General features: G+C 38.4%; 50 protein-coding genes and 1 riboswitch (2 of these 51 cut by a window edge). Of the genes, 36 read left to right on the plus strand and 14 right to left on the minus strand.

Going from position 1 to position 57671, the window contains the following annotated elements:
- The 3 genes from AB3I27_RS11305 to celB all read right to left on the minus strand — a co-directional run.
- Nucleotides 1-247 carry the 5' portion of a ring-cleaving dioxygenase gene (locus tag AB3I27_RS11305; RefSeq protein ID WP_049142556.1) on the minus strand. It extends 728 nt beyond the left edge of the window, so only the first 247 of its 975 coding nucleotides appear in the window; its start codon is at nt 245-247; its stop codon lies off the left edge, out of view.
- A 471-nt stretch (nt 248-718) separates the two neighbouring features.
- Nucleotides 719-1438, minus strand: coding sequence for a GntR family transcriptional regulator (locus AB3I27_RS11310; RefSeq protein WP_002309645.1), 720 nt, complete (start codon nt 1436-1438; stop codon nt 719-721).
- A 127-nt stretch (nt 1439-1565) separates the two neighbouring features.
- Nucleotides 1566-2837, minus strand: a complete 1272-nt coding sequence (gene celB / locus AB3I27_RS11315; protein ID WP_104760020.1) for a PTS cellobiose transporter subunit IIC — start codon at nt 2835-2837, stop codon at nt 1566-1568.
- A gap of 152 nt (nt 2838-2989) precedes the next feature.
- On the opposite strand from celB, the gene AB3I27_RS11320 reads away from it, so the two are divergent.
- The 4 genes from AB3I27_RS11320 (at nt 2990) to AB3I27_RS11335 (ending at nt 6128) form a co-directional block, all read left to right on the plus strand.
- Nucleotides 2990-4387 (plus strand): glycoside hydrolase family 1 protein, encoded by a 1398-nt coding sequence (locus AB3I27_RS11320; RefSeq protein ID WP_104760019.1) that lies wholly within the window; start codon nt 2990-2992, stop codon nt 4385-4387.
- Between the two features lie 80 nt (nt 4388-4467).
- Complete coding sequence (locus AB3I27_RS11325; RefSeq protein WP_002289467.1) at nt 4468-4908, plus strand: universal stress protein; 441 nt, start codon at nt 4468-4470, stop codon at nt 4906-4908.
- Nucleotides 4909-5051: 143 nt separating this feature from the next.
- The gene (locus AB3I27_RS11330) at nt 5052-5378 is read left to right on the plus strand and encodes a PadR family transcriptional regulator (protein WP_002291828.1); all 327 of its coding nucleotides are present in this window, start codon (nt 5052-5054) and stop codon (nt 5376-5378) included.
- Nucleotides 5379-6128, plus strand: coding sequence for a permease prefix domain 1-containing protein (locus tag AB3I27_RS11335; RefSeq protein ID WP_002313902.1), 750 nt, complete (start codon nt 5379-5381; stop codon nt 6126-6128). It begins immediately after the preceding gene.
- A 160-nt stretch (nt 6129-6288) separates the two neighbouring features.
- Here AB3I27_RS11335 and AB3I27_RS11340 read toward each other — a convergent pair whose 3' ends face one another.
- Complete coding sequence (locus AB3I27_RS11340) at nt 6289-6744, minus strand: Spx/MgsR family RNA polymerase-binding regulatory protein (protein WP_002316150.1); 456 nt, start codon at nt 6742-6744, stop codon at nt 6289-6291.
- Between the two features lie 422 nt (nt 6745-7166).
- Nucleotides 7167-7442, minus strand: a complete 276-nt coding sequence (locus AB3I27_RS11345; RefSeq protein WP_104760018.1) for a hypothetical protein — start codon at nt 7440-7442, stop codon at nt 7167-7169.
- A 294-nt stretch (nt 7443-7736) separates the two neighbouring features.
- Between AB3I27_RS11345 and thiD the strand changes: the two genes are divergently transcribed.
- Nucleotides 7737-8552 carry a bifunctional hydroxymethylpyrimidine kinase/phosphomethylpyrimidine kinase gene (thiD, locus tag AB3I27_RS11350; RefSeq protein WP_002309637.1) on the plus strand — a complete coding sequence of 272 codons (816 nt, stop codon included), beginning with the start codon at nt 7737-7739 and terminating at the stop codon, nt 8550-8552.
- Between the two features lie 326 nt (nt 8553-8878).
- On the opposite strand, the gene cls is transcribed toward thiD, so the two are convergent.
- Nucleotides 8879-10330 (minus strand): cardiolipin synthase, encoded by a 1452-nt coding sequence (gene cls / locus AB3I27_RS11355; protein ID WP_002309636.1) that lies wholly within the window; start codon nt 10328-10330, stop codon nt 8879-8881.
- A gap of 341 nt (nt 10331-10671) precedes the next feature.
- On the opposite strand from cls, the gene AB3I27_RS11360 reads away from it, so the two are divergent.
- Nucleotides 10672-13338: a cation-translocating P-type ATPase gene (locus tag AB3I27_RS11360; RefSeq protein WP_002345883.1), complete on the plus strand. Its 2667-nt coding sequence runs from the start codon at nt 10672-10674 to the stop codon at nt 13336-13338.
- A gap of 424 nt (nt 13339-13762) precedes the next feature.
- Nucleotides 13763-14515: a class I SAM-dependent methyltransferase gene (locus AB3I27_RS11365; RefSeq protein ID WP_104760025.1), complete on the plus strand. Its 753-nt coding sequence runs from the start codon at nt 13763-13765 to the stop codon at nt 14513-14515.
- 22 nt (nt 14516-14537) lie between these two features.
- Here AB3I27_RS11365 and AB3I27_RS11370 read toward each other — a convergent pair whose 3' ends face one another.
- Nucleotides 14538-15692, minus strand: a complete 1155-nt coding sequence (locus tag AB3I27_RS11370; protein WP_002309630.1) for a hydroxymethylglutaryl-CoA synthase — start codon at nt 15690-15692, stop codon at nt 14538-14540.
- Nucleotides 15693-15876: 184 nt separating this feature from the next.
- On the opposite strand from AB3I27_RS11370, the gene AB3I27_RS11375 reads away from it, so the two are divergent.
- Nucleotides 15877-18318 carry a hydroxymethylglutaryl-CoA reductase, degradative gene (locus tag AB3I27_RS11375; RefSeq protein ID WP_104760016.1) on the plus strand — a complete coding sequence of 814 codons (2442 nt, stop codon included), beginning with the start codon at nt 15877-15879 and terminating at the stop codon, nt 18316-18318.
- Nucleotides 18319-18477: 159 nt separating this feature from the next.
- Nucleotides 18478-19845, plus strand: a complete 1368-nt coding sequence (locus AB3I27_RS11380; protein ID WP_368022998.1) for a phosphatidylinositol-specific phospholipase C domain-containing protein — start codon at nt 18478-18480, stop codon at nt 19843-19845.
- 181 nt (nt 19846-20026) lie between these two features.
- Here the strand turns inward: AB3I27_RS11380 and AB3I27_RS11385 are convergent, their stop codons facing one another.
- The 3 genes from AB3I27_RS11385 to AB3I27_RS11395 form a co-directional block, all read right to left on the minus strand.
- Nucleotides 20027-20731, minus strand: a complete 705-nt coding sequence (locus AB3I27_RS11385) for a hypothetical protein (protein WP_002344122.1) — start codon at nt 20729-20731, stop codon at nt 20027-20029.
- A gap of 185 nt (nt 20732-20916) precedes the next feature.
- Nucleotides 20917-21162, minus strand: a complete 246-nt coding sequence (locus tag AB3I27_RS11390) for a hypothetical protein (protein ID WP_002309626.1) — start codon at nt 21160-21162, stop codon at nt 20917-20919.
- A 16-nt stretch (nt 21163-21178) separates the two neighbouring features.
- A complete protein-coding gene (locus AB3I27_RS11395) occupies nt 21179-22030 on the minus strand; it encodes an aldo/keto reductase (RefSeq protein ID WP_002313894.1) in 852 nt (283 codons plus the stop codon).
- Between the two features lie 165 nt (nt 22031-22195).
- Between AB3I27_RS11395 and AB3I27_RS11400 the strand changes: the two genes are divergently transcribed.
- A complete protein-coding gene (locus AB3I27_RS11400) occupies nt 22196-23200 on the plus strand; it encodes a nucleoid-associated protein (protein WP_002290131.1) in 1005 nt (334 codons plus the stop codon).
- Nucleotides 23201-23396: 196 nt separating this feature from the next.
- Here the strand turns inward: AB3I27_RS11400 and AB3I27_RS11405 are convergent, their stop codons facing one another.
- The gene (locus AB3I27_RS11405; protein WP_002309624.1) at nt 23397-23753 is read right to left on the minus strand and encodes a YxeA family protein; all 357 of its coding nucleotides are present in this window, start codon (nt 23751-23753) and stop codon (nt 23397-23399) included.
- Nucleotides 23754-24120: 367 nt separating this feature from the next.
- Here AB3I27_RS11405 and tuf point away from each other — a divergent pair, with 367 nt between their 5' ends.
- Complete coding sequence (tuf, locus tag AB3I27_RS11410) at nt 24121-25308, plus strand: elongation factor Tu (protein WP_002344123.1); 1188 nt, start codon at nt 24121-24123, stop codon at nt 25306-25308.
- 188 nt (nt 25309-25496) lie between these two features.
- Here the strand turns inward: tuf and mprF are convergent, their stop codons facing one another.
- Both mprF and AB3I27_RS11420 read right to left on the minus strand, forming a co-directional pair.
- Nucleotides 25497-28088: a bifunctional lysylphosphatidylglycerol flippase/synthetase MprF gene (mprF, locus tag AB3I27_RS11415; RefSeq protein WP_002313892.1), complete on the minus strand. Its 2592-nt coding sequence runs from the start codon at nt 28086-28088 to the stop codon at nt 25497-25499.
- 25 nt (nt 28089-28113) lie between these two features.
- Nucleotides 28114-28875, minus strand: coding sequence for an alpha/beta fold hydrolase (locus tag AB3I27_RS11420; protein WP_002313891.1), 762 nt, complete (start codon nt 28873-28875; stop codon nt 28114-28116).
- Nucleotides 28876-29040: 165 nt separating this feature from the next.
- On the opposite strand from AB3I27_RS11420, the gene AB3I27_RS11425 reads away from it, so the two are divergent.
- From AB3I27_RS11425 to AB3I27_RS11505, 17 genes are all read left to right on the plus strand, one after another.
- Nucleotides 29041-29673, plus strand: a complete 633-nt coding sequence (locus tag AB3I27_RS11425) for a lysozyme family protein (protein ID WP_368022999.1) — start codon at nt 29041-29043, stop codon at nt 29671-29673.
- A gap of 57 nt (nt 29674-29730) precedes the next feature.
- Entirely contained in the window at nt 29731-30591 is an 861-nt protein-coding gene (locus AB3I27_RS11430; protein ID WP_002309619.1) for a DUF368 domain-containing protein, read from the plus strand.
- A gap of 187 nt (nt 30592-30778) precedes the next feature.
- Nucleotides 30779-33094 (plus strand): cation-translocating P-type ATPase, encoded by a 2316-nt coding sequence (locus AB3I27_RS11435; RefSeq protein ID WP_181045989.1) that lies wholly within the window; start codon nt 30779-30781, stop codon nt 33092-33094.
- Nucleotides 33095-33275: 181 nt separating this feature from the next.
- A complete protein-coding gene (gene dnaG, locus AB3I27_RS11440; protein ID WP_002320677.1) occupies nt 33276-35117 on the plus strand; it encodes a DNA primase in 1842 nt (613 codons plus the stop codon).
- A gap of 22 nt (nt 35118-35139) precedes the next feature.
- Complete coding sequence (gene rpoD / locus AB3I27_RS11445; RefSeq protein WP_002290142.1) at nt 35140-36249, plus strand: RNA polymerase sigma factor RpoD; 1110 nt, start codon at nt 35140-35142, stop codon at nt 36247-36249.
- Between the two features lie 219 nt (nt 36250-36468).
- The gene (locus AB3I27_RS11450) at nt 36469-38562 is read left to right on the plus strand and encodes a cell division site-positioning protein MapZ family protein (protein WP_235689547.1); all 2094 of its coding nucleotides are present in this window, start codon (nt 36469-36471) and stop codon (nt 38560-38562) included.
- A 281-nt stretch (nt 38563-38843) separates the two neighbouring features.
- Nucleotides 38844-39707: a virulence factor B family protein gene (locus AB3I27_RS11455; protein ID WP_002290150.1), complete on the plus strand. Its 864-nt coding sequence runs from the start codon at nt 38844-38846 to the stop codon at nt 39705-39707.
- A 104-nt stretch (nt 39708-39811) separates the two neighbouring features.
- Entirely contained in the window at nt 39812-40285 is a 474-nt protein-coding gene (locus AB3I27_RS11460; protein ID WP_002290152.1) for a Fur family transcriptional regulator, read from the plus strand.
- 95 nt (nt 40286-40380) lie between these two features.
- Nucleotides 40381-41268, plus strand: a complete 888-nt coding sequence (gene xerD, locus AB3I27_RS11465; protein WP_002309610.1) for a site-specific tyrosine recombinase XerD — start codon at nt 40381-40383, stop codon at nt 41266-41268.
- Nucleotides 41269-41286: 18 nt separating this feature from the next.
- Nucleotides 41287-41658, plus strand: a complete 372-nt coding sequence (locus AB3I27_RS11470; RefSeq protein ID WP_002290158.1) for a GNAT family N-acetyltransferase — start codon at nt 41287-41289, stop codon at nt 41656-41658.
- Nucleotides 41655-42425: a segregation/condensation protein A gene (locus tag AB3I27_RS11475; protein WP_002316162.1), complete on the plus strand. Its 771-nt coding sequence runs from the start codon at nt 41655-41657 to the stop codon at nt 42423-42425. Before AB3I27_RS11470 ends, AB3I27_RS11475 begins: the two co-directional genes overlap by 4 nt.
- Entirely contained in the window at nt 42409-42984 is a 576-nt protein-coding gene (gene scpB / locus AB3I27_RS11480) for an SMC-Scp complex subunit ScpB (RefSeq protein WP_002309607.1), read from the plus strand. Before AB3I27_RS11475 ends, scpB begins: the two co-directional genes overlap by 17 nt.
- Nucleotides 42985-43701: a pseudouridine synthase gene (locus AB3I27_RS11485; RefSeq protein ID WP_104760013.1), complete on the plus strand. Its 717-nt coding sequence runs from the start codon at nt 42985-42987 to the stop codon at nt 43699-43701.
- 81 nt (nt 43702-43782) lie between these two features.
- Nucleotides 43783-43907, plus strand: a riboswitch (FMN riboswitch).
- 123 nt (nt 43908-44030) lie between these two features.
- The gene (locus AB3I27_RS11490; protein WP_002309605.1) at nt 44031-44642 is read left to right on the plus strand and encodes an ECF transporter S component; all 612 of its coding nucleotides are present in this window, start codon (nt 44031-44033) and stop codon (nt 44640-44642) included.
- 376 nt (nt 44643-45018) lie between these two features.
- The gene (locus AB3I27_RS11495) at nt 45019-46542 is read left to right on the plus strand and encodes a YfcC family protein (RefSeq protein ID WP_002290168.1); all 1524 of its coding nucleotides are present in this window, start codon (nt 45019-45021) and stop codon (nt 46540-46542) included.
- Nucleotides 46543-46778: 236 nt separating this feature from the next.
- Nucleotides 46779-48119: a M20 family metallopeptidase gene (locus AB3I27_RS11500; RefSeq protein ID WP_002309602.1), complete on the plus strand. Its 1341-nt coding sequence runs from the start codon at nt 46779-46781 to the stop codon at nt 48117-48119.
- Between the two features lie 153 nt (nt 48120-48272).
- Nucleotides 48273-49010, plus strand: a complete 738-nt coding sequence (locus tag AB3I27_RS11505) for an alpha/beta hydrolase (RefSeq protein ID WP_002334997.1) — start codon at nt 48273-48275, stop codon at nt 49008-49010.
- Between the two features lie 161 nt (nt 49011-49171).
- Here AB3I27_RS11505 and AB3I27_RS11510 read toward each other — a convergent pair whose 3' ends face one another.
- Nucleotides 49172-49393 (minus strand): ferredoxin, encoded by a 222-nt coding sequence (locus AB3I27_RS11510; RefSeq protein WP_002309599.1) that lies wholly within the window; start codon nt 49391-49393, stop codon nt 49172-49174.
- Nucleotides 49394-49423: 30 nt separating this feature from the next.
- On the opposite strand from AB3I27_RS11510, the gene AB3I27_RS11515 reads away from it, so the two are divergent.
- The 8 genes from AB3I27_RS11515 to AB3I27_RS11550 all read left to right on the plus strand — a co-directional run.
- A complete protein-coding gene (locus AB3I27_RS11515; RefSeq protein WP_002309598.1) occupies nt 49424-50455 on the plus strand; it encodes a helix-turn-helix domain-containing protein in 1032 nt (343 codons plus the stop codon).
- Complete coding sequence (locus AB3I27_RS11520; RefSeq protein WP_104760012.1) at nt 50442-51845, plus strand: ATP-dependent DNA helicase RecQ; 1404 nt, start codon at nt 50442-50444, stop codon at nt 51843-51845. The genes AB3I27_RS11515 and AB3I27_RS11520 overlap by 14 nt, the downstream gene beginning before the upstream one ends.
- Nucleotides 51846-51910: 65 nt before the next feature.
- Complete coding sequence (locus AB3I27_RS11525) at nt 51911-52546, plus strand: SAG1386/EF1546 family surface-associated protein (protein WP_002309596.1); 636 nt, start codon at nt 51911-51913, stop codon at nt 52544-52546.
- Between the two features lie 48 nt (nt 52547-52594).
- Nucleotides 52595-53275, plus strand: a complete 681-nt coding sequence (cmk, locus tag AB3I27_RS11530) for a (d)CMP kinase (protein ID WP_002309595.1) — start codon at nt 52595-52597, stop codon at nt 53273-53275.
- A gap of 134 nt (nt 53276-53409) precedes the next feature.
- Nucleotides 53410-54639 (plus strand): 30S ribosomal protein S1, encoded by a 1230-nt coding sequence (rpsA, locus tag AB3I27_RS11535; RefSeq protein ID WP_002320679.1) that lies wholly within the window; start codon nt 53410-53412, stop codon nt 54637-54639.
- 181 nt (nt 54640-54820) lie between these two features.
- Nucleotides 54821-56131, plus strand: coding sequence for a ribosome biogenesis GTPase Der (der, locus tag AB3I27_RS11540; RefSeq protein WP_002290177.1), 1311 nt, complete (start codon nt 54821-54823; stop codon nt 56129-56131).
- A 242-nt stretch (nt 56132-56373) separates the two neighbouring features.
- On the plus strand, nt 56374-56649 hold the full coding sequence (locus AB3I27_RS11545; protein WP_002290178.1) for an HU family DNA-binding protein: 276 nt from the start codon (nt 56374-56376) through the stop codon (nt 56647-56649).
- A gap of 232 nt (nt 56650-56881) precedes the next feature.
- On the plus strand, nt 56882-57671 hold the 5' portion of the coding sequence (locus AB3I27_RS11550) for a hypothetical protein (RefSeq protein ID WP_002309590.1). It continues 257 nt past the right edge of the window; only the first 790 of its 1047 coding nucleotides appear in the window; the start codon lies at nt 56882-56884; its stop codon lies off the right edge, out of view.

Raw genomic sequence — 57671 nt, forward strand, 5'->3', positions numbered from 1 at the left:
AAGCACGAGAGATCGTATCTGTTCCTTTTTTTCCTTTTGGCTGATTTGGGAAATCAAAGAAAGTCATATCTGTTCCTGGTGCACCAGTATCATCTGTAAAGTAAAGATGGTAAGTTTCGATGTCATCTTGGTTAACGGTTTTTTTGATTAAGCGCATTCCTAAAATATCTGTAAAAAAGCGGTAGATTTTTGTTGCGCTAGATGTCATTGCTGTAACGTGGTGAATTCCTCTGATTTGTGTATCCATGATAAATTTCCTCCTGTTAACTTACAAAAAGTAAGTGATTGATTTAGACATAGTATAGAGGGTGCATCTTTATTTTGCAATTAATTTGTCTTCTAAAGTATCAGGAAGGAATCAAGAATGAAAAGAGGAGGAACGGATCAATAAAATAAAAAAACTTACGACTAGCTGTATCGATTTCAAAAAAACTAGCTTTAAAAAACTAACTTTAGAATCATTACGGGTGGTCATAAGTCTTTTTATGATTAGATGGAAACGAGCTTCTGAAAGTACTTGGTAAATGTTATTCAAAAGATTGTATCTGTGACAATCAATCGACTCAAAACTAAGCGGCTTTTTCACAACCTCTGATTCACGGTGTTCAAAAGCCAGTTTCTCGGTAGTAAGTCAAATTTATGCAAAAATGAGGAAAGCCATTTTCACAAAATTTTTCTTACTACTCGAAACTAAGCGACTTTTTCACAACCTCTTTGGTTAAGTTGAACGCACATCCAGCACAGAATAGTTCCGAACATCAAATCGGTTTCGGCTGGAAGAATATTCAATCGGCTGGCCATCTTTGAGATAGACGACTTGCTGAACTTCCAGTACAGGATCGTTTTCTGCACAGTTCAAATATTGCTGATCATATTCATCACTTTTATCTGCAGAAATAGCACGATAAGCCCCTGCAAAATGGACATTCAATTCTTGATGAAGATGATCATAGATAGAGGCTAACAAATGTTCTTTTTTTAAACCCGGCACAAGATGGACTGGCATAAAGGTATGCTCTAAAACATACGGCTCGCCATCTAAGATCCTTAACCGGTGAATATTGTAGACAGGTTGCTCGGCATCGATCATCAATCGTTCTTGGATATATTGATTAGGGAATTCAACATCAAAATGAATGATTTGACTCTTCAAAGAACGATTTCTGCGTTTCATTTGGAGGCTCAAACCTTCATACTCGTTAGCGGGCGATGTGTCTTTTTGCATGAATGGATGATTCAAAATTTTCGTTCCTGATCCTCGCTGCGAATAGACAAGTCCTTCCATCGCTAAGATATTGATGGCTTTTTTGATTGTCATCCGGCTCGCACCAAATTCTTTTACCAAGTCCACTTGATTAGGCAAAAAACTATCGGGAGGATACTCTTTTGAACGGATTCGTTCCCTTAAAATATTTGCGATTTCTTCGTATTTTGGCACGTTATTCACCTCTTCTAGAGTATAACGAAAGATTATGCTTCCGACAACTCGAAGTAGCATCTGGAACATTGTTTATTCGAAAAAAGAGGATATGACAAGTTTCTTGTCACATCCCCTTAATGATCCATTAAGCAATATCTAAATCTGGTTGTTTATCTAATACTTTCAAGAACGGGTACCAGATAAAGGCAACGAAGATAAAGTCGATGACTTGCAGCATACCACCAAGCCATGAATTTGTTGCTAAGACACCGCTTGCAATGATTGGCACAGTCCATGGAACTGAGACGCCAGTTGGTGCAGGGACAAGTCCAGCAGCCATTACCAAATAATTGAACGTCGTTACGATTAGAGGCGCTACGACCCAAGGAATAAGGATTGTTGCATTCAATACGATTGGTAGACCAAAAATCGCTGGTTCATTTACATTGAAAATACCAGGTGCTAAAGCTAATCGACCAACATCACGATACTGTTTCTTTTTAAGAACAAAGGCCATCAATAAAACGACAGCTAAAGTCATTCCAGAGCCACCAATACCAACAGTGAAGGTTTCCATGAATGGTTTTGTGATGATGTGCGGTAATTCTTTTCCATGTTGATAAGCTTCTAAGTTATCAAGCATCAGTGTATTCCAAATCGGGTCCATTACAGAGTTGACGATGATTTGCCCGTGAAGTCCGAAGAACCATAAGAATTGGACAAAGAACAAAGCAATCAATGTTGCAGGTAAACTACTTCCCAAACCAGTTAATGGTTTTTGGATCACTTCATAAACGACATCATGTAAGTTAGCATTGAAAATACCAGTCATCACAGCGTTGATTACTAAGAAAACAGTTAGTGTGACTACAGCAGGGATCAAAGCGGCAAATGATTTTGTTACTGCAGGTGGAACTCCATCAGGCATTTTGATCTGCCAACCGCGTTTCGTGATTCTGCAGTAGATTTCTCCAGCCAAGAAAGCAGCGATCATTCCAATGAACATTCCTTTTGCGCCAAGACGATCAAGTGAAAGAACACCAGTTACATCTTCACCACCAACGGTTTTCATTGCAAAAGGCGTAAGAATCAAGAAGCTGGCAAAAGACACAGCACCACCGAAAATACCTTCAACGTCATAAGATTTTGATAAATAATAGCCGATACCAAAAGTAACAAAAACCGACATGATGCTCATTGTTGCATTTTGCCCATTACCGAATAAGTTCGATAAAGTTCCCTTTGTTGCGTCACTGAAAAAAGGCAAGTTATTGATAACGACAACAATCGAACCGAACATTGTTAAAGGGAAGGAAAGCATAAACGCATCCCGTAAAACTGTAAGGTAACGATTTTGCCCTAATAAATTAGCTAAGGGCATGATTTTCTCAGAAAGCTTGTCCATAAAACCGTTCATTTTTATTCACCTCAAATTTATTTGCAATCGATTACATACAAAGTATAACGCCGAATATTTTAAATGTCTAGTCATTTTTATAAAAAGTATTGATTTATTTTTTTAGGTTCGTTATGATTACGATATCAAGAAGAAAAGAGAGGAAGTACAAAATGAAAACCTACACATTTCCAGAAAATTTTTGGTGGGGTTCTGCTGCTAGCGGACCGCAAACAGAAGGAAGAGTAAGTAATGACGGGAAAGGAGAAAATATTTGGGATCATTGGTATACATTAGAGCCTGAAAAATTCTTTAATCAAGTAGGACCTGAAAAAACTTCGCAAGTTTACACAAAATACAAAGAAGATGTTCAGTTAATGAAAGAAACTGGCCATAACACATTTCGTACATCTATCCAATGGAGTCGTTTGATTCCAGAAGGGACAGGTGAAATCAATCAAAAAGCTGTTTCTTTTTATCGAGATTATTTTACTGAATTGCTGAACAATGGTATCGAGCCTTTTGTAAATCTTTACCATTTTGATATGCCACTGTCCTTGCAAGAAAAAGGCGGATGGTTATCAAGAGAAACGGTTGACGCTTATGTTTCTTATGCAGCCGCGTGTTTTGAATTGTTTGGAGACCTAGTCAAAAAATGGTTTACTCATAACGAGCCAATCGTGCCTGTAGAAGGAGGCTACTTGTATCAATTCCACTATCCAAATCATATCAATATGAAAGAAGCAGTCCAAGTAGGCTATCATGAGAATTTAGCAAGTGCAAAGGCAATCAAAGCCTACCATGAAGGTTGTCATGATGGTGAGATCGGAATCATCTTGAATCTGACACCAAGTTATCCGAGAGATGAAACGAACCCAGAAGATGTAAAAGCGGCGAAGATCGCTGACGCATTCTTCAACCGATCATTCCTTGACCCTGCAGTGAAAGGCGAGTTTCCACAAGAGTTGATCGAGATTGTCAAAACATTGGGGATAATACCTGACATTCATGAAGGAGACTTAGAACTCATCAGAGAAAACATAATTGACCTGTTAGGAATCAATTATTATCAGCCTCGTCGGATCAAAGCAAAAGAAACACCGATCAATCACGAACAAAGCCCCATGCCAGATGATTATTTTGATAATTACGACATGCCCAATAAAAAAATGAATCCATATCGTGGATGGGAAATTTACGAAAAAGGCATCTATGATATTTTAACGAATACAAGAGAAAACTATGGTAATATCAAATGCTATATTTCTGAAAATGGGATGGGAGTCGAAGGAGAAGAACGTTTTGTTAACAGCGAAGGCATGATTGAAGATGATTATCGGATCGAATTTGTGACGGATCATTTGAAATATGTCCATCAAGCAATCCAAGAAGGAACGAATTGTGTGGGTTACCACATGTGGACATGTATGGACAACTGGTCATGGACAAATGCTTACAAAAATCGCTATGGCTTTATCGCTGTTGACTTGGAACAAGACGGCAAACGCACGATTAAAAAATCAGGTCGCTGGTTTAAAAAGGTCTCTGAAAAAAACGGATTTGATGCCTGATATTTTTTGCTAAAACGTTCACAAAATGTTTGTCCTAACACTGTAATCGTGCTACACTAACAGTGAAGGAGGCGTTTACAATGGTAGACACTTATCGCAATATTTTAGTAGCAATTGATGGTTCTGAAAAGGCAGAAAAAGCATTTCTTGAGGCAATCACGATTGCCAAACGAAATCAAGCAACGTTGCACATCCTGTATGTCAATGAAGTAACAGGCAATTACTTTGGTGATTTTGCATTTGTTACAACAAGCCTGCAGGAAGAATTGGATGAGGTTGCGGAAAATCAGATGAAAGAACATCGAAACTTGGCAATCGAAAAAGGCCTGACAGATATCGAGACATATGTTCTTTACGGTTATCCAAAGACACTGATCGCTAATTTCCATGAATCGAAAGAACCAATCGATCTGATTGTCATGGGGGCGACAGGTCTGAATGCGGTAGAACGTGCACTAGTAGGCTCCACTACTTCCTATGTAGTCAACCACGCATCATGTAACGTCATGGTTGTAAAATAAATTAAGGGAACAGAAAGCAAAAAAGCATAACGCTTCTTTTGCTTTCTGTTCCTTTTTATTTTTTGCAAAAAATTACTTTACCTGATGAAGTAATCATGCTATGCTGATTACAACGACAGATGGAGTAATATGGAGGAAAGAACATGATTTCAAGTGATGGAATACGCGGATACAATGATGCGATTATTTTATCGATCCTTAACAAAAACGATTCTTATGGATACGAAATTTCTAAAACGATCCGTGAGAGGACAAATGATTCCTATGTAATCAAAGAGACGACACTTTACTCCGTTTTTGCCCGTTTAGAAAAGAATCAATTGATTGTTTCGTACCCTGGTGAAGTGACCCATGGAAAAAAACGGACCTATTATAAAATCACTGAAATAGGACGTAATCTTTTAGAAGAAAAAAAGCAAGAGTGGCTGACGACGAAAGACGTGGTCGATCAATTTTTGGAGGGAAAGTAAATGGATACAATCCGTAATTATTTAGAAAGTCTTTTTATCGGAGTACCCCGAAGTACCGAGATAGAAAAGCTGAAAGCTGATTTGCTGGCAAATATGGAAGATCATTATCATGAATTAATGGGAGAAGGGAAAAATGAACAAGAGGCCATTGGTACAGTCATCTCGACATTTGGTTCAATCGATGAATTATTAGAAGAATTAGATGTCAAAAAAGAAAATCCAAGTCCCGAGACAGAATCAAATTCAGCTTTGATTTATTTAAGTGAAGCGGAAAATTACTGGAAAGAATACAGAGCAGCAGGTCTTCAAGTAGCGTCAGGTGTCCTATTCACTTGTTTATCCTTTGCAGGATTTCTGTTCTTTTGTTCAACAGGCTATGCATTCATGGGTGTTTCTTGTCTGATTTTCGGTATAGCATTAGCTGTCGGTTTTTTCATCGCTTCTGGTATGAAAATCACCCGCTTAAATCACTTTTTGTATAATAGAAAAATACCTGAAAAAGTATTAGCAGAAGCAAAAGAAAAAGAAGAAGCGTATCAGCGAAGTTTTGGCTTCTCGTTGATTGCAGGAATCGGATTATGTATTTTTTCACTTTTCCCACTTTTTGCTTCGATTTTGTGGTATATGGATGGTAGTATCGGTGCCTCTGGATTTTTTGTTACCGTAGGAACGGGTGTCTTTTTGATTATTTATGGCAGTCTTGTCCGTCATTCTTATCGTCAGTTCACTCAAAGCACTTATTCGTGGTAAGTGTGCGCAAATTTGAACACCGTGAGTCAGAGGTTGTGACAGAAGTAGTTAGCTACAAGAATTAGCTTCAAGAAATTTTGGCTTATTTTTCGTAGAAGCTACTTCTGGAACACTAGTTATTCGAAAAAATGACTGTGACACTTTTTTGTCACAGTCATTTTTATATAGAATAATTTAAAAATTCATCATCTAACTCCATAGAATTGTCTAAATCGCTTACCCACGTGAAATCGTTATAGACAGATTTGAGCTGGCTTCTGCGCCATTGAACAGGGATAAAAAGACGCATACTATCTTCATTGAACCCGACTAATAATTTTTTTCCGTCAGTAATGATAGGACGTTGCAACAAAGTAAAATGTGAGACGATTAAATCGACAAGTTCTGAGGTCGTACATTGGTCGATTTGATCTTTTAAATTTTTATAATCAATCGAGCGTTTAGCTAATAGATCGTCAAATCCGTTTTCTGTTAATGATAATAAATAAAAGATTTCTTTTCTGGTTAAAGGCTGTTTAGGCGTGAAAATTCGTTCTCTGTAAGGCATTTGATGGTCTTTCAGCCAATTTGCCATCAGATGGTAACTATGTGTACGAGAAGAATAGATCGTAAGCATAACAAAACTCCTTAAATTTTCCATTAATTTGTTCGATCTGTTGAGATAAATAATAGGTAAGGAGCTGAGCATAAGCGTGAAACAACCCAAACATCAATAGAAATAACTTTCTAAAGTCTTAAATTTGCGACGAGAAACAACTAGACTAATAGAAGGAATGTCTCAGCCATTTGGCTTCCTGTTTGTTTTTCTTGCTTATGCTGCAGCTCCTCGGGAAAGGGTTCTAACAATTTGAAGAAAGTTGATGATTGATCTAGTTTCAATTGTGTGAAATTTGAAATCTGGTGTTTTTACTAGATGAATCATCTAACAACTATGATTATAACTTATAGAACTGTTGTTTTGTATTCTGTTTTGTTATAGTTGTTATAAAGTTTTATTTTATTACAGAACCTATTTAGTTAAGAGCGTATAGTTAAAAGTTAAAATTGCTGATTCACATAGAGTTTATGACTTCTTGGAAATTCTTTTTCAATCAGTTTTTTCATCTGTTTATGAAATTCTTTTTTTTCAGTAAACATAAAGGTTTGGGTATCGTAACTTTCTTCATGTAGGAAATAGATTATTCCTTTTTCTGTGTTTTGCGTATAAGCTTTTATACTCCTGTCTTTTTTGAAAGAACAGATCGTATAGTTTTCTATTTGGTCTGGGAGACGTTTGATTTTCTTCAAAATGACTTTTTTATCCTCAAGTTTCATTTTTTCACCTGACTTTATTTTTTATCATATGGAAATCATAGCGCCATTGGTTATATGAAAACAAGAAGGATACTGAAATATATATAAATCGAATAGCGGGTATTTGTTATTAGAATAACTAGTCCAAATAAATGACAACTATTTTCTGATTTATTACAAATGTTTTTTCAAATAAATTTGATTACCAAGAAAAGGTAGTGGTATATTTACTGAGGGATACTTTGAAAAACATATGATAGAAACAGTAACAGCATCATGAAAAAATTTTTTTATAAAAACGGAGGGATTGATTTGATGGAAGAACAGTATGTACAAGCAATGACGATCGCAGGATCAGATAGCGATGGAAGCGCAGGGATGCAAGCAGATATGCATACATTCTTTACAAGAAGTGTTTACGGTGTTTCTGTCATGACCGCATGTGTTGCAGGAAATTCTTACGGAATCGGAGCAAGTGTGACCTTGCCAACCGATTTTATCGATAAAGAATTTGAACTGATTGCAGAGGACTTTCAAATACGTGCAGCTAAAACAGGTATGCTAGCAGATTCAAATTTGATTGAGACAGTTGTAAAAAATTATCAAAAATATGATTTTGGTCCATTAGTCGTGGATCCCGTGATCGTAACGAAACATGGAAATCTTTTACTAGAAGAATCTGCTTTACAAAGCTTGAAAGAAAAACTTGTCCCTTTGGCAGAAGTACTGACACCTAATTTTTACGAAGCAGAAAAGCTGACTGGACGGACATTAGCAACTGAAGAAGATTTTGTGCAAGCAGCAAAAGAACTGCAAGATATGGGTGCGAAAAACGTCATGATCAAAGGACATCATGCAAAAGATGCGCAGCAAGAAACAGTCAACGACTACGTATTGCTTGAATCAGGAAAATCATTTTGGCTGAATGCGCCATTTTATCCTACTGACCGGATCAATGGAACTGGCGATTCGTTATCTGCATGTATTGCAGCCGAATTAGCTAAAGGAAAAACAGTAGAACAAGCAATCCGATTGGCAAAAGACTATGTAAACCGTGCGATTCGTGAAGAAATAAACGTAGGGCATAAATATGGACCAATCAATCATTGGGCAGCCGGTGAATTAGAGTAAAAAAAAGAGGTTGTGAAAAAGTCGCTTAGTTTCGAGTATTAAGAAAAATTTTGTGAAAATGGCTTTCTACATTTTTGCATAAATTTGGCTTAATACCGAGAAACTGGCTTTTGAACACCGTTTACCAAGAGGTCGTGAGCCTGCCGTCCAGCTCCGAGTCATAAGGAACAAGTTCAAAAAACAGCTTCTCATGTTTGATGAATATTGTGACTTGTGATCGAGGAGTTGGCAGGAGAACACCGTTTATTCGGAAGAAGGGACTGTGACAAGATTTTTGTCACAGTCCCTTTAACCTTAGTATATTTTTCTCTACTTGAATGGAAAAATTATAAGATTGGAGAAAACAATCGAGAAATTTGTTGTTTGAATAACAGCCAGTTAGACATTTCCTTCACTGTTTCAGTTGTCATTGGTGAACAATGTGTCTCATCTTCTTTGAACTGAGTAGCAAGCTCTTCTAAAAACTCAGGATCGTAAATGACAGCACTTGTTTCAAAATTCAATCGGTAGCTACGAATATCTTGATTTGCTGAACCTACCATGCAGATTTCATCATCCATTATTAATGTTTTTGCATGGAGGAAGCCATTCTCATAGACAAGGATCTGTACATTTTCCTTGATGAGCTGACGAGCATAATATTGTGTTGCTCGATAAATAAAAGGATGATCCGGTTTATTGGGGATCATGATTTTCACATCGACACCAGAAGCAGTTGCGATTTTCAAAGCAGCAATGACACTTTCATCAGGAACGAGGTAAGGTGTCTGTATCCAAACACGTTTTTTAGCAGAAGTAATCAATTTGATAAACGAAAGCTTGATTTGTTCTCGTTCGTTATTTGGTCCGCTTGAGACAAGCTGGATGGACGTATCAGCAAGTTTGGATTCATCTCGATCGGCTTTTTTAAAGAAATAATTCAAATGATAGCCGACCTTTTTTTCTTCAGACACTGAAACGTTCCAGTCTGTTAAAAAACGAAGTTGAAGCAAAGAAGAAGCAGCACCGAAAATTCGTATATGCGTATCACGCCAATAACCGAATTTTTTTGTCGTATTTACATATTGATTGGCAATATTGAAACCACCGGTGTAACTGATCTTTCCATCGATCACAACGATTTTTCGGTGATCATGGTAATTCAATCGGAAACGAAGCAATGCTTTTTGCGAGGTAACAAATGTATGGACATGTCCACCATTTTTGATTAGACGATTGAAATCTTTTGCTTTTGTGCCATGGGAGCCAAATGCATCATATAATATACGAACTTCTACGCCTTCTGCGGCTTTTTCTTCTAAAACGCGTAAGACTTGCTGACCGATATTATCTGTCACAAATGCGTAATATTCGATATGGATCGAATGTTTGGCTTTTTTTAGATCTTGAAGCAGTGAATCTAATTTCTTTTGTCCGTCTGTGAGAAGAGTGACAGAATTCATTCTTGTCAGCGGCATACGATTTAATGAAGAGAAGAAGTCGACAAATTGTTGTTTGTCTTTGTCGCCCATGTCAGGATCGTAATGTTCAATGGTATCTCCTCTAAAAGACTGAAAGTTTTCTAATTCTTTCAAGTCACTTTGTCGGAGATAGAATTTTTTCTTATCCGTTAATCCACGTCCGAAAAATAAATATAATACAAAACCCACCCCAGGAAGGGCAAACAATACTAAGAGCCATGCCCAAATAGCTGCTACATCTCGGGGTTTAATCAAGATCGCCACTAAAGCAATAAGTGCATTCAATAGATAAAGGGCGGATATAATACTAGATACCACAAAAATGTTCCTCCTTACATACAATAACATTAGTATAGCATGATAGAAGAAAGAAGCCTACCAAGGTGAATATACTTTTCACTATTTTCATGAAAATGTAGGTAAATCGGGCTAAAGTAGTTGCTTTTTGTAGTTTAATAAGGTAGGATATTATTACAGTTGAATATCTCCTTAGGGGAGTAACCGGCAACATTTTGTTGCGATAATATCAACAGTAAGTTAACCAAATGGTTTTCTGGTATTGTATGAAATGGTGAGACCTAAGACAAATGCGCATTTGTCTTAGGTCTCTTTTTTTTCAGACAGGACTAGGACCGAGATCAAAAAATGGGGGATGAAATTTGGAAAACAAGGAACAAGCACAACAAGCGGTCTATAAAGAAACGATCGATTCGTTGATGCAGCAAACGCAGAGCTCAACCGATGGATTGAGCACCACGCAAGCGAAGGAAAAATTAGAAAGAGATGGCTTGAACCAGCTAAAAGAAAAGCCGAAGAAGCCAACTTGGAAATTGTTTTTAGAAACCTTCAAAGATGCAATGGTTATCGTATTGCTGATTGTCGCACTTATTCAGATGGTCATGGGAGACTACATCGAATTCTTAGTTATTTTTGCAGTGTTGATGTTGAATTCTATCATCAGTGTTGTCCAAACAAAAAAAGCAGAAGGTTCTTTAGAGGCATTGAAAAATCTTTCAGCACCTGATGCTCGAGTGATTCGTGACGGTAAAGAAAAAACGATTCCGGCAAACGAACTTGTCGTAGGGGATATCGTGTTGTTAGACGCAGGCGATTATGTACCTGCTGATGGACGATTACTGGATGCAGGTTCATTAAAAGTAGATGAAGGCATGCTGACAGGAGAGTCGACTTCCGCAGAAAAAGAAGTAATGGATATCACAAGTACTGTTCCAATCGGTGATCGTACGAATATGGTATTCAGTGGAACAATCGTAACTTACGGACGCGGTAAATTCTTAGTGACTTCAACTGGGAACAATACGGAAATCGGACAAGTTGCTGGTCTTTTGGAATCAACAACTGAGCAAGTCACTCCGTTACAACGAGGTCTGGATAAATTCAGTAAAAAACTAAGTCTGGCTATTTTGGCATTATCTCTATTGATTTTAGGTATCCAATTGTTCCGTATTTATCTTGGAGAAGGTACAGGAGATATGACTGCAGATATCGTGAGTGCAGTGATGTTTGCCGTAGCCGTAGCCGTAGCTGCTATTCCAGAAGCATTACAGTCTATCGTAACAATCGTGTTATCTTTGGGAACGAATAAAATGGCGAAACGTCATGCCATTATCCGAAAACTTCCAGCAGTTGAGACACTTGGCTCGACAAGTATCATCTGTACAGATAAAACTGGTACATTGACACAAAACAAAATGACAGTTGTTGACTACTTTTTAGGGAATGGCGATACTGGAGATTTCACAAACGATCCTTCAAAGTGGACAGCTGACGAACGCCGTTTGATTGAAATCAGTGTCTTAGCGAATGATGCATCGATCAGTGAAGACGGTACTAAATTGGGCGATCCCACGGAAGTAGCGTTTATCGATTTTAGTGAAAAACTAAACCAGCCTTATCAGGAAATTCGAAACAACTACCCAAGACAAGCAGAACTTCCTTTTGACTCAGATCGAAAATTGATGTCTACTGGACACACGATCGATAACGAAAATTACTTATTTGTCAAAGGTGGACCAGATATCGTCTTCCAACGCAGTAAAAAAGTATTACTGAATGGCGAAGTTGTTCCGATGACGGATGAATTGATGAAAAAATTCCAAGAGCAAAATGAAGCTTTTTCAACACGCGCATTACGTGTACTAGCTTTTGCTTACCGTCCACTTGATAATTTTGATTTATCATTTGAAGATGAAGATGATTTGATCCTGGTTGGTTTGCTTGCTATGATCGATCCTCCACGTGCTGAAGTCACTCAAGCGGTGACAGAAGCAAGAAGTGCAGGAATCAAAACGATCATGATCACTGGTGACCACAAAACAACAGCTGTTGCTATCGCAAAACAAATCGGGATTTTTGAAGAAGGAAACTTAGCTCTGACTGGAACGGAATTAGATGAATTAACAGAAGATCAACTAAACGAAGTTTTAGAAAAAGTGACCGTTTATGCACGTGTTTCTCCTGAAAATAAAATCCGTATCGTTCGTGCTTGGCAAAATAAAGGTCATATCTCCGCTATGACAGGTGATGGCGTAAATGATGCACCAGCATTGAAACAAGCAGACATCGGGATTGCTATGGGAACTGGTACAGATGTGGCAAAAGATGCAGCAGCGATGGTATTGACGGATGATAACTTTGCTTCTATTGTCAGCGCAGTAGAAGTAGGACGTAACGTGTTTGATAATATCAAGAAAGCTATTTCTTATCTATTTGCCGGAAACTTAGGTGCGATTATTGCAATCATCTTTGCCTTAGTTGCTGACTGGTCCAATCCATTTACAGCATTACAACTGCTGTTCATCAATTTAGTCAATGACTCACTGCCAGCGATTGCATTAGGTACAGAAAAAGCAGAACCCGCTACGATGAACCGTCCGCCAAGAGATCCAAATTCAGGAATCTTTACGGACAAAACATTGATTTCTGTAACGTATCGTGGTGTACTGATTGGGATTGCTGTTATCTTCGCTCAATGGCTTGGCATGCAGCATTCACCTGAATTCGGTGTAGCTATGTCATTTTCAACATTGATTTGGTGTCGGACACTGCAAACATTCCCAGCACGTTCAAATACACAAACAGCTATCCAAGCAGGGTTCTTCTCTAACAGAAGTGTCTTACTAGCTGTAGTTGTATGTAGCGCGCTTTACTGCTTAACAATGATCCCAGGACTGAAAGAAGTCTTCTCTATCCCATCAGCATTTGGATTGACAGAAGTCTTTACATGTATGGGAATCGCTCTTGTGACAATCATCTTGATGGAAATCACGAAATTGATCATTGTACGAGTACAAGGAAATAAATAAAACGAATCAAGGAGGTAGTGACAGAAGTGGTCAGCTTCAAGAAATAAGAAGGAATGTACGAAAATTGCTTCTCAAATTTTTGTGGCATTTCGGCTTATTTCTGAAGAAGTTACTTCAGGAACACCGTGTATCAGAGGTTGTGAAATCAGCGTTCTGATCTGAGTATTAGAGAAACAAACGGAAAAATAGTTCCTCATATTTTGCCGTTTGTTGAGCTAATGCCGAGGGTCAGCTGATTGAACACCGTTTATTCGGAATAAGGGACTGTGACACGACGTTTGTCACAGTCCTTTTTTATTTATAATAGACGGAAAGTAAAACATTTTTTTATTCATCAAAAGAGATATAATAGATGAAAGAGGAGAATAATTTGTTCCGAAAAGTGAAAACATCTAACAAAAATCAAAAAGTAAGAGGGATTCAAATGAATGAAAAAGAATGGGATGATTTTGCGGAAGAATATTATGAAATCCAGCAAGAATCACAAACAACTATTGCAGAAGATGTAAGAGAATATCTGAAGTCGGAGAAAGTCCTGCCTGCTGAAATAGTAGCAGATGTTGCCGGAGGATCTGGCAGATTTATTTCTTTAGCAAAAGAAGTTAATCACTACGATTTGATCGATTTTTCTTCAGGAATGCTAGCAAATGCAAAAAAAGAAGCAGAGAAAATTGACTTGTCAAATGTTTCCTTTATCAAACGATCATTAGAAGAATTTATCCAATCCAGTGAGACATATGAAGTGGTTTTTACAGCAGCGAACCCAGCTTTGATACATCCCAATCAATTAGAAAAACTGATGAAAAAGGCAAGCAAATGGTGCGTGATAATGAGAGTAGTGGAATCAATCGATGATGTTTTTTATCCTATCGAAAAGCAACTAGGAATGATAGAAGAAGATCCTAATACAACCCCATTTATCATGGATCAATTTGAATCATATTTAATTGATAAAGGAATCAAAGTAAAGAAAAACGATTTTACTTATTTTGCACAGGAATCAATTACTGAAGAGTGGATGAAGATGTACTATGAAGATTACGCAAAAGATCCTGTTGTGACTAGATATATTCGCAAACTATTCAGTGAAAAACAAGAAATCATCAGTACGACTAGGTTGACCTATCGATTGCTTCTCTGGTCCAATGACAAAAAAAAATTCCCCCACATTTCGTGAAGGGATCTTTTTTATGCGTTTATTATATTTTGTAATAACGAATATCATTTTCAATTTTTGTAATCGAGAAAGGTACGTCTGATGTATATTCTGCGCTTTCTCCATGTTCAGGAAGCGATTCGCTGAAAATCATTTCATATTCGTCAACAGAGATTCGTTTTCGAGAATCCAGCATCTCTTGATGAGATTGTGCGAAGAGATATTCTTGATAGTTTTCCTCCAGATAACCTGTAAAAAATTCACTTACTGCACCAGAACCGTAGCTGAATAAACCAATGCGGTCTCCTGGCTGCAATGATTTCGAATTTTCCAGTAGAGAAGTTAGTCCAAGGTATAATGAACCAGTGTAAAGATTACCGATTCGTCGGCTGTAACGAATGCTTTCTTCATAGCGAGCCAGTAGCCGTTCTTGATTTCCTTCATCTGTTTGGTCTAATACGCTTTGCAATGCTTTTTTTCCCATCTTCGTATATGGGATATGGAAAGCAATCGCTTGATAATCTTCGAGTCCTCGACCCGATAATTCTTTATGTCGATTCCAAACTTTTTGGAACGATTCAATATACGTAGAATTAGACAAAGGTCCATCGACAACAGGAAATTCACTGTAATCTGGACGCCAGAAATCATAGATATCTTCTGTCAGAAATACGCTGTCGTCTTCGATCGATAAAATACGCGGATTTTGAGTGATCATCATCGCAACAGCACCGACACCTTGCGTCACTTCACCCCCGCTTGCCAAGCCGTAACGAGCAATATCACTTGCTATGACTAGTACTTTTCGTTCTGGATGATTTTTGACATATTCTTTTGCCATGTGCAAAGCTGCGGTGCCACCGTAGCAAGCTTCTTTTACTTCAAAAGAACGAGCAAAAGATTGGATTTTTAGTAAATGGTGGATAATTACCGCACTCGCTTTTGAATGGTCAATTCCGGATTCTGTTCCGACGATGACCATGTCGATTCGCTCACGGTCTTTTTCTGTCACGATCTTGCTGGCAGCATTTGCCCCTAGTGTAATGATATCTTCATTCGCACGATTGACTGCCATTTGGTCTTGACCAATACCGATATGATATTTTGCAGGGTCATCTCCACGGCTTTCTGCTAAATCTGTCATATCTAAATATAAATTAGGAATAAAAAAGGAAAGACGATCAATCCCTATTTTCATTTCAACACCTCTTTACTCATGATAAAAAACTTACTTTACTAAAGTATCATAAAAAGATTAAAAGAAATATAAAAAAGCGAATATTTAAGGATTGTTAAAATTTAATCTTAGAAAAAAACAACTGGAACAAGAGCTATTTGTTTTTATAGCAAAGAATGGTATATTTTTGTAGGAGGTGGCTTACTTGAAAGAAGTCGTAATGATAGATGCTGCAAGAACGCCAATAGGAAAGTATCGCGGAAGTTTAAGTTCATTTACTGCAGTTGAATTAGGCACACTTGTGACCAAAGAATTATTAGATAAAACAAAACTGAAAAAAGATAAAATAGATCAAGTAATATTTGGGAATGTCCTGCAGGCTGGTAATGGTCAAAATGTTGCTAGACAAATTGCTTTGAACAGCGGTATCCCAGTGGATGTCCCTGCAATGACAATCAATGAAGTTTGTGGATCTGGTATGAAAGCAGTGATTTTAGCACGCCAGCTGATCCAATTAGGTGAAGCAGAGCTTGTGGTAGCCGGCGGAACAGAGAGTATGTCACAAGCACCTATGCTGAAACCCTATCAGTCAGAAACAAATGAATATGGCGAACCAATTTCCAGTATGGTCAATGACGGATTGACTGACGCATTTTCAAATACACATATGGGATTAACCGCAGAGAATGTGGCAACTCAATTTTCTGTGAGCAGAGAAGAGCAGGATCGTTATGCCTTGGCATCCCAGTTGAAAGCAGCTCAAGCTGTTGAAGCTGGCGTATTTTCTGAGGAGATCATTCCGGTCAAGATTTCTGCTGAAGACGTGTTATCTGAGGATGAAGCAGTTCGTGGAAATAGTACATTGGAAAAATTGGGTACATTACGTACAGTATTCTCGGAAGAAGGAACAGTAACAGCAGGCAATGCTTCTCCATTGAATGACGGTGCCTCAGTGGTGATCCTTGCATCCAAAGAATACGCAGAGAATAATAATCTGCCTTATTTGGCAACCATCAAAGAAGTAGCGGAAGTTGGTATTGATCCAAGCATCATGGGAATCGCTCCAATCACAGCCATTCAAAAATTGACAGATAAAGCAGGAATAGCTTTACCAATGATCGATCTTTTTGAAATCAATGAAGCATTTGCGGCTTCATCTATTGTGGTCAATCGAGAACTACAGTTAGATGAAGAAAAGGTCAATATCTATGGAGGAGCAATCGCATTAGGACATCCAATTGGGGCAAGCGGTGCACGGATTTTGACCACGTTAGCTTACGGATTGCTTCGTGAGCAGAAGAGATACGGTGTTGCTTCATTATGTATTGGCGGAGGTTTAGGCTTGGCAGTCTTGTTAGAAGCGAATACGGAGCAAACACGTGAGGATTGGCAAAAAAAAAAGTTCTATCAGCTCACGCCATCTGAACGGCGCAGTCAATTAGTCGAAAAAGGTGTATTGACACAGGAAAATGCACTGATTTTTGAGGAACAAACACTTTCTGAAGAGCTCTCAGATCACATGATTGAAAACCAAGTGAGCGAAGTGGAGATCCCAATGGGCATTGCACAAAATTTCCAAATCAATGGCAAGAAAAAATGGATCCCGATGGCTACAGAAGAACCATCTGTTATTGCAGCTGCAAGCAATGGCGCAAAAATCTGTGGAGATATCTGTGCAGAAACACCTCAACGGTTGATGCGTGGACAAATCGTTCTATCAGGAAAATCGGAGTATCAAGCAGTGATCGATGCAGTGAATCATCGAAAAGAAGAACTGATTCTTTGTGCAAATGAAAGCTATCCTTCCATCGTGAAACGCGGGGGCGGTGTTCAAGATATCTCTACACGGGAATTTATGGGAAGTTTCCATGCCTACCTATCTATTGATTTTTTAGTGGATGTAAAAGATGCAATGGGTGCCAACATGATCAACTCGATTCTTGAGAGTGTAGCAGACAAATTACGGGGATGGTTCCCTGAGGAAGAGATTCTATTCAGTATTTTAAGTAATTTTGCTACAGAATCGTTGGCTTCTGCCTGTTGTGAAATTCCCTTTGAACGCTTAGGGAGAAGCAAAGAAATTGGTGAACAAATCGCTAAAAAAATCCAACAAGCAGGGGAGTATGCGAAGCTGGATCCTTATCGTGCAGCGACGCATAATAAAGGAATCATGAATGGTATAGAAGCTGTAGTAGCAGCTACAGGAAATGATACACGTGCGGTAAGTGCTTCGATCCATGCCTATGCGGCAAGAAACGGATTATACCAAGGATTAACAGACTGGCAGATTAAAGAAAATAAACTAGTTGGGAAGTTAACGGTACCTTTGGCTGTGGCCACAGTAGGCGGAGCTTCTAATATCTTGCCAAAAGCTAAAGTATCCTTAGCTATGCTAGATGTTGATTCAGCCAAGGAACTAGCACAAGTAATGGCTGCTGTAGGGTTAGCTCAAAATCTTGCTGCTTTGCGAGCATTAGTTACAGAAGGAATCCAAAAAGGACACATGGGGCTTCAAGCTCGTTCATTAGCGATCTCAATTGGGGCAGTTGGTGAGGAAATCGAGCAAGTTGCGCAAAAATTACGTGAAGCAGAAAAGATGAATCAGCAGACAGCTATACAACTATTGGAAAAAATCCGGGAAAAATAAAAGAACAATTTCTTTAGAGGAATAAAGCAAGATTTGCAGTTATTTTAGTTACTGTAGATCTTGTCTTTTTTTCTTTTACGAGAAAAATGTGTTCATTGTTAAAATATATTTCTAGCTATAATTAGGTGTGCGCACAAAATAGAAAAGAATGGAGAACTTATGAATAAGAAAAAATTTACTGTACTATTGTGTATTTGTTTCGGTTTATTTTTACTAGGATATAAAACACCAATGTCTTATGCACATATAAATGGTGGAGATTGGTCGTCACGTACATATAATCGGTATTGGATGAGTGAATTAAATGATAATGTACGTCTTTCAGAATTATCTATTCCAGGGACCCATAATTCAGCAACAGGAACGTTCTCAGGTATAGCAAGTGGATACGTAAAGACACAAAGTATCGATATCCGCAAGCAGCTTGACAATGGAATACGTTTTTTAGATATACGTGCGCGTGCTATTGATGGTGCTTTTACGATGCATCACGACAGGTACTATCTAAACCAGAATTTCGGTGATGTACTTAATAAAACAGTGGCCTTTCTTCGTGACAATCCTGGAGAAGTAGTCTATATGAGATTGAAACAAGAATACAGTAGTGTAAATGACCATACATTCAACCATATTCTTAATACAAGATATTTACAAGATAGTCGTTGGAGAGATTACTTTTATTATGGAAATGCTAATCCGACTCTTAGAGAGACACGAGGAAAAATCGTCATTTTTTGTAATTTCTTGGGAAATAATGTCGGAATCCCTTATCCGTCAAGTTTTGATATACAAGACTATTGGAATCCAGTGAATCCAAATGATAAACGGTGGGCCGTCGAGCAACAATTCGACAAGGCACACCAAAGCAGAGGAATAAATGGTGTCAAATATATCAATTATCTAAGTGCAAATGGATTTTGGAATGGTGTATGGGGATACGCAGATGTAATCAATCATTTTTCTTTTTACCGGATAATAAATAGAAATATCAAACATACGGGAATCGTACCTATCGACTATCCAAGTGAGTGGCTCGTTAATTCCATCATCGATATCAATCATCGTTTATTGAAAAACCGTGAAAGCAAAGGGAAATACGATGGATATATCACTTCTATCCAATGTGAAGCAGATACCTCAAAAGTTGTGGATTGGAATCAAGGAAATAACAGAGGAATCATTTACCATAACGCTGGGAGTAGAAATCAAAAGTGGTACTTAGATTATGATGTTGCGAGTAAAGCATACATATTGCGAAGTCAACGTAACAGGGATCATGTGTTAGCAGAAAATAGTTCTTTTGGTATAGATGTAACGAACCAGCCAAGTATACAAAATCGTGCAAGATGGCGATTGTTATCGTCTGGGCTAGAGCATATGCTAGGAGATGTGTATTATTTGCAAAATGCTCATAGTAACCGAATACTAGAAGTAAGAGATGGCGTATACAACAATAATCAAGAATTGATTACTGCGCCAGTCGCTCATATACAAAGACAACGATTTGTGATCAATAGAGAAGATTGATAAAGAAAATCAATCATAGCGAATTCATTAATTGTTGATCATTAGTTATTTATTCAACGGAACGAAATAATAAAAAATACTATATGACTATAAAGAAACCGCTTGGCATTTGTTTAACCTACCAAGCGGTTTTTTATTCAACCAACGGATTAACTTCAACAGTTTCTACAGTTGAATGTTTCTATCTTTCCGTAATCGCTGTCGCTGAAAATTGTTCAATTAAAGGAATCAAAGCCAATTTGACTTTGTATTTTCGTTCAAGTGCTTTTTCGATGGCAAATTCATTTTCAGCAGTCATAGAAATAGTTGCTAACTTACGAGGTTCATCGGCATTTTTTTCATAAATAACTACTTCTTGTTCATTTTGTTCTGTGTAAAATTTAGGATACTCAGCAACAGCTTTTGAAAAATCAGCAAAACTTAAAGCGGCATTCGTATCAGTTGAGCGTGTATTTTCAGTTGTGTCCGCTTTTGGTTCTTCCACTTTTTCTTCTGGCACACTGACTGTTTCTTCTGTCACTGGTGTTGCAACGGCTTGTGCAGTTGGTTCATCGTTTTTCAAACGTTGATCATTCCAGTAAGATACGATCTCAATAAGAAGATTGTCACGGAATCGTTCGAAAATACCGTTTTCTCCTGAACGGATCCGCTTTAATACAGTATTGAAATTATCATCGATAGGCACATTGATTCGTGTATCTTCATTTGTTTTTCCAGCTAATCCGATCGTTAAGATTTGACGGTTTTTGGGATCAAGCATGACTTGTAATGGCAAACCATAACGTCTCAAGCTTTCATTTTCTAGAGAACGGAATAACTGTCCTCTTACACCATCCAATGAAGGACGGAATTGATTTAATAATTTTTGTTTCTGTTTTTTCTTCATATGTTCTCTCCTTCGCTCATACCCTTTCGATTATAAGAAAAAAAAAGCCAAATGAAAAGGAGTAATGCAAAAAAACTTGCGTATACGCAAATTACAACAGAAAAATTTGCTTATTTTTCCATTTTTTGAAAGAAAAATAAAAAAATGGAACAGGTTATGTGGATAGATAACCTGTTCCAATCTTTTTATTTTTTCGGTATCAAGGCAAAAATAGGTAACTCAGGTGAATAAATGACTTCATGTTCGTGCCAAGTTGTGACCATTAGTGAATGATTGAACCGTTTTTTCAGCTCTTCGATGATTTGATCATGTGTCCAGTTTCTTGCAGGGAAATGTTGGATCTTCTCTGCATCGATCAAAAAGACAAAATCGGAATGAAAAGTCTGAATGACGTCTTCCGAGAGAGAATTCAAGCGTTCGATTGGATCCATAAAATCACCTTTCGTCTTAGAATTGGGTAGTATCTGGGTCTTTTGCCTTGCCAACTACACCATCTAACTGATCAATTTGTTTCATTTCTTCTTCTGTCAATTCAAAATCAAACAGTTCAGTATTTTCTTTGATTCTGCTTGGTGTGACAGATTTAGGAAGAGGAAGGAATCCGTGTTGCAACGACCAACGTAAAGCGACTTGTGCGATCGTCTTGTCATGCGCTTCAGCGATTTGTTTCATTTCAGGGACATCGAAGATTTTACCAGTGCCTAATGGGCTATATGCTTCAAGGATCATCTCATGTTTTTTTGCATACTCAACTACATCTGGCTGCAATTCACCCGGTGCAAGGAAAACCTGATTGACCATTGGCATGATTTTTGCTGTTTTAGCAAGTGTATCTAGATGGTGGGGCAAGAAATTGCTCACACCGATTGCTTTGATTTTACCTGCTTCATACAGTTCTTCAAATGCACGCCATGTATCTGCGTTTGCTTGTTCCCAATTATCACGAAAAGCAACTGGATTTGGCCAGTGAATCAAGAACAGATCTACATAATCTGTTTGAAGTTTCTTTAATGATTCTTCAAAAGAAGACATCACAAGTTCATAACTGTGATTGGCATTCCATAATTTTGTTGTTAGAAAGATCTCTTCTCTAGGAATGCCACTTTCCTTAATCGCTTGGCCGACACTTTCTTCATTCTTGTATCCTTGGGCAGTATCGATATGGCGATAACCTGCAGCCAGTGCTTCTTTAACAGAGGAAACAGCGACATCCCCATCAGGTGTTTGCCATGTGCCGAATCCTACTACTGGAATTTCGTAACCATTTGATAGACGATACGTGCTTGTTAATGAATTCATACTTTCAGCTCCTTTTTTATTCGTTCATCTATAAGTTTAGCGCATTTTCCAAAAAAAAGAATCCATTTTGTTTCTACTATTGAAATTTTTGTTTAAAAGAAAATGATTTTGATTCTGGTATTTTTGATTTTTTTTCCGTAAACTAAGACAGAAGGGAATGAGGAAATGGATATCTATTTAAAAAAAGCAATCCTGCATATTATTGACAGAGAGACGGGTTCGCCGGTCTTTTCGCAAAAAGAGCTGGATCTGACAAAAGAATATATTCGTGATTTTCTTCAAAAGAAAATCCAAAAAATCTCTTCTGCCCAAACGAAAACTGGACAATTGGCAGAAGAAAGCATGATCGTTGAATCACTTAAAATCGCTCAAGAAAATTTTGTGGAAGCAAGTGAAGCAATCGTTCAGCGATGGTTCGATATTTACCAAGAAAGTGAAGAGGCGCCAAGTGCAGATGTATTTGTCGTTTTGTATGAATTAGATACAGTGATGTACTTATCTTTATTGAAAGTCAATTATCGTGAGGCTTATACGCATTTTGTTGAAGCAGACGAAGTAGGAATTGACAACCGTTTGATTTTGAACCGAGCAATACTAGGCGCGAAAACACAAAAAGCAGATGAAGCCTTCGCGGTGAACTTGTCCGATTGGACCTATGAATTGATTGAAAAAAAATATGAGTTTTCCGGTAAAAAAGAGCTTTATTTTTCTGGAAGAGTGATCGAAAGTGTTCCTGCACCTTCTTTAGAAGAAAATGTAAAAGTGATCCAAAAAGTAGCCAAGCATCTTGGAAAAAAATTCGAGACAGAAGAATTTGATATCATGGCTGATTTAAAAGAAGCTGTCTATGACACGATAGAAGAAAAAGGACGGTTGGATCATGAGATGATCGCAGAAAAAGTCTTCAAGGAAAACATTACGGCAAAACTGGCTTTTAAAGAAGAAGTACAGGAACAAGGGTTTGTCCCAGAAGCACCTCCTGTAAAAGAAGTACAAGAAATTTCTGAGAAAAAATTTGGAAAACAAAAATTTAAATTATCAAACGGAATCGAACTGATTGTACCAGTCGATGTATATCGCAACCCAGATTTGATTGAATTTGTGAATAATCCAGATGGTACGATATCTGTGATGATCAAAAATGTGGATGAAGTATTAAATCGTTTATAAAAGTGACTGGAACATTAGATGTTCAACTACCGATGTTTAGTTGAATGAATGGTCCATGAGAAGGATCTGAAAGGACGAATATAACAAAAAAAGAGCGTGAGACAAAAGTAAAGAACACTTTTGTCTCACGCTCTAAAAACGTATAAACGCTTCTGTCCCAGCCTCTTTTTATCTAATAAAATTTTAAGACCATCGATTATTGATCGATTTTTTCTGCCGCATTTTTAGGGACTTCAGAAGCTTTTATTTCTTCCCAGCTTAATACACCTTTACGAGGATTGACTTTGAGTTTAAGATACGCATTCATCTTTAATGGATGTTCTCTTTTTTCGCGAAGCGTCACTTGTTTTTTTTCTCCATCTTTATTATAAGCCGCTTGCTTGTAGGTATAAGTCGTGAATTTCTCTCCGTTATCTGCTTGGATAGCTGATATTTCGCCATTCGTCGTGATTTTTGTATAATAGGCTTCACCGCCGTAAAAATAATGATAAGCTGCAAAACTTCCGCCGAGAAAGATGCCTAAAACGACAAGTACGCCAATTAATTTTTTCATGTACTTCACCTCTCCTCTTATTATTAACGAAATAGAAGATTTCGTCTATTGAAAGTTGTTGGCGACAGCTGAATTTTAAACTTTTCCTCATTTTGTTCTTATTGCTTCAAAAGAAAGGTAAGGACTAGCTTGAAGCTTTTCTCAAAAAACACAATTTTTTATTTATAAAAGGTACTTTTTTCGTGTGTAAGATAGGCGAGTGCTCTTAGTTGACTTTGACCAATTTTGACGTGTAATAAGCTTAGTTCGAATCTTACAAAAAGTAAGCCGGACGTATTCTTTTTGATTTATTCAAAAAAAGACTATAATAAAAAAGTGAGAGCTGAAATCCTTCAGTGATCTATATTATTTAGGAGGTTTGTAAATTATGGCAAAAGAACATTACGACAGAAGTAAACCACACGTTAACATTGGTACAATTGGACACGTTGACCATGGGAAAACTACTTTAACTGCTGCGATCACTACAGTATTAGGCAAAAAAGGCCTAGCAAATCCTCAAGACTATGCTAGTATTGATGCAGCTCCAGAAGAACGTGAACGTGGAATTACGATCAATACCGCACACGTAGAATATGAAACAGAAAAACGCCACTATGCGCATATCGATGCACCAGGACACGCGGACTATGTGAAAAACATGATTACAGGGGCAGCCCAAATGGATGGTGCCATCTTAGTCGTTTCTGCAACTGATGGTCCGATGCCTCAAACACGTGAACACATTTTGTTGTCACGTCAAGTTGGTGTAAAATACCTAATTGTTTTCTTGAACAAAGTAGATTTAGTCGATGATGAAGAATTGATTGATTTGGTAGAAATGGAAGTTCGCGAGTTATTGAGCGAATATGGTTTCCCAGGCGATGACACTCCTGTGATCAAAGGTTCCGCATTAAAAGCATTGCAAGGCGATCCCGATGCTGAAGCTGCTATTATGGAACTGATGGATACAGTGGATGAATATATCCCAACGCCAGAACGTGATACAGATAAACCATTACTATTACCAGTGGAAGATGTTTTCTCCATTACAGGACGAGGAACTGTTGCCTCAGGTCGTATTGACCGCGGTGCTGTTCGTGTCGGTGATGAAGTAGAGATCGTAGGGATCAAACCTGAAACACAAAAAGCAGTTGTCACAGGTGTAGAAATGTTCCGTAAAACGTTAGATTACGGGGAAGCTGGAGATAACGTCGGCGTACTGTTACGTGGTATCCAACGGGACGATATCGAACGTGGACAAGTACTTGCTAAACCAGGTTCCATTACTCCACATACAAAATTCAAAGCTGAAGTGTACGTGTTGACCAAAGAAGAAGGTGGACGTCATACACCATTCTTTAACAACTACCGCCCACAATTCTACTTCCGTACAACTGACGTTACTGGAACAATCACGTTACCAGAAGATACAGAAATGGTCATGCCTGGTGACAATGTGACGATTGATGTTGAGTTGATCCACCCAATCGCTGTTGAAAACGGAACGACCTTCTCGATTCGTGAAGGTGGCCGTACAGTAGGTTCAGGTATCGTTACAGAAATCGAAGCATAAGAAACGCGACTCGAATATTTTGGCAATGAAAAATGTTTAAAATGAAAAAGCGGTCAAAACAGAAATCCTGTTTTGATCGCTTTTTTTGTTCTACAATTGTACAATAAGAGAGGGTAGGAGCCGTACCTCACGCTTTGGTTCAGTCTCTTTTATTTATACTGTGAGTGTTTCCTTACAATACGCAGTTTTTAGTACTTTCTTCGTATCCATTTTTTCAAACCACTTATTCGACCTTGTGTCTGCTCAACTGGCGCATTATCAATAATCAGCAAGGCAATCATAACGTATGCAATCCAACTATCTCGCGAATATAGGGTGTAGCGTGAGACCCAGTTCGTAGCGTACTTGCTTTTGTATTCTCTTAATCCATGGAAAGAATAAAAATGAGAGCCAAACTCGTAAACCAAGTAAGCAATTCTTTCCTGTAAAAAACTCTTTCTGGAAGTACCAACATTTGAAAGAGGGGCCATCCCTAAATTGAACCATTGGATATGTTCTTCTTTCATATAAGCAAACAAATGCAGGAACAAGAAATCCATACTGCCGGAAGGTGCTTTTTTGGGATCATATCGCATCAAATCGATCGTTCCTACTTTGTTGTTCGTGTAAGTAGGCATGATCGTCGCAAAAGCGACAATTTCTTCTTGAGTATTTTTGACTACAGCAATAGGCGCTCTTTGTAAATAATCTTCAGAGAAAAAGCCTAAAGAAAAACCTTTTTCTTTTCGTGAACCCAACCAATTATCAGAAATATTTTTGAAAATACTCATTTGCTCAGCAGAAAATGGCGGTTGTAAGACATCAAATGTAAATCCTTCTCGTTCAATTCGGTTCAAGACAGCCCGAGTGCCCTTCATTTTTTTCCCTGATGTTGTAAAACTATTCAGGTCTACATAAGCTTCTTCCCCCATTTTAATGAAGTCATAGCCGAATTCATGCAAAATCATAACGATCTCTTCGCTTGTTTCGTAGAAAACAGGTAAATAACATAATCGGTCTGTCTCTTCGATGAAAGCTTCAATTGCTTCTGGAAAATCTTCTTTCTTACCAGAAGGATCGCCCATTACGACGCATTTATTATTGAAGCAAGCGAATTGGAGAAGCACAGTTGGTTCACCGTCTTTTTCGTAGACAAACATCCGCTTGTCTTTTAAGAAGATCAATTGACTGTCGGAGTTTCCTCCATAAGTTGTGAGGATCTTCAGTGCCTTTTCTTCATTAAAGGCTTCGCCAATCTGTTTCTTTTCTCCTTGAAGAAAATGGACAAATAGAACGATCATGAAACTAACGGCGATAATGGCCAACAACCCTGAAAACCAAATCTTTTCAGAAGGGAATAAGAAAAAGGAAATAAAATGGTGACGCCGATGTGGAAAATCAGGCAGATTGTATACACCAATAACAATATAAAGCAATGTCAATGCACCGATAATGATTCCGTCGATCGTACGCCATTCCCACGAATAGATGAGTTGTTCCCGAAACAGTTCGTTTTTGGACGCAAGAATGATCAGAAACAGAATAGACAAGAAAATCACCGGTGTGAAGCTAAAATCGCTTAATAAAACATAAAATAAAGCGAGTGCGATCAAGAAAATTGTAGGCAGATAGGCTCGTTTTACGCGTGCAGCGATCCCTCTCCCCATAACAATCAAAAGAAATCCTAATAATATACTAGGAAACTGGATAATAAAGTGGAATTTCAATGGGTTCAAACTATGAAGCCAGCGAAACTCTGTAAAAGCTTGCGGAATAGTGGCAGAAAGTACCAACATGATTCCAGAAAAGTATAAAAGTACAACCACGATTTTATGCGCGATTTCTGTTGCTAACTGCTTAGGGATACCTGAATAACGCTGATCAAAAGTGGAACCGATATTTTTGAAGAAAAAGACGATTCCAATCAAAAACGGAATGATGTAGTAGAACAGACGATAAAGCAAGATCCACACAACGACTGTTTCTCTTGGCACACCAATAGCAGATAATCCGATAATCATCATCACATCGAAACTGCCGATCTCGCCAGGAATCATAGACACGATCCCTATCACTGAAGCAGCAATGAATAACGGAATCGTTTGCCACAGATCGATTCGGATTTCCATTAGGTAACCAACAGAAAGGAAACTGAACAGGACACCAGACCATTCCAATAATGAAACAAGCAAGAGCTGTCCTTGCGTTTTAAGTGAGGTACCACCAAGGAATCCTTTCTTTTTGAAAGTAGTGAATAAAAAGACAACAGGAAAATACAGACCACCGCCAATCAGCCATATCCAATATTGCTTCAAGAAAGGAGCGACTGGTGTGAAGACTACAAGTAAAAAAGAAAGCAGACTGTAAATAGAAAGTCCAGCCATCAAAAACAAGAAAACTTTCGATAATGCTTGGATCACGTTTCTGCTCTCTTTCTTTTGTCCATATAGTTCAGAGCGAAGCCCCACACTAACAAACCCGCCGAAACCGGCAATATTGTTGATTGTATTGATCAGCCAGCTTGTCTCAAACAAGTAACGAGGATTCTGCTTTTGTTCAAGCATCCGATTCAAAATAATATCATAACCAATCATAGGTAACACAGAGACAAGACCAATCAACAGCATAAGTCCGCTTTTCCAAATAGGTATAGTGGCAAACGTTTCTCCTAATTGCTGGATAGATAGAGTTTTACCGATGGACATCAATTCACCGACAATAATGACAATGACAGAAATCAAAAAGATTGTTTTGAACAGTCCTAGATGGTTTTTCAGCCATTGTATGGTAGTTTTTAACAAATAAATCACCTTCTATTCCTAATAATTATGTTTCAGAAAGAAATTGAAGAACTTCTCGGTTGAAGCGTTCAGGATCTTTTCTAGCTAATTCATGTCCTTGTTCTTTTACAAGTACAAAAGAAGCTTTTGGTATAGTTTTAGCTATATACAGAGAATGTTTCAGCTTGATTACATCTTTTTTTCCTACAATAATTAATGTTGGGGAGTTGATTTTTTTTAAATCATTTTCTGTAAGGCCGATATCATGTAGCAATAGTTTAATAACTAACAGATTTTTGCGAAGGCTTGGGCGAAATAAAGAGAGCAACCATACCCATGCATAATGAAAATTGCTGATGACTCTGGCAGAAAAACGAACACCTTTAACTAGCGTGTTTCCAGAATTTAAAATCAGTCGATGAACTTTTTGAGGAAAGCTGCTAGCAAATACCAATGCCAAATTTGCGCCATCACTAAATCCAAGAAAATCTGCCTGATTGATTTTTTCTAGCAACATAATCGTATTCAGATCCTCAGCCATCAAATGAAAATTCAATATAGATGCTTCATTTGTTGAACGGCCATGTCCTCTGCTGTCTACTAGATAAACGGTATAGTAGCGTTCAAGTACGGGAACCTGTTCTGAAAAAAAGCGGCCGCTACCATCATTGCCATGCAGTAAAAAGAGTGGGAAGCCTTGACCACTCTTTTCATAATAAATTTTGCTCCCGTCTGACATTTTTGCATATTTCTTTTCTTTTTTCACATAATCACCTACTGTGTAAAGTATAACGATTATAACAGTCATTGGGCAATTGTTTTTACTGAAAAACAACGATCATTTTCGTAAGATGATAAAAAACACAGGAAAATTCATTTTTTCTTAAGGTGTACACAGAATTTAAGGAAGAAATAGCCAAGAAGATAAAGAAATAGTAAGATAAAAAAGATGTCAAAATAACTAGGTGATGAAATGAAGCGAAAACGATTATCTATTATCCGTATTCTTTTTTACATGATCATTCTAACGGTCATTGGTGCGGTGTTGTTTTTAGGAGGAAGAACTTATCGCTCGGTAAAACGGGTGGAAAGCTATCAAATAGAAATAACGACAGCTGCAAAAAATTATCATATGGAAGCATACGAAAAATTGATCAAGGCAATAATCTTGACCGAATCAAAAGGAAAAGGCACAGATCTCATGCAGAGTTCAGAGAGTTTGCATGGAGAAGCCGATGTCATTGATAATCCAGCTGACAGTATTTATCAAGGGGTCAAATATTTGGCGGAGATGATAATGGAAGCAAAAAAACAAGGATGTGATCTGTGGACTGCTGTCCAAGCGTATAATTTTGGGAAAGATTATATTGCCTACGTAAAAAATCATGGCGGAGAAAACACAGTAGAACTAGCAGAAGCGTATTCTAAAGATGTGTTGAGCCCACTTTTAGGAAATGAAGAAGGAAAACAGTACCGCTATTGGCGGATCCAGTCCTTGCTTTACAACGGCGGCTATCTCTATCATAATGGAGGTAATATGTTTTATCCTGATATTGTCAAAATGAATGAAAAAATAATAGAGACTTACGAAAAAGTCTTTAAATAAACGAATAGGAAATATCCAAACATAATAAAATGAGCTGAAAGAAGGAGTGCGCAAATAGTGGAAAAAAGGCAAAAAATGGAAAATCAAAAAGTGGGGTACACAACCAAAGATTGGATGTTGCGGTTTGTGAAGGGAATGTTTATCGGTTCAGGATTTATCTTGCCGGGGGTCAGTGGGGGTGCATTAGCAGCTGTTTTTGGCATGTATGAGCGACTGATTTCTTTTCTAGCCCATATCACAAAAAATTTCAAAGAAAATGTTTTGTTTTTCCTGCCTGTTGGTCTAGGCGGAGTGACAGGCATCTTTTTACTTTCTTTTTTAGTCAGTTTTTTATTAGGGGCGTATGAAACAACAATATTGTGGTTTTTTGTTGGGTGTATCGTCGGAACTGTTCCTGCGTTATGGAAAGAAGCAGGAAAAAAAGGACGAGATACTTCTGATGTAATCATCATGGTTGTTACTTTTGTTCTGGCTTATTTGTTTTTATTATACGGTGCTCGATTATTTGATGGACAAGTCGATCAGAATTTTGGGACTTGGCTGATCGCCGGCGGATTGATTGGTTTAGGTATGATTGTCCCAGGATTGAGTCCTTCTAATTTTTTGGTATATATGGGATTGTACAAAGCGATGGCTGACGGATTTAAAGAAGTTCGGTTTGAAGTCATCTTGCCGATTGGAATTGGTGGGGTTCTTTGTGTCCTTGGCCTGTCAAAAATCATGGATTATATTTTCTCAAAGGCATACAGTAAGCTATTCCATTTTATTTTAGGCGTCGTTTTTGCTTCAACGATTATGATCATCCCTACTGATTACGCGGGATTGGGAGTCGCTGGAGTGCTAGCTTGTCCTGTTCTTTTTGTAGCTGGTACAGCACTAGGATGGTGGATGAGCCGTTTGGAAGAACAATATAAGTAAAGATAGTTCGATAATAAAAAACAACACACGGGTGATTCATACAAAAAAGGTCAGCATCTTTTTCGTAAGAATCATTCGTGTGTTTTTCTATAAATTTTATAAAAACAAGTTGTTTTTAATCTTGGAACACGCTAGACTTAAACACGTGATTATTTTTGAAAGTTGGCGGAAAATGGAGAAAAAGAAAATGAATGGACTTACACAGCAAGAAGTAGTTCAGAAAATGGCTTCTGGCCAGCAAAATGACTACCAGGAAGATGCATCAAAAAGTACAAAGCAAATATTCAGCGATAATATATTGACGTTATTCAATTTTCTGAACTTCGGTATCGGAATTTGTCTGTTATTTGTAGGTGCTTATTCCAACATGGCGTATTTAGCAATTATTATCGTAAATATCGTTATTGGAATTTATCAAGAAATACATGCAAGAAATCTTGTACGAAAATTATCGATTGTTTCCCAATCAGAAGTACTAGTGATTCGGGACGGTAAAGAACAATCGATTTCTACTAAAGAGCTGGTATTAGGAGATTTGGTAAAGATCGGAGCTGGAGAACAGATACCAGCCGATTTGCAGGTCATATCAGGACGGGCAGAAGCAAATGAAGCTCTTTTGACAGGTGAATCTGACTTGATTGTCAAAGAAGCTGGAGCTGAATTGCTTTCTGGGAGCTTTTTGACAAGTGGTTCTGTCATGGCTGAAGTCATCCGAGTAGGGGCAGATAATTATGCTGTCCGCTTGACTAGCGAGGCAAAAACCCACAAAGCTATTCATTCTGAACTTGTAGATTCGATTCGTAAAGTATCCAAGTTCACTAGTTTCGTGATTATTCCTTTAGGGATCATACTATTTTTGGAGGCACTGTTCATTCGCGATGCTTCTATCAAGATTTCAGTTATTGCCTCTGCAGCAGCTTTGTTAGGGATGCTTCCAAAGGGATTAGTATTGTTGATAAGTATTGCGTTAACGACAGGTGTAACAAAACTGGCAAAAAAACGGATTCTTGTTCAAGACATGTATTCCATTGAAACACTTGCTCACGTCGATACATTATGTTTGGATAAAACAGGAACCATTACTGAAGGGAAAATGAGTATCCAGCGTGTAGAAGCATTACATCCGCTGTATGAAAAAGCTATTCCAGAAATTATGGGAACGTATCTTGCAGAAAGCAGTGATAACAACATCACCATGCGGACGATGAGAGAGTATTTTGAGCTTTCTAATCGTTATGATGTAACAAACAAAGTCGCATTTTCTTCTGATCGCAAATGGGGTGCGATGGAGTTTCCAGAATTAGGAGTCGTATACGTAGGAGCACCTGAACGCTTGGTGGAAGAAGATCGACTGCCAGATAGTCTAAAAACAGCTCAAGCGAATGGCTATCGCGTCCTTATGTTGGGGATTGCTCCAAATCAGCAATTAAACGAAGAAACCCCCGCGTTTGTTGAGCCAGTTGCTCTGTTTGAAATCGATGATCCAATCCGAAAAAATGCGCCAGAAACACTAGCTTATCTTCATGAGGAAGGCGTTGACCTGAAAGTAATCTCTGGAGATAATCCATTTACTGTCTCCAATATTGCTAGACGTGCAGGATTACCGAATTATGATGCGTATATCGACCTTTCTCAGATTACTGAAGAATCGGACGTGCGAGAAGCCGCGCATCAATATACCGTTTTTGGTCGAGTGAGTCCTCAGCAAAAGAAGTTACTGGTAAATGAATTAAAAGATAGCGGCAGAACGGTTGCGATGACAGGTGACGGCGTGAATGATGTTTTGGCATTAAGAGAAGCAGATTGCAGTATCGCCATGGCAGAAGGTGACGGAGCGACACGTCAAATTGCTAATCTAGTATTGTTGGACTCTGATTTTACGACATTGCCAGAAGTCCTGTTTGAAGGACGTCGAGTAGTCAACAATGTGACGAAAGTCTCCGGTATCTTTTTCATCAAAACGATTTATTCTTTTATTTTATCGATTATCTGTGCCGTTACAGCTATTGGATTTCCATTTATCCCTATCCAGATTACGCTGATTGATTTGGCGATTGAAGGGTATCCTTCCTTCTTTTTATCATTTGAACAAGATAAACGCAAAATCACTTACCGTTACTTGCCTACTGCACTTATCAACGCTTTGCCGAATGCCTTGCTTGTAGTAGTGAATATCATAGCAGTGTATCTACTTGGAAAAACGTTCGCGTGGGGAAGTAGTGAAACCACTACGTTGATGTATTACTTGCTAATTGGAATCAGCTGCATGGCAGTTGTAAAAGCTTGTTATCCTTTCAACCCGTTGCGAATATTCTTAGCAGTAACAACAATCGTAGGGATATATGTAGCTGCGATGCTGTTCCACGGAATTTTGGAAGTAAACTTAGGTTTAGGAGAAACCATAGGATACTTCGTTATGTTCATGATCGTAAATATTGTCCTTCGATTATTGTACTGGAAGGCTGATATTCAAAATCAGCTACTGAAAAGAGTAGCAAATTGATGCTTAATTAAATAGAAATGTGTTATACTTGAAAAAGAATTGAAATATGATACAATCAAACATGTATAATTGTGTCCTTTAAAATCGCACTGATTTCAGTTAGTGCGATTTTTTACCGGTTATTCTCCTGAAATATCTTTTGTTAAAACGAAAAGATATCAATAAAGCAGGGGGTGGAAAAATGGCTCAACGGATTCCTCAAGAAGTTATCGAAACGGTACGCAGTCAAACGAATATCGTTGAGGTGATTGGACAATATGTCCAATTGAAAAAGTCTGGTAAAAACTACTTAGGGCTGTGTCCTTTTCATGAAGAACGCACACCATCCTTCTCTGTTGCAGAAGACAAGCAGATCTTTCATTGCTTTGGTTGCGGTAAGGGCGGAAACGTGTTTACTTTTCTTCAAGAACTAGAAGGACTGAGTTTTCCAGAAGCAGTGATAAAAGTAGCAGATTTCGAACAGATTCCGTTGGAAGATCAATGGCGTCAGCGAACGTTAGCTGTACAAAATCCTGAATCTGCTACAGGAAAATTGATTGCTGCTCATGAAAAAGCAGCGGAAATCTATCATCACATGCTGTTGCATACAAAAGCGGGACAGCCAGCCTTAGAATATTTGCAAAGTCGTGGGTTGTCTTTAGAATTGATTGAAGAATTCAATATCGGCTTTGCACCTAATGAACGCTCGTTTCTTCAGCAAGTCTTCAAGAATGAATCATTCTCAAATGAATTGTTAGAACGTTCTGGATTGTTTGTCGCACATGATGATGGCCGTATGTCGGACCGTTTTTACCAAAGGGTGATGTTTCCCCTTCGTAATCCTCAAGGCCAGACAATCGGGTTTTCAGGACGCTGGCTTGCACCTGAAAAAGGGCAGGAAAAAGATCAGCCCAAATATTTGAACAGTCCGGAAACAGAATTATTCAATAAAAGACAAGTGTTATTTAATCTTGATAAAGCAAGAAGCGATATCCGAAAAAATGGAGAAGTCTTGTTGTTCGAAGGTTTTATGGATGTGATTGCTGCATGGCAGGCTGGTATCAAAACTGGATTAGCTTCCATGGGAACAAGTCTGACAGCACAACAGATCCAGCAAATGGAAAAACTGACGAAAGAACTGGTTTTTTGTTATGACGGAGATAACGCAGGTTTTGAAGCAACCAATCGAGGGATTGAATTGCTTCGGCAAAATAGTCGTTTAGGACTTTCGGTCGTAGTCGTTCCAGAAAAGCTTGATCCTGATGAATATCTCCGTAAGTATGGGGAAGCATCTTTTCAAGAATTAGTGGCTCATGGGCGTGAAACAGTTTTTACTTTTAAATCACGTTATTTGAAACAAGGGAAAAATTTAGAAAATGAAAAAGACAAAATCGAGTACCTTGAAGAATTATTAGTTGAACTTAGCCGAGTCGTTTCACCAATTGAACAAGATATGTATTTATCGCAGCTGTCCACAGAGTTTCGGGTCAGCAGAGAGACGATACAAAAACAATTGCGTGAGCTCCGAAGAACAAATCAGCAAAATCGTCAAGAACCTCAGGAAAACCAGCATACGCAGACCAAGAGACAAGAAACTGCACGGAAGAAGAGACCGTTGACGCAGGTAGAAAAGGCAGAGCAGATTCTGTTGTACCGCGCATTTAAAGAAGTTTCTGTCCGCAATATTTTAAAAGAACGAGAATTTCAGTTTATCCACGACGCATACGCAGAAGTTTATTTTTTATTCGATGCATATGTCTCACAACATTATGAATTCAACCTTGCAGAGTTTTTAGACTTTTTGCAAGATGAAAATTTAAGGCGGTTGGTGGTGGAGATCGAATATTTACCGGTGGCAGAAGAAAGTTCGCCACGGGAAATCCAAGACTTGCTAGATGTGATCAGCAAATCTGGCTTAGCTGATGAAATAACATTAAAAAAACAAATGCAGCAAGAAGCCAGACGTACTGGGAACAAACAGCTTGAGCTTGAATTGACGATCGAAATCATCAATTTAACGAAACAGTTAAAACAAGCCAAATAGCTACTCAAGGGGGCCTTCTTTTATGGCAAATGGAACAGATAAAAAAAAGTATGAAGCAGCAGTAGCAGCTTTCATCAAAGAAAACAAACCCAAACGACAAGTTGTATATGATGATTTATCCAATCAGCTTGCTACACCATTCACTTTGAATGCAGATGAAATGGACAAATTGATCCAAAAGATTGAAGACGCAGGTATCAGTGTGGTGGATGAAAATGGTGATCCATCAATTCACAGCTTGAAAAGTGCTGAGAAAAAAGCTGAACAGGCAAAAACAGAAGATCTATCTGCGCCAACCGGTGTAAAAATCAATGACCCGGTTCGTATGTATCTGAAAGAAATTGGCCGTGTCTCCCTTTTAACTGCGGAAGAAGAAGTAGCGTTAGCATTGAAAATCGAAGAAGGCGACCAAGAAGCAAAACAGCGTTTAGCAGAAGCAAACCTTCGTTTAGTAGTAAGTATCGCTAAACGTTATGTAGGGCGAGGCATGCAGTTCCTTGACTTGATCCAAGAAGGAAATATGGGGCTGATGAAGGCAGTTGAAAAATTTGACTATCGCAAAGGGTTCAAGTTTTCTACTTATGCTACATGGTGGATTCGTCAAGCAATTACTCGTGCAATCGCCGACCAAGCACGTACGATCCGTATTCCAGTTCACATGGTAGAAACAATCAATAAATTGATTCGTATCCAGCGTCAATTGTTGCAAGACCTAGGAAGAGAACCTACGCCGGAAGAAATCGGTGCAGAAATGGACCTTCCGACAGAAAAAGTCCGCGAAATCTTGAAAATCGCGCAGGAACCTGTTTCTCTTGAAACGCCAATCGGTGAAGAAGATGATTCTCATTTAGGTGATTTCATCGAAGACCAAGAAGCAACAAGTCCAGCAGAACACGCAGCATATGAACTACTAAAAGAACAATTGGAAGATGTACTAGATACATTGACTGATCGGGAAGAGAATGTCCTTCGCTTACGTTTTGGCCTAGACGATGGACGTACGAGAACACTGGAAGAAGTAGGAAAAGTATTTGGTGTTACTCGGGAACGTATTCGTCAGATCGAGGCTAAAGCGTTGAGAAAATTACGCCATCCTTCTCGTTCAAAACAATTAAAAGACTTCTTAGAATAAGCATGAACTATTGATCAGAAGAGAAATCAGTAAAATGGTTTGGTTTATTTTAAAAGAAAAAAAGCTTGGGACTACGCGGTCTCAAGCTTTTTTTTCTATAGGGAAAAAATTTATTCATTATTTTTAAGTAAATCCTAAAAATAAGCTATTGGCGTGACGTATAGAATATGATAGATTAAATGGTAGCGTAAACCTAGTAAAGGAGCCGATCGCTAAGTGATGAAAAAATGTCCAAATTGCGGATCGAAAAAAATGGATGAGAACAATATCTGTCCAGACTGCGGTCATCAACTAACTGCAGAAGATCAGCAAACAAAAGAAACAATCGAAGAAATAAATGCAGATGAAACTATGCAGGATAAATCAACTGAAGACGCAGTCTTTCCTGATACAGAATTAAACGATCCAATCGAATGGTCGGAATTGAAAGATCTACCTCTCGAATCTGTGATGGAATTATTCGAAAAAACAGAACCAGAAGACGATGTATCATCTACTCACGATAAAGTAGCCAATAAAGAAAAAATGGAACAGAAGAAAGTGACTGTTCATGAGACTTTGGAAAAATCAGGAAAGAATCAAGAGGAAACCCTTGAATCAAAACAAAAAAGAAGAGTAGCTGAACTAAAAGAAATCGTCGAGAATGAGGAAGAAAATTCGATACTATCCGCCTATATCAAAGCACATCGTGAAGATACAAAGGAAGAGCACGCGGAAGAGCTGCTCAAAATGATCAGTGAAAAAATTGCACAGGAAAACAAAGTAGAACCAGAACATGAAGCTGAAAAAGACATTAGTAGAGTAAACGCTGCAGGTAAAGAATCAGTAAAAACGAATGATCTAAAAACGGATGTCCCGGAAAAAACTGAAACATTGTCTGAAAAACAATCAGAAGACGAGAAATCGAATGGGTTGCCGGAAGCAGAGAAAAAAGAAATGCTCGAAAAAGCAGACAAGAAATCAACAGAGTCAGATAGTATAAATAATGAAGCCGATGCTGAAAGTCAATCTGCAAGTGAAGATAGCACTGTTCTTGAAGCTAAAATAGAAAAAGAAGAGAACCAGCCTGAGCTGATTGAAGCAGAAACAGAACCAACAACAATCGTGCCAAATACTGTAAAAACGCCTCAAGAATCAAACCTAGAAAAAAAAGATCTAGATAAGACACAAAAGAAAAAATCAAAAAAAGTGCCTTATCTCGCTTTAGCAGCAGTTCTTCTACTAGGTGGGGGAGGCTGGGCTTATTATGACCATCATCAAAAAGTAGAAGCCGAAGTAGCAGCAGAAGCAAAAAGACAGCGACAAATGGAAGACCTTCACGGGAAACTTGCTGCCTTTTATACAGATGATCACCATCAATTTATTCGTGCAGATATGATTCATCAAGATCTATCGAAACTAAAAAATGATTTATCAAGTCTTAAGAATGAAAAAGGATATTCAGAGTTAGAAACAACTTATCAAGATATCCAATCTAAGATCCAAGATATCCAGAAAGTGAATGAATGGTTCGTAGCTCCTGTGATCGTCGATGATCATCTAGCAGATGACATCAAGTTGAAAGCAGATAAAGAGATACAAACGATCGAAACGGATAACACAGATTTTGGAAAATTGATTCAACAAGCACAAACAGAAGCTAAAAATCAATATGCTGAATTGCAAACAGCTAAAGAAAAAACAGCTATAGTCTTTAAAGACGGAAAAGTAGTGGGTTCAGCGACACGCGACCAATACAAGACGGCAAAAGAAGCAGTAGAAAAGGTGAAAAATACAGATCTATCTGCTCAGTTGAATGAACAATTGAAACAAGTAGATAAGATGCTCACTGATAAAGAGAAAAAAGAAGAAGAGGAAAAGAAAAAAGCAGAAGAAGCGAAAAAAGCAGCTGAAGAACAAGCAAAACAAGCCGCTCAAGCAGCAGCTGCAGCTCAAGCCGCTCAACAAGCTGCGGTCGCACAAGCAGCACAGCAAGAAGCGGCATCCTCGACCCCGTCCTCTTCAAACTCAGCAAATCAGCCAATCAAATCTGCCAGAGCAAGTGATATTGCCGATGCATCTAATCCAGCATGGACGTGGGCACCAGGTGTCCAAAGCAAAGTGATTGCTACATGTATCCAACGTGGATATATCGTTGAAGGAGGATACAGATTAGAAAAAGCCAGAATCGAAAATGGGGAAGGCTATTACAATCTATATGCCACTTCAACAAAATCTGCATTGATGAAAGGCATTGGAGAAAGTGCGTTGCCATTTTATATCGTAACGATCAACTGTAAAACTGGGTGGTTCGGAGGAAATGGGAGCAATTAGTTTTAGCTAAACGAAAGAGGTTGTGAGCCTGCCGTTTCACTCTGAGTCACAAGGAACAATTTCAAAAAACAGCTTCTCATGTTTGATGAATAGTGTGACTTGAAACCGAAGAGTTGGCAGGTGAACATCGTTTATTCGAAAAAGGGGAGTATGACACAACTGTCGTCATACTCCTTTTTTCACCTTTCCAAAGCAAGGCTCAGCTATTCAAGTAGATAACATTATGTTATGATAGCAAAGAAATGTATTAAGAAAACCTTTCACTATAGAGGGAGAAAAAAATGAACGATTTATTAGCAACTATATTTACAGGTATTATTATTGATGAAAATGAAAAAAATTACTTTGTCCAAAAAAATGGGCAAACCTTTGGCTTAAGCAAATCAGAGGGCGAGCACAAAATCGGTGAGGCAGTGGAAGGATTCGGCTACCAAAATCAAAAACATGAAAACCGGATCACTACACAAATTCCAAAAAGTCGCATCGGTCACTATGCATTTGGAATCGTTACTGCTACACGAAAGGATTTAGGGGCATTTGTCGATATCGGTCTTCCAGATAAAGACTTTGTCGTATCTCTTGATGAATTACCGACCATGACAGAGCTGTGGCCTAAAAAGGGAGATCGTTTGATGATTTCCCTTAGAGTTGACGCAAAGGACCGTGTTTGGGGGAGCTTAGCAGACGAAAAAATATTCAAATCTTTAAGCAAGTATGGAACAGAAGAAATGAAAAACAAAGATGTGATAGGAACAGCCTACCGTTTGAAATTAACAGGTACATATGTTTTGACTGAAGATTTCTATCTTGGGTTTATCCATCCTTCTGAACGATATAACGAACCTCGACTAGGCGAGCAGGTAAAAGGGCGTGTGATCGGTGTCCGACCAGATGGTGTACTGAATCTTTCATTGAAACCAAGAGCGTATGAAGCAATATCAGATGATGCACAAATGATTTTAACCATTTTAGAACGTTCTGCAGATCAGCAAATCAACTTTACAGATAAATCAGATCCAGAAGACATCATGAAAGCTTTCGGCATCAGCAAAGGTGCTTTTAAGCGAGCATTAGGCAATCTTTTGAAACAAGGACTGATTAAACAAGAAAATGGTGTGACAAAATTAGTCAAAAAATCTAATTGAGAATCCCTTGCATGTTTTTCTTAACTAGCTTATAATAATTTTAATTAACACAGTGCTATTGTTTTTCTAAATTGTAATTATTATAAATTGTTGGGGTTGAGTAAATGGTCATGAATGCTATTTCGGCGATGAAAAAAACAAAACAGCAGCTACATGAATCGGGGTTCAAGCTGACACCGCAAAGAGAAGCTACCCTGCTTGTGCTTTTGGAGAATGAGAAAGAGCATTTGTCTGCAGAAGAGATCTTCTTTTTAGTGAAAAAAAAGAGTCCAGAAATTGGACTTGCTACTGTTTATAGAACCCTTGAAATCTTGACAGAATTAAAAATTGTCGATAAAGTAAGTTTTAATGATGGATTAGCCCGTTATGATTTGAGAAAAGAAGGCGCCAAACATTTCCATCATCATTTACTATGCTTGAACTGCGGCACGATCGAGGAAGTAGAAGAGGATCTTTTACTTGAAGTGGAGCAAGTAGTAGAAGAACGTTATCATTTTTTAGTAAAAGATCATCGGCTGACGTTCCATGGAATCTGTCAGGAATGTTATGAAAAAGAAAAAAGAAACCAGTCCGTCTGAGTGTCTAGACGGCTTTTTCTTTGCTCAGATTATGGAAAAAGACTATCAGAATGAAGCGGTATCTGATATGATAGAGAGGCATGAGGGGGATTATTATGAAAGAGCAAATCAACGATTATCTCCACTACTTGAATATTGAACGGGGATTATCCGCCAATACACGTCAAAGCTATGAACGTGATTTGGAACAATACTTGCATTTTCTAGAAGAGCAGAAAGTTGCTTCATGGCAAGATGTCGATCGTTTTTTAGTCATCCGTTTTCTGGAAAAACTGCATGAAGAAAAAAAAGCGACAGCAACCGTTACGCGGATGATCTCAAGCCTCAGAAGATTCCATCAGTTTTTACGACAAGAGCGTGTTACGGATCATGATCCAATGCAGCATATCGATACGCCAAAGAAAGCGCAGAAATTACCAAGTACATTGACGCTGGCAGAAGTAGAAAAGCTGATTGAAGCACCTGATACGACAAAAACGTTAGGGATAAGAGATCGTGCAATCTTAGAAGTCATGTATGCTACTGGGATGCGCGTCAGTGAATTGATTGGATTGAAATTGGGAGATCTTCATCTTTCTCTTGGGCTGGTACAGACAGTCGGTAAAGGAGATAAAGAGCGGATTATTCCTTTAGGTGATTATGCGATCCAATGGCTGGAACGCTACTTAGACGAAGCACGTCCGTTACTTGTAAAGGACGCATCTGAAATGCATGTATTTGTCAATAATCACGGAAAAGGTCTTTCCCGGCAAGGAATCTGGAAAAATCTGAAACAGCTAGTAAGAGAGGCTGGGATTTACAAAGAAGTAACGCCGCATACGCTGCGGCACAGCTTTGCCACCCACTTGCTAGAAAACGGAGCAGATTTGCGGACAGTACAAGAATTGTTAGGTCACGCGGATATCTCTACGACACAGATTTATACACATATCACGAAAAAAAGGATGACAGATGTTTATAAGCAGCATTTTCCAAGGGCTTAGTCATAGGAAGGTGAGAAGATGTTAACACATTACCGAAAAGAAAACCGTAAAATTGCTATGGGACTGTTGAGTTTCCATAAGAAGCTGACAGGTAAGTCTTCTTTGTTGAAGGAGATAGATACGTACGAATCTGAAGATGATTATGAACTTTTTTTCTTTACGCCAGAAGGTTCGACCAACATTCAAGGAATCATTGGTGTTTATTGGGCAACGAACGATCAGCTGATCATCCATGACATTTCTTTGAATCCATCTTATCGTGGTGAGAATATGGGCTTCCAAATGTTAGATGAATTACAAGAAAAGTATCCGGATGTCTCCATCCGTGCAACTGAAATCACAGAGCCTTATATTGGAAAGTGGCTAGCAAAGAAAAAGAAGAAAGAGTGAATGAGTTGACGGAGATCAATATTAAATTAGATGTATTCGAGGGACCTCTCGATCTGCTGCTTCATCTGATTCAGCAAATGGAAATCGATATATATGATATACCAATTGCTACGATCACAGAGCAATATATGAATTATATCCATACAATGAAAACACTAGAGCTAGCTGTTGCAGGAGAATACCTAGTGATGGCTGCTACATTGATGGCAATCAAAAGTAAGACGTTGCTCCCTATCCAAGAGTTTGTTACAGATGATGAAGAACTATGGGAAGAAGATCCTCGAGAAGAATTGGTCACTCAGCTTTTAGAATACCGTAAGTATAAGTATGCGGCTGAAAAATTAACAGAAAAAGCAGAGGAACGAAGTCTTTATTACACAAAAGACCCTATGAACATCGATGGATTGGCGGATGTTGAAAAGCCGTTGAAGCGAGGACAAGTCAAAAAAATCGATCTGATCCGTGCCATGCAGAAAATTTTGGAACGTAAGAAATTTTCTCAAAAAGTGGAAAAAACGATCACGCCGGATGATACAACGATCGAAGAACGAATGATCTTTATCGAAGAGCGTATAAAAAGAAATACGCATGGCTGTACCTTCAACTCTTTTTTTGAGTCGCCTTCCAAAAGTGAAGTTGTCACTACTTTTATGGCTTTGCTAGAGTTGATGAAAAAAGGACAGATTATTGCGCAACAAAAAGAAAACTATGAATCAATTATGCTTTATCCAGCAGTAGGAGATACCGAACATGACGAAATTAAGTGAACTTGAAGCCCTTCTTTTTATTGTTGGCGAGGAAGGAATCAGTAATGAAGAATTAAGCGGACTGTTGAATCTCAGTGAAGCAGAAGTCGCAAATTTAGTGAAAGAATTAAGAGACTCTTACGCTCAAAACCCGCACTCAGCTTTGCATATTTTTGAAACGGAAAGCCATTATGTATTAACGACTAAAAAAGAGCTAGCGCCATTGCTCAAGCGATATGCGCAAGGAACATCGAACACGTTATCTCAAGCCGCTGTCGAGACTTTAGCAATCATTGCCTATAAACAACCAATCACACGAGCTGAGATCGAGCAGATTCGAGGCGTTCAGGTTTCAGGAGCGGTACAGCGTCTGGCTGCTCATAAACTGATTGAAGAAAAAGGCAGAGTAGAAGGACCAGGTCGACCGATATTATATGGAACAACTGGTTACTTCTTGGATTATTTTGGGCTGAAATCATTAGAGGAACTGCCTGATACACAAGAAATGGAAATTTCACTTGAAGAAGATGTGTCACCAGATCTATTCTTTGATGGAATGAATAAAGGAGAACAATTGTAAATGAAGAGATTACAAAAAGTAATTGCCCACGCTGGCATTACTTCTCGTCGAAAAGCAGAAGAATTTATCCTTGCAGGACGTGTAAAAGTAAACGGACAAGTTGTAAGAGAATTAGGGATAAAAGTTGGAAAACATGACACTGTGGAAGTGGATGAAGTGCCAATTTATCAAGAAGAATACGGTTATTATTTATTATACAAACCTAAAGGAGTCATTTCTGCTGTAGCAGATGACAAAGGAAGAAAAGTCGTTACGGACCTTCTGCCGATGGTAAAAGAACGAATTTACCCCGTAGGTCGACTGGATTACGATACTTCGGGTATCTTACTGCTGACAAATGATGGAGATTTTGCCCAGCGCCTGACACATCCAAAACATGAAGTGGATAAAGTTTATGTCGCAAAAGTAAAAGGGATTGCGACAAAATCAATGCTTGCACCTTTGGCAAAAGGAATAAAGATCGAAGGACGAAAAACGTCTCCAGCTAAGTTCCAAATTTTATCAGTGGATCCTAAGACAAATCACAGTATCGTGGAATTGACGATCCACGAAGGACGGAATCATCAAGTGAAAAATATGCTTCAAGCAGTTGGGCTCCCTGTGCAAAAGTTAAAACGTGAAAAATACGGTGATTTGACATTACAAGGTCTACGCCCTGGGGATTATCGTGAATTGAACAAAAAAGAAGTCAGCAGCTTATTGAACCATTCAAAATAAACACTTACTTTTTATAAGTGTTAAATGTTGCGTTTTTTGAAGAGATATGTATAATGAATATGTAAACAAAATTTATATAAGGTTCGTCTTCAGGGGCAGGGTGAAATTCCCGACCGGTGGTTATAGTCCACGACCTATTTTGCAAAAAATAGCTGAATCGGTGAAATTCCGATACCGACAGTACAGTCTGGATAAAGAAGATAGGGCTTATTTGACGCACACTTGATCAAATAACTCTAACTCTATTTTCCCTGGAAAATAGAGTTTTTTCATTTGGAGAGAAACGTCAAAAAGTTCGCTGAAGAGGAGTCCTAACAGGAGGATTTCAAATGAAGAACACCCGTGTACAGAAAATGGTTGCAGTAGCGATGTTTGCTGCGATCGCATTAGTTTTACAGTATTTTGCTTTTCCGATCATGCCGGCTTTTAGTTTTTTGAAGATTGATTTTAGTGATATCCCGGTATTGATCAGTATGTTCTTATTCGGTCCAGCGGCCGGAGTAGCAACAGCGTTCTTGCGTTCAGTATTACATCTGCTGACTACAGGTTTTTCTCCAGATAACCTAGTGGGAGACACAGCTAGTTTCTTATCAACAACGATCTTTACCTTTCCGATTTATTACTTCTTTAGTGTAAAGAAACAGCATAAAGGAAGAAATAAATTTTTAGGTGTGATTACAGGAACGATTGCTCTGACTATTTTCATGAGTATCGCGAATTATTTCGTTATTACGCCTCTTTACTTAATGTTTTTAGGACTGAACGCGACACAGATGTTGGGGATGTCTTTAGCAAATTATGTATTGATTGGGATTGTTCCTTTCAACTTAATCAAAGGATTCATCGTGAGTGCTGTCTTTTTAGTGCTACATGCGCAACTTCTTCCATGGTTAAGTCGAAAACAACATCAGTTGGAACAACGTCATACAGCAGTTAAATAAATGTCAAAAAGATCAAGAAATTCTTGATCTTTTTTTTTGGAAAAAAATACAATACATGCAATATTGTAAACGTTTTATTTGTCTGTTTTGAGTATTTTTTTTATTTATGCATAAAAATCAATTGGTTCTTTTGAAATGTGAAATCCTTCTCCTTTTAAAAGACGGAAATGTTTGTTTATATAAAAAAGGAAACGCTACAATAAAAATGAAGAAAGCTTTAAAAACCTAAGAGAAGGGGGAGGAAATAGGAAAAAACGAACTTTTTGAACAAAAGTTTTATAAAATGCGTGTTATTATTTTTGTTCTGGTACTCTTTTTGATAAAATAACATTAGAGCCAAAATGATGTCTCTAACGGAAAAGAAAGGAAGAAGAAGATGGAACAAACAAAGAAGAAAAAATTTCAAATGCCTTCAGCGTATACGGTCTTATTCATTATTATTGCAGTAATCGCTGTACTTACTTGGTTTATACCAGCTGGGCACTATAGTGTAGACGATGCAGGCAACATTGTCGCTGGATCATATGAACGAGTACAACAAAATCCTCAAGGGCTGTGGGATATTTTCATGGCGCCAATCAATGGGATGCTAGGTGTACCAGCGGGGGAGCTAACTAAAGAAACACCTGCTGCAATCCCAATCTCTTTCTTCATTTTAGTTGTTGGTGGATTTTTAGGTATTATCAACAAAACAGGTGCACTAGATGCCGGAATTGCTTCAGTTGTGAAGAAATTCAAAGGAAAAGAAAAAATGCTTATTCCAGTATTGATGCTGTTATTTGCATTAGGCGGATCTACTTATGGAATGGCAGAAGAAACGATTCCGTTCTATGCTTTACTGATCCCAGTTATGATGGCAGTAGGCTTTGATACAGTGGTAGCAGTAGCCATCGTATTAGTAGGGTCTCAAGTAGGTTGTTTAGCTTCAACGGTCAATCCTTTCGCAACAGGCGTAGCTTCACAAGCTGTTGGGATTTCGATGGGTGAAGGTATTGGTCTTCGATTCTTGATGTTCGTTATTTTGTTAGCTATTTCTATTGTATATGTGTATCGCTATGCATCAAAAATCGAAAAAGATCCAACAAAATCATTAGTATACAATCAACGTAAAGAAGATATGAAACATTTCGATATCGAAGCAATCGGTCGCCAAGAAGTAATCACGAAAAAACAAAAACATGTAAATGTATTGTTCTTCATTACTTTTGGTATCATGATCATCAGTTTGATTCCTTGGACAACCTTGAATGCGAATTTCACAATTTTTGAATCGTTGACAAACTGGTTAACAAATCTTCCAGTACTAGGTACTGTTTTAGGTAAAAGCATGCTTCCACTAGGTGACTGGTACTTCCCAGAAATTACTATGTTGTTCTTAGTCATGTCAATCGTCGTAGCAATCACGTATGGTATGAAAGAATCTGAATTCGTCTCTGAATTTTTAGCTGGTGCTTCTGACTTGATTGGTGTAGCTATCGTAGTAGCTGTTGCTCGTGGTATCCAAGTAGTTATGAACAACGGGTTGATTACAGACACTATCTTACACTGGGGCGAACAAGGATTAAGTTCATTATCTTCAAGTGTATTCATCATCATTACATTTATTTTCTATATTCCTATGTCATTCTTGATTCCTTCAACTTCTGGCTTAGCTGCTGCAACAATGGGAATCATGGGACCTATGGGTGAATTTGCCGGTGTAGGGAAGGATTTAGTTATCACTGCTTATCAATCTGCGTCTGGCTTAGTAAACTTGATTACACCAACATCAGCTATCGTAATGGGTGCTGTAGCGATTGCTCGTTTCGATGTTTCAGTATGGTGGAAATTTACTGGTAAATTAATTGCGATATTATTTGTAGCCATCTGTGTGATCCTAGGTGTAGCAGCAATGTTCTAAACCTAGACAAATACAGGTACAAGGTCTATCATAAGAGTGAAGAAACCGATATACGGCTATCGATAAGCACGTGGATAAGTCGATTGCTCCATTCAGTGAGTGTTTTTTCTTTCATCATTTGTTAAGAACATTCTGCTTGCTGATGGAGCAGGCTTAAAACGTCATTATTAGAGAAGAAGAGGTTGTGTCGGAGGCATTTGACATAACCCTTTTTAACATATTAGGAGGTTAAAATCATGAAACAATTTGTGACAGAACAACATCATGAACAAGCATTAGAATCATTGAGCGAATTGATCCGTATCCCTTCCGTACTAGATGAAGCAGATTCAGGGAAAGGACACCCCTTCGGTAAAAAAGTGATTGAAGCTTTAGACAAAGTATTGGAAATCAGTGAAAAGCTAGGATTTAGAACATTTAAAGATCCAGAAGGCTATTACGGTTATTCAGAGATTGGCTCAGGAGATGAATTATTCGGTATCTTGTGTCATATGGATGTTGTTCCGGCAGGCGACGAAAACAATTGGGAAACGAAACCATTCGATCCAACCGTAAAAGATGGCTGGTTAGTTGGTCGTGGCTCCCAGGATGACAAAGGTCCTTCCATTGCGGCAATGTATGCTGTAAAAGCTTTGATGGACGCTGGCGTGGAATTCAAAACACGTATTCGTTTTATCTTTGGTACAGATGAAGAAAATTTGTGGCGTTGTTTAGAAAAATATAACGAAAAAGAAGAAGGCATTACGCAAGGATTTGCGCCAGACGCTGAATTCCCTTTAATTTATGCGGAAAAAGGCTTATTACAAGCTTACTTGACAGGCCCTGGAACGAACGATTTTTCTGTAAAAGCTGGCGGGGCGCTGAATGTTGTTCCTGATGCAGCTCCTTATTCTGGTGAAAAGATTTCTGAAGTAAAAGAAGCATTGAAAAAACACGGATTCGATTTCGAAGAACAAGGCGAAGGAATCGTCGTTCTTGGTAAAAGTATCCACGCGAAAGATGCCGCACAAGGAGTGAATGCTATTTCTCGTCTGGCAATCGCTCTTTCAGAAGTATTCGATTTTGGCCCAATCAATTTCTTAGGAAAATTAGTTCAAGAAAATGCAACTGGTGAAGCAGTCGTGGGCAAGACAGAAGATGAACAATCTGGTGAGCTAACGATGAACTTTGCAAGTTTGGAAATCACACCAGAACAAACAAAAATCGGTGTAGATATGAGAATTCCTGTGACATTCAAAAAAGAGGATTTAGTAGCTAAATTAACGAAAACAGCAGAAAAATATGAGTTGTCTTATGAAGAGTTTGACTTCCTAGATTCATTATACGTGCCATTGGATAGTGAGTTAGTGAAAAACCTATTGGGGACATATCGCGAGATTACTGGAGACATGACTGAACCATTTGTATCAGGTGGCGCTACCTTTGCCCGTACGATGAACCAGTGTGTGGCATTCGGTGCGATGTTCCCTGATACTCCTGACTTCATGCATCAGGCAAATGAACGATGGGAATTAAGCAGTATGTATAAAGCAATGGAAATTTATGCAGAAGCAGTGTATCGTTTGTGCGCTAAATAAAAAATAATCATATAAAAAGGCGGATATTCAAATGGATATTCCGTCTTTTTTATTTGGTGCTGGAAAGTTTGCATTTTTCTCTTATTTTTTTTAAGGTATAATCATACTTGATTGAGAAGAAGGTATAAACTCAGATAGAAAAGGTGGGAGAAATTGAAAATATTTAGACGAATACTAATTGGCTTAGTCATTATTTTAGGATTACTTGGCGGAGGCGGTTATTACTATATACAGCAAAATACGTACGAACCATCGTCAGAAGCACAAAAGGTGGTAAAAGAAGGAAGAAACAAAGAAGATTATTTGTTTTTTGAAGGAGAGAAAAAGAACCAGGCAAAGTCTCCATTACTTATTTTTTATCCTGGTGCTCTCATAGACCCAGAAAGTTATAGTATTTGGGCGCAAGATTTAGCAAAAAACGGCTACTCAGTTGCTATTGTCAAAATGCCTCTTGATCTAGCAGTGATAGGTGGAAACAAAGCGGATAAGATCAAAGAAGATTTTCCGGATTCCGATTATGTGATCGGTGGTCACTCTTTAGGCGGTGTCATGGCAAGTCGATATGCGAATAAGAATCATTCAGACAGTCATTTAAAAGGGGTATTCTTCATGGCAAGCTATCCCGATAAAAAAGGAACATTGAAAGAATCAGCTGTCCCAGTTTTATCCATTACAGCAACTAAAGATAAGGTATTGAATCAGAAAGCTTATGAAGAAGCCAAGCAGTACTTACCAGAAAGAACAGAGTATGTATCAATCAACGGCGGGAACCACGGAGGCTTTGGTAGCTATGGTGAGCAAAAAGGAGATGGAGAAGCAGAAATTTCTAACGCAGATCAGCAAACTGTGATTGTCAATACATTGGAAAACTGGCTGAAAAAGTTGAAATAACCGAAATGGGTCCTATAGGGTCTATGAAAAAACAAGTCAAATAAATAGATAATAAATATAACTTTCAAAATAAGTCGGGATTTCACGGAATGGGAGAAACAGATCCCGGCTTATTTTCAAGTTTAGAAAATCTAGTGTTCATTTTTAAAGCTTAGTTTGACTTAAATTTTGTTTTCTAATAAAATCGCCCGAACTGGACATTTTTGATACGCTTTTCTTACATACGCTTCTTCTTCCGGCATGACGAACTGTTGATGAGCCTCTGGTTCTTGGGCAAATAAAACGATTCCTTCTTCATCATAATCGAAAATATCCGGCGCTTCGATTTGGCAAAGACCGCATGCAATACAGCGTTCAGGTACAAGTTTACATAGTAGTGACATTTCTAACCATCCTAACTTAAGGAGAATAATATGATTGTTTTTATTTTATCGCTATTTTCATCAAGAAACAAGCTGCGAGTCAGCTCTCTTTACCAGCTCCTTGTGGGAAAGCGAACGACTTCAGTACTTATTTTCGGATTTACTCACGAACTTTTATTTGCTCATAACAGTTTTCCAGAATTGAAACAGGACAAGTTTTCTCAGATTATGCAAAAACTTGCACAGCAAGGCTGGATCGAAATAAATGAAAATGAAGCAAAACTAACGTCTGCAGGAGCAGATAGGTTGTCTGAACTTCACACAGAATATACTGGTTTGCGTTTTGACCGATATGGACGAACTGGGGAAACTAGTTGGCGGCTCATCAAATTTGCTGTTCAAGTGATTTCTAATCTGGCATCTGGGAACCAAAATTATCTTCCAGCAGAGACAAGTCCTTTTTATACTTTTCAACTGAAAAAATGGCTTAGTGGAAGCAGATTGTCACGTGGAATTTTGATTGATAGCGCGTATGAAAGTTTAGCGCAGCTGTTTTCGGAGATACCAGAAGGAGCAGCCGATTTTTTAGCTAACCAATTCTCTGGAAATGATCGAACAGGCCTTCTGCCATATCAGCTAGCAAAAACCAATGATGAGTCAGCTGTTTATTTACAACAAAGCAGATGTATCCATCTTTTGCTCGCACAAATAGAAGAACGGCCAGATTCGCTATGGTATGTGTTGATTGATCCGTTATTACAGCAAAATTTCAATCAAAGCATGATGATCACCAAGCAGATGTTTATGAATGGTCAGACAATTGACCAGATTATGGCAATCCGTCATTTAAAAAAAGGGACGGTAACAGATCATCTTATTGAGTGGGCCTTGTTTTTTGATGATTTTCCATACGAGCGGATTCTCTCTCAAGAAACGGTCGAACGGTTGGAACCAAATAAGGATTCCGTGCGCGAGTGGCGCTTCAGCGAATGGAATGTAGATGGACAATTAGATTATGGAGAATTTCGTTTGTATCAAATCTATCTATTGAGAAAGGAAGCGATACAGAATGTTAATAAATGAATTAAAAAAATATTTTGGATTCGATTCATTTCGACCCGGCCAAGAAGAAATTATTCAGGCGTTGCTTGATGGAGAAGATACTCTCGCTATTTTGCCTACAGGAACGGGGAAAAGCCTATGCTATCAATTAACAGGGTATTTAATGGATGGGATGGTCCTCATCGTGTCACCGCTACTTTCTCTCATGGAAGATCAAGTAACACAACTGCAAAAACGAGGGGAAAAACGAGTAGCTGCTTTCAATAGCTTGCTTTCGCGAGCTGAAAGAGGATATGTTCTCCGTCATCTGTCGCAATATAAATTTTTATTTTTGAGTCCGGAAATGTTGACTAACCCTTCTCTATTAGAGCAGCTGAAAAAACAGGATATAGCGCTATATGTAGTGGATGAGGCTCATTGTGTATCACAATGGGGGGTTGATTTTCGGCCAGAATATCAACAGTTAGGAAAAATCCGCGAGCATTTGGGAAACCCAGTCACATTGGCTCTAACGGCGACAGCGACAGATTTGGTAGCGAAAGATATACGTCAGGTGCTATTTGATCGACAGCCAAAAGAGGTTAGACAATCAGTCAATCGACAAAACATCTCGCTTTTTGTTCGAAAGACGCAGCAAAAAGAACAAGAACTTGAACAATTCATGGAAAGAGCACAAGGTGCGGCAATTATTTATTGTGCAACAAAAAAAGAAGTCGAACGCTTGTATCATTTATTCAGGGAGCGCTTTTCAGTTGGATATTATCACGGTGGCCTTGACACAGCTCAAAGAAGACAGCTTCAGCAACAGTTTGAAAAAAATCAGCTGCAGTTTCTCATTGCTACGAACGCATTTGGTATGGGGATCGATAAATCTGATATTCGTTATGTGATCCATTACGATTTGCCAGACAGTCTGGAAAACTATGTACAAGAAATCGGTCGAGCAGGCAGAGATCAAGAAGAAAGTGCAGCAATCCTTTTATATCAAAGTGGAGATGAACGTATTCATTATTTCTTTAATCAACTTTCTAGAGAACAGCGACAAAGTTTTGAGCTTTATTTGGAATATGCAGCAGAGCAAGCGCCATTTGATGAGCTGCAAAAAAAATGGATGGAGTTGATCCAACAGTCTGAAAAACCAGAAAATTGGGTGGAACGGCTCAAACGCCAGGAAAAAGAAAAAGAATTCCGCCTACAGCAGATGCTTCGTTATATCCATGAAGAAGACTGCCGCAGAAAATTCATCTTGGCCTATTTTGGTGAAGAACTTTCCGAAAAGCCGCAGAATTGTTGTGATATTGATGGCGCAAAAGTAGAACTTCTACCAAAGAAAAAGGCTTTTTCTAAGACTGAACCGCTTCATTGGGAATCGATTTTACTAAATTTATTTAAAAAAAACATGGAACATTGATTTTTTAGGACAAGACACTTTTTCCTATGGTATAATACACACGATAGAGTTTAGGAGGTAAAACAGTGAGCAGAAAAGATAGACATCAATCTACAGAAAATAACGAAACACAAGAACCATGGGAACAACCAATCTATGATACAGATGATGAGGTTTCATCAAGAAGTTCTCAGAGACAACAAAAGAAAGGAAATACATTATTTCTTTCGCTATTTTTGATTTTACTAGTCTTATGTATCGCTATTCCAGCAGGTGCTTATTTCTGGATCAGAAACGGATCAAGCAACAATGCAACAGCAGCATCTTCTTCTGAAACTTCGACATCAGTAGTAGAAAGTTCCACAAGTACAACAAAAGAGGAGTCAACTGAGACTTCAACAGTAGAATCTAGTACAATGGCGGAAGAATCTACTGTTTCTCAAGATACAGGGGTAACGTCAGAAAGCAGTATTGCAGCAGAGACAACACCTTCTTCCTCAAGTGACACAACTTATCAAGCAGGGGATTCAAGCAGCAATGCAGCAGAAACAACACCTTCTTCCTCAGCTGTAGCCGGTACGACAACGACTGTTCAAGCAGGCGAAGGTCCAAAACAAGTGGCTGAGCGTGCAGGAATCACCATTGACCAATTGTTTGAATTGAATGGCTTAGATCCAAACAACTTTATGCTTTACCCTGGTCAAGAACTAAGAATTAAATAATAATAGTCGCGCTTTGCGGCTTTTTTTTTGAGAAAAAGGAGTTATATCATGACACAAATCAGTATTGCAATCGACGGACCTGCTTCATCTGGAAAAAGCACCGTTGCCAAAATCTTAGCAAAAGAATTAAATTATATTTATACGGATACCGGTGCCATGTATCGCGCAGTAACTTATCTAGCTATTACGAATAATGTATCTTTTTCAGATGAGGAAGGACTAGTTTCACTGATCAAAAAGTATCCTATCTCTTTTTCACAACAAGAAGATGGGCAGCATGTATTCACAGCATCAAAAGACGTCACACTAGAAATCCGTCAGCCAGATGTCACAAAAGCTGTTTCAGAAGTCTCTGCTCATGGGAAAGTAAGAGAAGAACTAGTTGCTATCCAACGGAAAATAGGCGAACGCGGTGGCGTTGTGATGGACGGAAGAGACATTGGGACAGCTGTATTGCCGAATGCAGAAGTAAAAATCTTTTTAGTAGCAAGCGTAAGTGAGCGTGCAGAAAGACGATTCAAAGAGAACCAAGAAAAGGGTATCCCAACTGATCTTGAAACATTAACAAAAGAGATACAGGCAAGAGACCATTATGATTCAACAAGGGAAGTTTCTCCGCTGCAGCAAGCAGAGGACGCTGTTCGTATTGATACTACCGGCAAATCCATTCCAGAAGTCGTTGCAGCGATAAAAGCCGTCGTTTTGGAAAAGGGATATCTTCTTTTTTAAATGAAGAAAAAAACTGAAAAACAATTGTTTTTTCAAGGAAAACGAACGAAATCGCTTTATTTTTTTTGAATAATCAATTAAACTAAAAACAGTACCGTACTTACGGCAGAATGTTGGTTAGGAGGACAAGTGTTATGACAGAATTTGATCAAAATCAAGAGAACAACCAGTCAATGGAAGACGCAATGAAAAGCGTCCAAGAAGTAAAAGTTGGCGATGTTGTTAAGGGCGAAGTTTTGGTTATCGAAGACAAACAAGTAATTATCGGAATCGAAGGGGCCGGAGTTGAAGGCGTCGTTCCGGCAAAAGAATTATCAACTTTACCAGTAGAAGATATCAACGAAGTAGTGAAAGTCGGCGATGTATTAGACTTAGTTGTTATCAGTACGATCGGCAAAGATAAAGAAAACGGCAGCTATCTTCTTTCAAAACGCCGTTTAGATGCTAAAAAAGTTTGGGAAGACATCGAAAGAGATTTCCAAGACGGTAAGGTAATTGAAGCACCTGTTACAAATGTTGTCAAAGGCGGTTTAGTCGTTGACGTCGGTGTGCGTGGTTTTGTCCCTGCATCAATGGTGGAAGATCATTTTGTTGCGGACTTTTCAGATTATAAAGGCAAAACATTGAGTTTTAAAATCATTGAAATCGAACCATCAGAAAATCGTTTGATCTTATCGCACAAAGCGGTAGTTGAAAATGAAAGAGAAGAAAAGAAAAAAGAAATCCTTTCAACGATTCATGAGGGCGATGTTCTTAGCGGACGTGTCGCACGTCTTACTGATTTCGGGGCATTTGTCGACCTAGGCGGAATTGACGGTCTAGTCCATGTCTCAGAGATTTCTCATAGTCATGTAGCAAAACCAAGTGATGTGTTAGCTGTTAATGACGAAGTAAACGTTAAAGTGTTGTCTATCAACCCTGAACAAGAACGTGTTTCCTTGTCAATCAAAGATACACAGCCTGGACCTTGGTCAGAAATCGATACAAAAGCCCCAGTTGGAGCAGTATTGGACGGAACTGTTAAACGTCTGACAAGTTTCGGTGCCTTTGTTGAAGTATTCCCTGGAGTAGAAGGGCTAGTCCACATCTCTCAAATCTCACATAAACATATCGCCACACCTCACGAAGTACTTCATGAAGGCGACGAAGTGAAAGTGAAAGTATTGGAGATCCATCCAGAAGAACATCGTATTGCATTGAGCATCAAAGCTTTAGAAGAAAAACCAGCTTCAGAAGAAGAACCAAAAAATGTGGAGTCTTATGAATTACCAGAAGAAAATACTGGATTCACTATGGGAGACATTTTAGGGGATGCGTTGAAAGAAGAAGTAGAAGAAAAAGCAACCGATGATTCTGAAAAATAATTGATTTTGTATCTGTGACTGAGATGAAAGCAGCTGCTTTTGTCTCAGTTTTTCTTTTGAAAAGCGGTTAGTATTTCATTAAGGAATAAAAATACTTCGTTTAATTGACAATCTATGCTTGAAAGTTGGCATTGCATTCGTTAAACTAAGTGAGATTGGAAACTTGTGAGGAGGAAATAATATGGCAAATCCAACAATTGCAATCGTTGGCCGCCCGAACGTCGGTAAGTCTACGATTTTTAACCGCATCGCTGGTGAGCGTATCTCGATTGTCGAAGATACTCCTGGAGTAACTCGTGATCGTATTTATGCAAAAGGCGAATGGTTAGGTCGAGAATTTAGCGTGATCGACACAGGCGGAATTGATCTTGGCGATGAACCTTTTATGGATCAGATCAAACATCAAGCAGAAATCGCGATTGAAGAAGCAGATGTGATCATCTGTGTCGTCAGCGGACGCGAAGGCGTGACAGACGCAGATGAGATGGTTGCGAAAATTTTATACAGAAGTAATAAACCAGTGATTTTAGCAGTCAATAAAGTAGATAATCCGGAAATGAGAAATGATATCTATGAATTTTATTCTTTAGGACTAGGCGATCCTTATCCTGTTTCAGGAAGCCACGGACTAGGAATTGGCGATATTTTAGATGAAGCAGTGAAGTATTTCTCTGAAGAGACTGAAGAAGAGGATGACGACACGATCAAGTTTAGTTTGATTGGTCGCCCAAATGTTGGTAAATCTTCTTTGATCAACGCGATTTTAGGAGAAGAACGGGTGATTGTTTCGGATATTGAAGGAACGACAAGGGATGCAATCGATACTCACTTTGTTTCTGAAAGTGGACAGAAATTCTTGATGATCGATACAGCCGGCATGCGTAAACGCGGAAAAGTATATGAAAATACTGAGAAATACAGCGTGATGCGTGCGATGCGTGCGATCGACCGTTCTGACATCGTTTTGATGGTACTGAACGCGGAAGAAGGGATTCGAGAACAAGACAAGCGAGTAGCGGGTTACGCTCATGAAGCTGGTCGTGGTGTCATTATCGTTGTGAATAAATGGGATCTTGTGAAGAAAGAAACCAATACGATGCGTGATTTCGAACAAGAGATCCGTGATGAATTCCGATATTTAGATTACGCACCGATCGTCTTTGTTTCTGCAGTGACTAAACAACGGTTGGAACGTCTTCCTGAAATGATCGAACAAGTAAGTATGAACCAGAATCTTCGTATCTCTTCTGCTGTTTTGAATGATATCATTATGGATGCTGTAGCCATCAATCCAACACCGACAGATAAAGGAAAACGGCTGAAGATCTTTTATGCTACACAAGTCGCTGTCAAACCGCCTACATTTGTTGTTTTTGTCAATGAAGAGGAATTGATGCACTTTTCTTATGAGCGTTTCTTAGAAAATCAAATCAGAAAAGCATTTACTTTTGAAGGGACATCCATTCGAATCATCCCTCGTAGAAGAAAATAGGCATTTTACCATATCAACGTTTTTTTTTCAAAAGAAAAAGATAGTTTTGTTTGTTACGTTTCTATGACTAAAAAAAGCATATGAAAATTGGTAAAAACCTTGCTATTAAGCGGTTCATATGATATCGTGATAACAGAATATTGAAGTTAATCAATATTTCTTTTTAAACTTCTGGACCACTCAGAAAGTTTTAACTAAATGATATTTCTATCATATCTCTTGTGGAGGAGGTGAATCTATCCATGGCAAACAAAGCAGAATTAATCGAAAAAGTTGCTTCAGCTACTGATTTAACTAAAAAAGATGCAACTGCAGCAGTAGATGCTGTATTTTCAACTATTCAAGATGCTTTAGCTAACGGCGAAAAAGTTCAATTAATCGGTTTTGGTAACTTTGAAGTTCGCGAACGCGCAGCTCGCAAAGGTCGCAACCCACAAACTGGTGAAGAAATCGAAATTCCAGCTAGCAAAGTACCTGCATTCAAACCAGGTAAAGCATTAAAAGACGCTGTTAAATAAGACAGTAAAAAAGCGCTTGTGGCTCTAAGGCTACAAGTGCTTTTCTTTTTATTTCCTAGCAGAAAAAGTCAATTAAGAGACAAAAATTTCGAATCCGTATGTCATACATAAAAAACACATGTATTTTATTTAATTTTTATTTATTTCCAAGTTAAGAGGTGGACTTTGCCCTTATCTTTTCTAGATTTTGCTTACTAATGGTAAAATAAAAATAAGAAGAGGAGGGATGCGCATGGAACTTGATTATCAAGTAGAAGAAGCATTGACAAAAGTGTTCTACGGAGAAACGCTTGTCAGTCAACTAAGAGCACTTTCGATCGATCAACCCATCTTGTTTTTAACAAATCAGCGTTATTATGATTTGTTTGCAGATAAGATCAACCCATTATTTGCAAATCAGGCAAATAATGACTGGTACATTTGTGCCAATACTCAATGCAATCATTTAACAGAATTGAAGAACTTGCTTGATTTCACCAAACGCTATCCCGAAAATCAATCCATGTTTGTTATCGGATTTGGAAATGAAGGGATCATGGATCTGGCAGGTTTTTTTCAAAAACATACAATCCTTGATTCATCACTTTGGCTGATTCCTGTCTCGATCCGTTCGCTGAGCCGAGCATTAACTCCACAGCGAACGATTTTGCAGCTACCGAATCGTGTCGTGCTACAAACCATCAACATGCCAGAACGCATCGTTTATGATCAAACGATCAGCGAGCGGCAAGTGGACGGAAAACAGATTGACTTTTTGACTTTTATCTGTTGCGGAATGATTTGTGATCACCGTTTTTTACAAAATTTGTATAAAAACTATCCAAATAAAAAGCAATTAACGACCCGGCCATTTGCCGGGATGATCGAAGAAATGATTTATTTTTATCAATTAGAGGCAGAAAATCTGTCGAATTATGGTAAACTATTTGAACAAGCTTTTTATCTGACTGAAAATGGACACTTGCTTTCTGCTAGTATGAAAAAATTCTTAGGGATGATGTTTCATTTCGTGTGGAATCTCC

Source organism: Enterococcus sp. C46 (assembly GCF_040887565.1).
Taxonomy (GTDB): Bacteria; Bacillota; Bacilli; order Lactobacillales; family Enterococcaceae; genus Enterococcus_B; species Enterococcus_B lactis.

Excerpts from the sequence above, each read along its gene's own strand:
- thiD (WP_002309637.1), top strand. The coding sequence starts at position 7,737 with ATGGAAGAACAGTATGTACAAGCAATGACGATCGCAGGATCAGATAGC.
- AB3I27_RS11405 (WP_002309624.1), bottom strand. The coding sequence starts at position 23,753 with ATGAAAAAATTAATTGGCGTACTTGTCGTTTTAGGCATCTTTCTCGGC.
- AB3I27_RS11385 (WP_002344122.1), bottom strand. The coding sequence starts at position 20,731 with ATGAAGAAAAAACAGAAACAAAAATTATTAAATCAATTCCGTCCTTCA.
- AB3I27_RS11345 (WP_104760018.1), bottom strand. The coding sequence starts at position 7,442 with ATGAAACTTGAGGATAAAAAAGTCATTTTGAAGAAAATCAAACGTCTC.
- AB3I27_RS11335 (WP_002313902.1), top strand. The coding sequence starts at position 5,379 with ATGGATACAATCCGTAATTATTTAGAAAGTCTTTTTATCGGAGTACCC.
- rpsA (WP_002320679.1), top strand. The coding sequence starts at position 53,410 with ATGACAGAATTTGATCAAAATCAAGAGAACAACCAGTCAATGGAAGAC.
- AB3I27_RS11435 (WP_181045989.1), top strand. The coding sequence starts at position 30,779 with ATGAATGGACTTACACAGCAAGAAGTAGTTCAGAAAATGGCTTCTGGC.
- AB3I27_RS11370 (WP_002309630.1), bottom strand. The coding sequence starts at position 15,692 with ATGAAAATAGGGATTGATCGTCTTTCCTTTTTTATTCCTAATTTATAT.
- celB (WP_104760020.1), bottom strand. The coding sequence starts at position 2,837 with ATGAACGGTTTTATGGACAAGCTTTCTGAGAAAATCATGCCCTTAGCT.
- AB3I27_RS11380 (WP_368022998.1), top strand. The coding sequence starts at position 18,478 with ATGAATAAGAAAAAATTTACTGTACTATTGTGTATTTGTTTCGGTTTA.
- AB3I27_RS11390 (WP_002309626.1), bottom strand. The coding sequence starts at position 21,162 with ATGGATCCAATCGAACGCTTGAATTCTCTCTCGGAAGACGTCATTCAG.
- AB3I27_RS11420 (WP_002313891.1), bottom strand. The coding sequence starts at position 28,875 with ATGACTGTTATAATCGTTATACTTTACACAGTAGGTGATTATGTGAAA.
- AB3I27_RS11515 (WP_002309598.1), top strand. The coding sequence starts at position 49,424 with ATGATTGTTTTTATTTTATCGCTATTTTCATCAAGAAACAAGCTGCGA.
- rpoD (WP_002290142.1), top strand. The coding sequence starts at position 35,140 with ATGGCAAATGGAACAGATAAAAAAAAGTATGAAGCAGCAGTAGCAGCT.
- AB3I27_RS11400 (WP_002290131.1), top strand. The coding sequence starts at position 22,196 with ATGGATATCTATTTAAAAAAAGCAATCCTGCATATTATTGACAGAGAG.
- AB3I27_RS11495 (WP_002290168.1), top strand. The coding sequence starts at position 45,019 with ATGGAACAAACAAAGAAGAAAAAATTTCAAATGCCTTCAGCGTATACG.
- AB3I27_RS11470 (WP_002290158.1), top strand. The coding sequence starts at position 41,287 with ATGTTAACACATTACCGAAAAGAAAACCGTAAAATTGCTATGGGACTG.
- AB3I27_RS11325 (WP_002289467.1), top strand. The coding sequence starts at position 4,468 with ATGGTAGACACTTATCGCAATATTTTAGTAGCAATTGATGGTTCTGAA.
- dnaG (WP_002320677.1), top strand. The coding sequence starts at position 33,276 with ATGGCTCAACGGATTCCTCAAGAAGTTATCGAAACGGTACGCAGTCAA.
- AB3I27_RS11450 (WP_235689547.1), top strand. The coding sequence starts at position 36,469 with ATGAAAAAATGTCCAAATTGCGGATCGAAAAAAATGGATGAGAACAAT.
- AB3I27_RS11395 (WP_002313894.1), bottom strand. The coding sequence starts at position 22,030 with ATGAATTCATTAACAAGCACGTATCGTCTATCAAATGGTTACGAAATT.
- AB3I27_RS11330 (WP_002291828.1), top strand. The coding sequence starts at position 5,052 with ATGATTTCAAGTGATGGAATACGCGGATACAATGATGCGATTATTTTA.
- tuf (WP_002344123.1), top strand. The coding sequence starts at position 24,121 with ATGGCAAAAGAACATTACGACAGAAGTAAACCACACGTTAACATTGGT.
- AB3I27_RS11520 (WP_104760012.1), top strand. The coding sequence starts at position 50,442 with ATGTTAATAAATGAATTAAAAAAATATTTTGGATTCGATTCATTTCGA.
- AB3I27_RS11460 (WP_002290152.1), top strand. The coding sequence starts at position 39,812 with ATGGTCATGAATGCTATTTCGGCGATGAAAAAAACAAAACAGCAGCTA.
- AB3I27_RS11500 (WP_002309602.1), top strand. The coding sequence starts at position 46,779 with ATGAAACAATTTGTGACAGAACAACATCATGAACAAGCATTAGAATCA.
- AB3I27_RS11485 (WP_104760013.1), top strand. The coding sequence starts at position 42,985 with ATGAAGAGATTACAAAAAGTAATTGCCCACGCTGGCATTACTTCTCGT.
- cmk (WP_002309595.1), top strand. The coding sequence starts at position 52,595 with ATGACACAAATCAGTATTGCAATCGACGGACCTGCTTCATCTGGAAAA.
- scpB (WP_002309607.1), top strand. The coding sequence starts at position 42,409 with ATGACGAAATTAAGTGAACTTGAAGCCCTTCTTTTTATTGTTGGCGAG.
- xerD (WP_002309610.1), top strand. The coding sequence starts at position 40,381 with ATGAAAGAGCAAATCAACGATTATCTCCACTACTTGAATATTGAACGG.
- AB3I27_RS11320 (WP_104760019.1), top strand. The coding sequence starts at position 2,990 with ATGAAAACCTACACATTTCCAGAAAATTTTTGGTGGGGTTCTGCTGCT.
- der (WP_002290177.1), top strand. The coding sequence starts at position 54,821 with ATGGCAAATCCAACAATTGCAATCGTTGGCCGCCCGAACGTCGGTAAG.
- AB3I27_RS11340 (WP_002316150.1), bottom strand. The coding sequence starts at position 6,744 with ATGCTTACGATCTATTCTTCTCGTACACATAGTTACCATCTGATGGCA.
- AB3I27_RS11455 (WP_002290150.1), top strand. The coding sequence starts at position 38,844 with ATGAACGATTTATTAGCAACTATATTTACAGGTATTATTATTGATGAA.
- AB3I27_RS11490 (WP_002309605.1), top strand. The coding sequence starts at position 44,031 with ATGAAGAACACCCGTGTACAGAAAATGGTTGCAGTAGCGATGTTTGCT.
- AB3I27_RS11545 (WP_002290178.1), top strand. The coding sequence starts at position 56,374 with ATGGCAAACAAAGCAGAATTAATCGAAAAAGTTGCTTCAGCTACTGAT.
- AB3I27_RS11365 (WP_104760025.1), top strand. The coding sequence starts at position 13,763 with ATGAATGAAAAAGAATGGGATGATTTTGCGGAAGAATATTATGAAATC.
- AB3I27_RS11425 (WP_368022999.1), top strand. The coding sequence starts at position 29,041 with ATGAAGCGAAAACGATTATCTATTATCCGTATTCTTTTTTACATGATC.
- AB3I27_RS11510 (WP_002309599.1), bottom strand. The coding sequence starts at position 49,393 with ATGTCACTACTATGTAAACTTGTACCTGAACGCTGTATTGCATGCGGT.